This window comes from Roseburia sp. AF02-12, from assembly GCF_003461765.1.
In the GTDB taxonomy this organism is placed as follows: Bacteria; Bacillota; Clostridia; order Lachnospirales; family Lachnospiraceae; genus Roseburia_C; species Roseburia_C amylophila.
The window spans coordinates 115,343-166,778 of the sequence record NZ_QTXS01000003.1 but is presented as its reverse complement, the minus strand read 5'-3'; the positions used below and the strand labels follow the sequence as shown (position 1 = coordinate 166,778).

48 protein-coding genes, 1 tRNA gene and 4 pseudogenes (1 of these 53 only partly in view) are annotated in these 51,436 nt (G+C 39.7%); 43 read left to right on the top strand and 10 right to left on the bottom strand.

The window, feature by feature from the left end; genetic code table 11:
• Positions 1–578 precede the first annotated feature (578 nt).
• The 19 genes and pseudogenes from DV740_RS13995 to ftsH form a co-directional block, all read left to right on the top strand.
• Positions 579–935, top strand: a pseudogene (locus DV740_RS13995) (ParA family protein); the annotation flags it as partial.
• A 379-nt stretch (positions 936–1,314) separates the two neighbouring features.
• Positions 1,315–3,021, top strand: coding sequence for a methyl-accepting chemotaxis protein (locus DV740_RS13990; protein ID WP_117699365.1), 1,707 nt, complete (start codon positions 1,315–1,317; stop codon positions 3,019–3,021).
• A gap of 136 nt (positions 3,022–3,157) precedes the next feature.
• Entirely contained in the window at positions 3,158–3,493 is a 336-nt protein-coding gene (locus tag DV740_RS13985; protein ID WP_117842336.1) for a cysteine hydrolase family protein, read from the top strand.
• 37 nt (positions 3,494–3,530) lie between these two features.
• Positions 3,531–4,265 carry a MerR family transcriptional regulator gene (locus DV740_RS13980; protein WP_117699019.1) on the top strand — a complete coding sequence of 245 codons (735 nt, stop codon included), beginning with the start codon at positions 3,531–3,533 and terminating at the stop codon, positions 4,263–4,265.
• Positions 4,266–4,386: 121 nt separating this feature from the next.
• Entirely contained in the window at positions 4,387–4,671 is a 285-nt protein-coding gene (locus tag DV740_RS13975; RefSeq protein ID WP_117699020.1) for an ArsR/SmtB family transcription factor, read from the top strand.
• 210 nt (positions 4,672–4,881) lie between these two features.
• A complete protein-coding gene (locus DV740_RS15450; RefSeq protein ID WP_330408414.1) occupies positions 4,882–5,139 on the top strand; it encodes a hypothetical protein in 258 nt (85 codons plus the stop codon).
• Complete coding sequence (locus DV740_RS13965) at positions 5,136–5,690, top strand: DUF5714 domain-containing protein (protein ID WP_015526525.1); 555 nt, start codon at positions 5,136–5,138, stop codon at positions 5,688–5,690. Before DV740_RS15450 ends, DV740_RS13965 begins: the two co-directional genes overlap by 4 nt.
• The gene (locus tag DV740_RS13960) at positions 5,683–6,087 is read left to right on the top strand and encodes an arsenate reductase ArsC (RefSeq protein WP_117699022.1); all 405 of its coding nucleotides are present in this window, start codon (positions 5,683–5,685) and stop codon (positions 6,085–6,087) included. Before DV740_RS13965 ends, DV740_RS13960 begins: the two co-directional genes overlap by 8 nt.
• 176 nt (positions 6,088–6,263) lie before the next feature.
• Positions 6,264–7,028 (top strand): SdpI family protein, encoded by a 765-nt coding sequence (locus DV740_RS13955; RefSeq protein WP_242988791.1) that lies wholly within the window; start codon positions 6,264–6,266, stop codon positions 7,026–7,028.
• 322 nt (positions 7,029–7,350) lie between these two features.
• A pseudogene (locus DV740_RS13945) lies at positions 7,351–7,476 on the top strand (choloylglycine hydrolase); the annotation flags it as partial.
• Between the two features lie 38 nt (positions 7,477–7,514).
• On the top strand, positions 7,515–8,195 hold the full coding sequence (locus tag DV740_RS13940) for a GTP pyrophosphokinase (protein ID WP_118057500.1): 681 nt from the start codon (positions 7,515–7,517) through the stop codon (positions 8,193–8,195).
• Between the two features lie 35 nt (positions 8,196–8,230).
• Positions 8,231–9,790, top strand: coding sequence for a cardiolipin synthase (gene cls / locus DV740_RS13935; protein WP_118057501.1), 1,560 nt, complete (start codon positions 8,231–8,233; stop codon positions 9,788–9,790).
• A 196-nt stretch (positions 9,791–9,986) separates the two neighbouring features.
• Complete coding sequence (locus tag DV740_RS13930; RefSeq protein WP_118057502.1) at positions 9,987–11,420, top strand: phospholipase D family protein; 1,434 nt, start codon at positions 9,987–9,989, stop codon at positions 11,418–11,420.
• Positions 11,399–12,109: a response regulator transcription factor gene (locus DV740_RS13925; protein ID WP_117699027.1), complete on the top strand. Its 711-nt coding sequence runs from the start codon at positions 11,399–11,401 to the stop codon at positions 12,107–12,109. The genes DV740_RS13930 and DV740_RS13925 overlap by 22 nt, the downstream gene beginning before the upstream one ends.
• Positions 12,109–13,152, top strand: coding sequence for a HAMP domain-containing sensor histidine kinase (locus DV740_RS13920; RefSeq protein WP_118057503.1), 1,044 nt, complete (start codon positions 12,109–12,111; stop codon positions 13,150–13,152). The genes DV740_RS13925 and DV740_RS13920 overlap by 1 nt, the downstream gene beginning before the upstream one ends.
• 31 nt (positions 13,153–13,183) lie before the next feature.
• A complete protein-coding gene (locus DV740_RS13915; RefSeq protein ID WP_118088380.1) occupies positions 13,184–14,233 on the top strand; it encodes an FUSC family protein in 1,050 nt (349 codons plus the stop codon).
• Positions 14,218–14,301 (top strand): annotated as a pseudogene (locus tag DV740_RS13910) (CDP-alcohol phosphatidyltransferase family protein); the annotation flags it as partial. The gene DV740_RS13915 and the pseudogene DV740_RS13910, both read left to right, overlap by 16 nt.
• A 277-nt stretch (positions 14,302–14,578) precedes the next feature.
• Positions 14,579–15,187, top strand: a pseudogene (locus tag DV740_RS13905) (linear amide C-N hydrolase); the annotation flags it as partial.
• 50 nt (positions 15,188–15,237) lie between these two features.
• Positions 15,238–17,052 (top strand): ATP-dependent zinc metalloprotease FtsH, encoded by a 1,815-nt coding sequence (gene ftsH / locus DV740_RS13900; RefSeq protein ID WP_118088379.1) that lies wholly within the window; start codon positions 15,238–15,240, stop codon positions 17,050–17,052.
• A 144-nt stretch (positions 17,053–17,196) separates the two neighbouring features.
• Here ftsH and DV740_RS14855 read toward each other — a convergent pair whose 3' ends face one another.
• A complete protein-coding gene (locus tag DV740_RS14855; RefSeq protein ID WP_158561578.1) occupies positions 17,197–17,802 on the bottom strand; it encodes a transposase in 606 nt (201 codons plus the stop codon).
• 161 nt (positions 17,803–17,963) lie between these two features.
• Between DV740_RS14855 and DV740_RS13890 the strand changes: the two genes are divergently transcribed.
• Positions 17,964–19,364 (top strand): methyl-accepting chemotaxis protein, encoded by a 1,401-nt coding sequence (locus DV740_RS13890; RefSeq protein ID WP_242994359.1) that lies wholly within the window; start codon positions 17,964–17,966, stop codon positions 19,362–19,364.
• A 103-nt stretch (positions 19,365–19,467) separates the two neighbouring features.
• Here DV740_RS13890 and DV740_RS13885 read toward each other — a convergent pair whose 3' ends face one another.
• The 3 genes from DV740_RS13885 to DV740_RS13875 all read right to left on the bottom strand — a co-directional run bounded on the left by DV740_RS13885 (position 19,468) and on the right by DV740_RS13875 (position 20,529).
• Positions 19,468–19,731 (bottom strand): hypothetical protein, encoded by a 264-nt coding sequence (locus tag DV740_RS13885; protein ID WP_117947892.1) that lies wholly within the window; start codon positions 19,729–19,731, stop codon positions 19,468–19,470.
• The gene (locus DV740_RS13880) at positions 19,724–20,005 is read right to left on the bottom strand and encodes a helix-turn-helix transcriptional regulator (protein ID WP_117699037.1); all 282 of its coding nucleotides are present in this window, start codon (positions 20,003–20,005) and stop codon (positions 19,724–19,726) included. The genes DV740_RS13885 and DV740_RS13880 overlap by 8 nt, the downstream gene beginning before the upstream one ends.
• Before the next feature lie 83 nt (positions 20,006–20,088).
• Positions 20,089–20,529, bottom strand: a complete 441-nt coding sequence (locus DV740_RS13875) for a S24 family peptidase (protein ID WP_242986250.1) — start codon at positions 20,527–20,529, stop codon at positions 20,089–20,091.
• 108 nt (positions 20,530–20,637) lie between these two features.
• Between DV740_RS13875 and DV740_RS14850 the strand changes: the two genes are divergently transcribed.
• The 10 genes from DV740_RS14850 to DV740_RS13825 all read left to right on the top strand — a co-directional run bounded on the left by DV740_RS14850 (position 20,638) and on the right by DV740_RS13825 (position 31,693).
• Positions 20,638–20,799 (top strand): hypothetical protein, encoded by a 162-nt coding sequence (locus DV740_RS14850; protein WP_156454684.1) that lies wholly within the window; start codon positions 20,638–20,640, stop codon positions 20,797–20,799.
• 199 nt (positions 20,800–20,998) lie between these two features.
• Entirely contained in the window at positions 20,999–21,193 is a 195-nt protein-coding gene (locus tag DV740_RS13865) for a hypothetical protein (protein ID WP_117691176.1), read from the top strand.
• A gap of 90 nt (positions 21,194–21,283) precedes the next feature.
• Positions 21,284–21,712, top strand: a complete 429-nt coding sequence (locus tag DV740_RS13860) for a hypothetical protein (RefSeq protein ID WP_055291182.1) — start codon at positions 21,284–21,286, stop codon at positions 21,710–21,712.
• Between the two features lie 517 nt (positions 21,713–22,229).
• On the top strand, positions 22,230–23,948 hold the full coding sequence (locus DV740_RS13855) for a glycoside hydrolase family 13 protein (RefSeq protein ID WP_118088377.1): 1,719 nt from the start codon (positions 22,230–22,232) through the stop codon (positions 23,946–23,948).
• A gap of 23 nt (positions 23,949–23,971) precedes the next feature.
• Positions 23,972–25,357, top strand: coding sequence for an MATE family efflux transporter (locus tag DV740_RS13850; RefSeq protein ID WP_118088376.1), 1,386 nt, complete (start codon positions 23,972–23,974; stop codon positions 25,355–25,357).
• A gap of 165 nt (positions 25,358–25,522) precedes the next feature.
• Positions 25,523–27,241 carry a methyl-accepting chemotaxis protein gene (locus tag DV740_RS13845; RefSeq protein ID WP_117842347.1) on the top strand — a complete coding sequence of 573 codons (1,719 nt, stop codon included), beginning with the start codon at positions 25,523–25,525 and terminating at the stop codon, positions 27,239–27,241.
• A gap of 85 nt (positions 27,242–27,326) precedes the next feature.
• Positions 27,327–29,015, top strand: a complete 1,689-nt coding sequence (locus DV740_RS13840; protein ID WP_118088375.1) for an EAL domain-containing protein — start codon at positions 27,327–27,329, stop codon at positions 29,013–29,015.
• Between the two features lie 206 nt (positions 29,016–29,221).
• Complete coding sequence (locus tag DV740_RS13835) at positions 29,222–30,571, top strand: hypothetical protein (RefSeq protein WP_117699112.1); 1,350 nt, start codon at positions 29,222–29,224, stop codon at positions 30,569–30,571.
• Positions 30,572–30,652: 81 nt separating this feature from the next.
• A tRNA-Lys gene (locus DV740_RS13830) sits at positions 30,653–30,725 on the top strand.
• A gap of 332 nt (positions 30,726–31,057) precedes the next feature.
• Entirely contained in the window at positions 31,058–31,693 is a 636-nt protein-coding gene (locus DV740_RS13825) for a DUF1638 domain-containing protein (RefSeq protein ID WP_118088374.1), read from the top strand.
• A 74-nt stretch (positions 31,694–31,767) separates the two neighbouring features.
• Here DV740_RS13825 and DV740_RS13820 read toward each other — a convergent pair whose 3' ends face one another.
• Both DV740_RS13820 and trmB read right to left on the bottom strand, forming a co-directional pair.
• Entirely contained in the window at positions 31,768–32,601 is an 834-nt protein-coding gene (locus DV740_RS13820) for a bacteriohemerythrin (RefSeq protein ID WP_118088373.1), read from the bottom strand.
• A gap of 193 nt (positions 32,602–32,794) precedes the next feature.
• The gene (gene trmB, locus DV740_RS13815; protein ID WP_117699115.1) at positions 32,795–33,445 is read right to left on the bottom strand and encodes a tRNA (guanosine(46)-N7)-methyltransferase TrmB; all 651 of its coding nucleotides are present in this window, start codon (positions 33,443–33,445) and stop codon (positions 32,795–32,797) included.
• A gap of 159 nt (positions 33,446–33,604) precedes the next feature.
• On the opposite strand from trmB, the gene DV740_RS13810 reads away from it, so the two are divergent.
• Positions 33,605–35,026, top strand: coding sequence for a D-alanyl-D-alanine carboxypeptidase family protein (locus DV740_RS13810; RefSeq protein WP_118057516.1), 1,422 nt, complete (start codon positions 33,605–33,607; stop codon positions 35,024–35,026).
• A gap of 194 nt (positions 35,027–35,220) precedes the next feature.
• Here the strand turns inward: DV740_RS13810 and DV740_RS13805 are convergent, their stop codons facing one another.
• Positions 35,221–35,733: a hypothetical protein gene (locus DV740_RS13805; RefSeq protein ID WP_117699117.1), complete on the bottom strand. Its 513-nt coding sequence runs from the start codon at positions 35,731–35,733 to the stop codon at positions 35,221–35,223.
• Positions 35,734–35,928: 195 nt separating this feature from the next.
• Between DV740_RS13805 and DV740_RS13800 the strand changes: the two genes are divergently transcribed.
• Together DV740_RS13800 and DV740_RS13795 are read left to right on the top strand one after the other, a co-directional pair.
• Positions 35,929–36,543 carry a type IV toxin-antitoxin system AbiEi family antitoxin domain-containing protein gene (locus tag DV740_RS13800; protein WP_117699118.1) on the top strand — a complete coding sequence of 205 codons (615 nt, stop codon included), beginning with the start codon at positions 35,929–35,931 and terminating at the stop codon, positions 36,541–36,543.
• Positions 36,543–37,412, top strand: a complete 870-nt coding sequence (locus DV740_RS13795; RefSeq protein WP_147337985.1) for a hypothetical protein — start codon at positions 36,543–36,545, stop codon at positions 37,410–37,412. The genes DV740_RS13800 and DV740_RS13795 overlap by 1 nt, the downstream gene beginning before the upstream one ends.
• Before the next feature lie 4 nt (positions 37,413–37,416).
• On the opposite strand, the gene mobA is transcribed toward DV740_RS13795, so the two are convergent.
• The 3 genes from mobA to DV740_RS13780 form a co-directional block, all read right to left on the bottom strand.
• Entirely contained in the window at positions 37,417–38,463 is a 1,047-nt protein-coding gene (mobA, locus tag DV740_RS13790; RefSeq protein ID WP_242994347.1) for a molybdenum cofactor guanylyltransferase, read from the bottom strand.
• Between the two features lie 36 nt (positions 38,464–38,499).
• Positions 38,500–39,579: an ATP-binding protein gene (locus DV740_RS13785; protein WP_147340212.1), complete on the bottom strand. Its 1,080-nt coding sequence runs from the start codon at positions 39,577–39,579 to the stop codon at positions 38,500–38,502.
• 547 nt (positions 39,580–40,126) lie between these two features.
• On the bottom strand, positions 40,127–40,909 hold the full coding sequence (locus DV740_RS13780) for a sporulation initiation factor Spo0A C-terminal domain-containing protein (RefSeq protein ID WP_117697945.1): 783 nt from the start codon (positions 40,907–40,909) through the stop codon (positions 40,127–40,129).
• Positions 40,910–41,302: 393 nt separating this feature from the next.
• Here DV740_RS13780 and DV740_RS13775 point away from each other — a divergent pair, with 393 nt between their 5' ends.
• The 10 genes from DV740_RS13775 to DV740_RS13730 form a co-directional block, all read left to right on the top strand.
• Positions 41,303–42,718 (top strand): aminotransferase class I/II-fold pyridoxal phosphate-dependent enzyme, encoded by a 1,416-nt coding sequence (locus DV740_RS13775; RefSeq protein ID WP_118057519.1) that lies wholly within the window; start codon positions 41,303–41,305, stop codon positions 42,716–42,718.
• A gap of 56 nt (positions 42,719–42,774) precedes the next feature.
• On the top strand, positions 42,775–43,365 hold the full coding sequence (locus tag DV740_RS13770; protein WP_117842276.1) for a guanylate kinase: 591 nt from the start codon (positions 42,775–42,777) through the stop codon (positions 43,363–43,365).
• 8 nt (positions 43,366–43,373) lie between these two features.
• Positions 43,374–43,814, top strand: a complete 441-nt coding sequence (locus DV740_RS13765) for a YaaR family protein (RefSeq protein WP_022244281.1) — start codon at positions 43,374–43,376, stop codon at positions 43,812–43,814.
• A gap of 49 nt (positions 43,815–43,863) precedes the next feature.
• Positions 43,864–44,853, top strand: a complete 990-nt coding sequence (locus DV740_RS13760) for a DNA polymerase III subunit (RefSeq protein WP_022244280.1) — start codon at positions 43,864–43,866, stop codon at positions 44,851–44,853.
• A 1-nt stretch (position 44,854) separates the two neighbouring features.
• Entirely contained in the window at positions 44,855–45,766 is a 912-nt protein-coding gene (locus DV740_RS13755; protein ID WP_117842275.1) for a PSP1 domain-containing protein, read from the top strand.
• Positions 45,753–46,502, top strand: a complete 750-nt coding sequence (locus DV740_RS13750) for a tRNA1(Val) (adenine(37)-N6)-methyltransferase (protein ID WP_118088371.1) — start codon at positions 45,753–45,755, stop codon at positions 46,500–46,502. The genes DV740_RS13755 and DV740_RS13750 overlap by 14 nt, the downstream gene beginning before the upstream one ends.
• Before the next feature lie 19 nt (positions 46,503–46,521).
• Positions 46,522–47,292, top strand: coding sequence for a prolipoprotein diacylglyceryl transferase (locus tag DV740_RS13745; RefSeq protein ID WP_118088393.1), 771 nt, complete (start codon positions 46,522–46,524; stop codon positions 47,290–47,292).
• Between the two features lie 39 nt (positions 47,293–47,331).
• Positions 47,332–48,174 (top strand): 16S rRNA (cytidine(1402)-2'-O)-methyltransferase, encoded by an 843-nt coding sequence (rsmI, locus tag DV740_RS13740; protein WP_117842273.1) that lies wholly within the window; start codon positions 47,332–47,334, stop codon positions 48,172–48,174.
• A 209-nt stretch (positions 48,175–48,383) separates the two neighbouring features.
• Positions 48,384–50,444 carry a methyl-accepting chemotaxis protein gene (locus DV740_RS13735; protein ID WP_117842272.1) on the top strand — a complete coding sequence of 687 codons (2,061 nt, stop codon included), beginning with the start codon at positions 48,384–48,386 and terminating at the stop codon, positions 50,442–50,444.
• Between the two features lie 123 nt (positions 50,445–50,567).
• A protein-coding gene (locus DV740_RS13730; protein WP_117697937.1) for an ABC transporter substrate-binding protein crosses the window boundary here: on the top strand, positions 50,568–51,436 show its 5' portion. It continues 472 nt past the right edge of the window; 869 of the gene's 1,341 nt are visible here — the first part of the coding sequence; its start codon is at positions 50,568–50,570; its stop codon lies beyond the right edge, outside the window.

Sequence of the window (51,436 nt, the reverse complement as noted above, 5' to 3'; positions counted from 1 at the left end):
GCATATTCAGTGAGAATGGTAGCCATAAATATGAATTCGCAGGAACGGAATGGTTGAACCCTCAGGGTGACAGTGTCACTCATTTGTCAGCGAGAGGTGCTTAACTTGGATGATTTTCAGTTTTCTTATTTTGACATGGATTTACAGGAAAGTCAGTAAAATCAAGTTGTTGCTTGACTTATGTTGACCAAGAAAAACATAGATTTTCTGTAGTGACTTGAACTCCTAAGCGCTAGTTGTGGGTTCAATTCCCGCCGGGAACATCGATTTTTTGCAACAATGATCGTAAAAATTCATTGTTGCATTTTTATTTTATGGTGCTTGCGAGCACCGAAAAAAAATAAAAATGAGTAATTGGAGCACCGAAAAGACAAAACGGGCACCGAGAACTAAATCTATCCAAGCACCCAATGGAGATAACTAAAGTGTAGGATAAGATTTAGGTTGTCAATGAATGTAAAAATGGTTTTCTTGTTTGAAGAGAACAGGCCTGACGAAGCATCGCTCAGATTAGATTAAAAATTCTAGTCTGGGCGATTTTTTTCGTTCAGGGAAAAGGAGGAAGTGTCATTGACAGAACACTGATGATGAACATTGTGAATGATGAAAAACTGAATATAGAAAAGACAATCTTACACCATAAAGAAGGCGTAGACCTTATCCCAGCCAACATTGAATTATCAGCAATAGAGGTGTCTTTGGTAAATGCCATGAGCAGGGAACTGATTCTGAGATCTATGGTAGACAGGCTGAGAGAATTTTATGATTTCATCATTATTGATTGTATGCCTTCGCTTGGAATGATGACAATTAATGCATTGGCATGTGCAGATTCTGTATTGATACCGGTGCAGGCAGCATACCTTCCGGTCAAAGGTTTACAGCAGCTGATCAAGACAATAGGAAGAGTAGAGCTTCTGCATCATCCGGAACTTCGGGGAAGTATAAATATAGAAGAACGATATTGTGTGGAGTAAGAAATCTATGCAGTATCGTTTTTTTCGTTTCTTGTGAAAAAATTTGTAGTTATTTGTAAGAATTTGTCGAGAAGTGCCATGTATATAATGTAGGGAGGTTTTAACATGACTAAAGACGAAGAAATCAGAATGATAAATGAAAAACTGGATTTTTATGTAATGGGAGGTCGGAGTACATGAAAGAACTGTTACATGAACTGCAAAGTCAAGTTTCAGTCTTGCAAAATCTCTGGAAACCCATCTCGTACAGTTGAATAATGAAAGGGGATGTGCTACTATTGTATAAAGATGTCAATCACGGCAGCTTATTTAACGGATAAACTAGGGGGAGCTTTATATGGCCACACAAAAGCAACAAGGTATTAAAAAGCAACTGACGAAAGGATTTGTGAAAGTAGCAATAATCGGTGCGATTGCGGCAGTTATTGGAATCGTAGTACTACTGATCGCAGCGATACAGTATGAAAAGGCATTGAGCCGATACGGATTTACACAGGGAGATATCGGTAAAGCGGTCGCGGCATTTTCGGAGAGCCGGAGCGCATTACGTGCAGTAGTAGGCTATGATGACAAAGCAGTGATAGACAAGCAGATCGAACTGCATGACCAGAAAAAGGAAGCGTTTGAGGCTTACATAGATGAATTGAACCGCTCAATCAAATTCACCGAAGGCAGGGATGCCTATAATAAAATATTGCAGGAACTGGACGGGTACTGGGAATTGGATGCACAGGTATTGGAACTGGCTACTTCCGATGACGAGGACGGATATCTGAAGGCGCAGGATCTGGATATCGGAGAGCTGACCGCACAGTACGAACGGATATACGCGGAGTTTGTAGACTTGATGAATCTGTGCGTCGAAAAAGGAGATCAGGCGGAGGTAGATCTGCGTCATATGGAGCGTTTTATGCTGATCGCGATTCTGGTTATCGTAGTGACCTCTTTCTGGAGTTCTGTGGTATTAGGCAAGAAAATGGCAGGAAATATCGAAGAACCGATGATAGCGCTGGCAGATCGACTTCAGACTTTTGCACAGGGAGATCTGAATAGTGCATTCCCGGACAGAAACACGGAAGATGAGATATCCTATATGATACAGGTCGCAAAAGGCATGGCTGCTGACCTGAATCTGATCATTACGGATGCAGGAGAATTATTGGGACAGATGGCGGAGGGTAATTATGCCATCGGTACTAAGATCGAAGAGAAATATGTAGGACAGTTTGTGGCACTGAAAGATGCCATGCGTAAGATGAACCGACAGATGAACAGTACCTTACAGCAGGTAGAAGAGGCCGCTAAGCAGGTATCTGCCGGATCGGAGAATCTTGCACAATCTGCCCAGGCGTTGGCAGAAGGAGCAACAGAGCAGGCAGGATCTGTGGAAGAACTGACGGCAACCATTACGAATATCACAGATGCCGTGTCACGTACAGCCGGCGAACTGCAGAGGACGACGGAAAAGGCTGAGAATTATGCACAGCAGGCGGATGCAGGGCATACGCAGATGAGGTCATTGATGGAGGAAATGGAGCGAATCAATGAAACATCTAAAAAGATACAGAATATTATTGCTGACATTGAAGATATTGCGAGTCAGACGAACCTGTTGTCTCTGAATGCGGCAATTGAGGCGGCCAGAGCAGGAGAAGCCGGACGGGGATTTGCAGTGGTGGCAGAACAGATCCGTAAACTGGCCGAACAGAGTGCACAGTCGGCAGTAGATACCAGAAGCCTGATCGAGGGATCGCTGCAGGAGATCGAGAATGGCAACCAGGCAGTGGAGGTAGCAGCGGAATCTCTGGAGCAGATCGTTACGGGAGTCAAGGAGATTGCGACAGATGCAAAACGATTGAGTGAAGAGTCTGCTGCGCAGGCACAGGCGATGCAACAGGCAGAACTTGGTGTGAATCAGATATCGGAAGTAGTGCAGTCGAACTCTGCGGGAGCAGAGGAATCGTCTGCTACCAGTGAGGAATTATCCGCACAGGCATATACATTAAACGATCTGGTAGGAAAGTTTACACTACGTCGGGATTAATTGCTAATTAAAAAATGAAATAAATACCGGTCTTAATAATCCGTAAATAGTGGAGAATTAAGATCGGTATTTTTTATAACATAAAACTTTCATTATAACTGAAATTTTCATTTCCGTATTATCTATTAGAATTGTAATGGTAGATATAGGAGGTTATATAAAAAATGTAATGAAGAAGAATCTGATAAATAAGTTTGCACCATTTCATGCATATGAAGGAACAGAAGATATTGATTTTGCTAAAGAATTGCATATAGTATCTGATAATATATTCATAAAATATAAAGGTAATGCATTTACTAATTCTGGACTTGATATATTGCTGAAAAAACACAATATTGAATATGTTGAAGTTGTGGGTGTAGATGGTGGGGCTTGCGTTGCACTGACAGCATTAGGTGCTATAAAAAATGGATATAAAGTAATCGTGAATGAAGCTGCAATCGGAACTATTGACTCCTACGCAACGTAATAGTTTACGATATGTTTATCGAGAGGAGGAAATGACAATGATGACAGTGAATGAGGTAAGTAAATTAACAGGAGTGAGTATACGCACTCTGCAGTATTATGATACCATTGGTCTCTTAAAACCTATTGAATATACAGAGTCAGGTTATAGGTTGTATGACGATACATCCTTGGAAAGGCTGCAACAAATTTTACTGTTTAAAGAATTGGAATTTCCGCTTAAGGAGATTAAAAAGATAATTGATGCCCCTAACTTTGACAGGAATAAAGCATTAGAGCAGCAGATTGAATTGCTTACTATGAAAAAAGAGCATCTTGAAAATCTTATTAGTTTCGCTCGAGGAATAAAAGGAATAGGAGTGAAATATATGGATTTTAAAGTATTTGATACAACAAAGATTGATGAGTATTCTAAACGAGCAAAAGAACAATGGGGACAAACCTCTGAGTATAAGGAGTTTGAAGAGAAAACAAAGAACTGGACGAAAGACGATGAAGCTACTGTTGCAAATGAGTTTATGCAATTATTTGTTGAATTCGGACAAATGAAAGAAATGGACCCAGAAGATGAACAGGTGCAGTTGCAGGTAAGGAAACTTCAGGATTACATTACAGATCATTTTTATACATGTTCTGATAAGATTTTATGCGGTCTTGGAAGAATGTATGCCGGTGGAGGAGAACTTACGGAAAATATTGATGATGTTGGAGGAGTTGGCACAGCAGAGTTTGCAAGTAATGCTATTGATATATTTTATATGAGTAGAAGGTAACTTCCTGTTTTTAAAGCTGTACATGAAAATGTATGGCTTTATTTTATAAAAACACATTGATAATTATCTATGTATATGTTAATCTAGACATATAGATAAATATCAATGCGAGGTAAATGAAATGGAACTAACAAATGTTGCATTAATCTGCAAGGCACTTGGAGATTCAAACAGATTAGAAATAGTGCAAATGTTGTCAGATGGCGAAAAATGTGGATGCAGGCTCTTGGAAAAATTTGAAATTACACAGCCAACCCTGTCTCATCATATGAAGATACTGGTGGAATGTGGATTGGTGAATGATCGCAAAGAAGGTAAATGGCATCATTACTCTTTGAATTGTGATACTTTATTAGAATTCAAGAATTTTATTGGCAGTTTGACATGTGGGTTATTCTATGCATGATCATCGATGTATCCATAGGACATTTTTTCCCGATGATACCCAATATATTAAATGAGTTTGAATATGCAGGGATATCTATTCCTATGGCTGTATTAATCTGGATTATGATTTATCCAATGATGATTACTATTGACATTAGTGCTGATATTTATGTTTCAGTCGGAAGTTATTCTGAAAAATCCTATACACATAATACTGATTGCAATACCTTTGATAATTCAGACATTTTTGATCTTTGGAATCGCATACGTAGCGTGTTATCTGTTAAAACTGCCACACAATATTGCAACACCTGCAGGAATGATAGGAGCATCTGATTTCTTTGAACTTGCGGTGGCAGTGGCGATTGCATTGTTTGGAACAACAAGTGAGGCTGCACTTGCTACTACTGTGGGTGTCTTAACAGAAGTTCCGGTAATGCTTATGCTTGTAAGAATTGCAAATAAGACGAAAGGAAGGTTTCTATGACAGTAAGAGAAAAAGCAGAACTGATTGTAAAAGATATAAAGAAAGAACAGGGAACAAATCCGGTTGTTATTTTTAAGCAGATTGCAGAGAAGGAATATATCAGCATTCATGGACCGGAACACCATATATTAGATGGTGCAAGTTTGCTAGTAGCCTACAAAAACGCAGGTGGAGAGATAGACTTAGAACAGGCATTGGACAGGCTGATGTCAGAAGGACTTCGGATGCCGGGAGCAATGTGCGGTTTATGGGGAATATGCGGAGCAATTACATCCATTGGCGCTGCACTTGCAATCATCGACGGAACAGGTCCGCTTTCAACAGATGGAACATGGGGAAATCATATGCAGTTTACCTCGAAAGCAATCGGAGAATTAGGAGCCATAAACGGACCAAGGTGCTGCAAGAGAGATGCAATGATAGCATTTAAGAATGGTATTGATTATGTGAATGCTCATTATGGAGTAACATTGCAATACGAACAAATGCAATGTGGATTCACAGATTTTAATGAGCAGTGTATAAAGGAGAGGTGTCCATTTCATGAGTAATGTAAAAGTGGCATTTATTTGTGTCCATAATTCCTGCCGAAGTCAGATTGCTGAGGCTTTTGGAAGACATCTGGCATCAGATGTGTTTCAAAGTTATTCGGCGGGTACAGAAACAAAACCACAGATTAACCAAGATGCTGTCCGTATTATGAAGGAATTATATAATATAGATATGGAAGCAGATGGACAGTTCAGTAAGCTGGTTAGTGATATTCCAAATCCGGATATTGCAATATCAATGGGGTGTAATGTGGGATGTCCATTTATAGGAAGACCGTTTGATGATAACTGGGGACTTGAAGATCCAACAGGAAAAAGTGATGAGGAATTTAAGATAGTCATTGAAAAAATCAGAAAAGATATTTTGAAATTAAAAAATGGATTGGATAAGAGGTAGACAGCATCAGATTCAAGTTTGCAGAACTAATAGAGAAGTAACATATAAAACAATAAATATGGTCAAAAAATCATCGACATCCAACCTACAGCACGTTATAATATAGCTAATCTAATAAGAAAATTATAACATTACTCTATAATGGTATTGCAAGACTGGTCAATATGGGAGCAGATATGGAAAATCTGTTTATGGCAGTAATTTACTATAGAACTGGACTGCTGTTTATGGTTATTGGAAATTATTTGCCAAAAGTGAAACAGAATAATACCATAGGAATAAGAGTTGTATGGTCTTTAATGGATGAAGAAAACTGGAATGCAACACATAGATTCAGCGGCAAATTATGGATGGCATCAGGTATTTTATGTATGATTTGTGGACTTTTTGGGGAAAGCATGGCTGCACTGGTTGTGTATATTATAAGTATTATGGCAGCTGCAATCATTAGCATTCTCTACTCCTACCTTTTTTATAAGAAAAAGCTGGCAACCGGAGAAGGCTTAAAAATTCAGTATAATAAAAAAAAAAGTGTGATATATCTGATCATCGCAATTTCCGTTATTGTGTTTACTATATGGACTTTGTTTTGGGGAAGCATTCAGATTCGTTGTAATGATCGTGATTTTAACATTGAAGCAAAAGGATGGAATGATTATACAGGGGAGTATTCGCAAATTGACAGCATTTCTTATGAAGAAAATGTATTGCAGAACGATAAAGATTACAGAACTAATGGTTTTGGAAACCTGAAGTATGCTATGGGAAACTTCAAAAACGATATCTTCGGAGATTATATCCGCTACACTCATGCCTCCTGCCATTCATATGTTGTCGTGAACATAGATGGAAAAATATTAGTTGTAAATGGGGAAAATGACGCAGAGACAAGGGAAATCTATCAGAGAATAAGTGAGAAGGTGTCAAAGGAAAGAAAATAGTTGTCGGAAACGCTGAGAAGAAATTATTCTCATCGTATCTTATCTCCTTATCGTTCAATCAATTATTTGCTACAAAAATCAGAAGCATTTCAATCAGTTCACCATGTCACTTTTATTTTGTGTTATACTGTTTTATATAATTTTTTTGGTCTCCGCTGCCGCTTCGGTCGGCACAGAGCAGAGGTCCACCGGACCTCTTGTGCCCTTGTATTTTCCCTTATCAGAGTTCGTAAACACTGGTGGGACGATATAACACAAGGGAAACAATAAGGGAAAGCTCACCTGCGACAAATCCAGTGTTTTCAATGGTTTGCGGAGAATTTATTATAATACTTATGAAAACCATCAGATCAGTGCAGTAGATATGCATGTAGAAAATCTGGATAGTGATAAAATGATTTGTTATCCAGTAATTCAAGGAGAAAGAATCAACTATCAAAATAAATAATGTTTTGAAATCAGGGATGAGGTAGAAAGGAAAGTTCCATGACAAAAGATGAAGTAAAAAAACTTAGGATGGACAGTCCGGAATCACTACAGTTTTTAAATAATGCTACAAAATTTTATAATTTAATGATGATGTATCGTTGTGCTATTCGGGAGATACAAACTAAACTTGAGGTTTTGGATGATGAATTTTCAGTTGAGAACAATCGAAATCCTATTTCTTTTATAAAAACAAGAATTAAGAAGCCCAATAGTATTTACGATAAACTGCAGAAGATGGGATATGAATTTACAACAGAAAATATACAGACATATCTCAATGATGTAGCAGGCGTTCGAATAGTTTGTGCGTTTATTGACGATATTTATATGATATCAGATTTGATTACCCAACAGGATGATATTAAAGTTATTGAAATAAAAGATTATATAAAAAATCCAAAATCGAATGGTTATCGAAGCTATCATATGATTGTTGAAATACCAGTATTTTTTGCTAAGGGTAAAACACCTATGCGTGTAGAATTACAGATTCGAACCAATGGTATGGATTTCTGGGCAACATTGGAACATCAACTTCGCTATAAAAAAGGAATTGAAGAAATGCCTGGCTATGATGAGATAAGTGAAGAATTACTTCATTCTGCAAGAGCTATCATTGAAGCAGATAATGAAATGCAGAGAATAAAAGACAAAATTGGTATGTTTCACGAAATTTAGGGAGAAAACTGAGCAAGTAGGAAGGTGGAATATATATGAAACAAGATACTTTAGAAGGCAAAGCAAAAACAAAAAATGGGGTAAAACGGCTGTGTTTTTCCATAATCTGCATTCTTCTGGAAGTGATTTTTATTATTACTATCGTAACACGCTTGAATGAATATGCAGAAATCATAAATTTATTTACAAGGATTTTGAGTGGGATCTTGGTTTTGGGATTGTACGCATCAAATAAGACATCCTCTATGAAAATGCCTTGGGTCATCTTAATTCTAATTTTCCCAATTATGGGTGTAGGCCTGTATTTGTTGATTGGTTTGAATGGTGGCACACATAAAATGCGTGAGCGATATGCAGAAATTGATAGCAAATTGTTACCAATGCTTCCGGACAGTCAGGAGTGTTTGAGCAGAATAAAAGAAACAATTCCGAAAGCAGGAAATATAGCAAGTTACATACAAAGAAATTCGCAGTATCCAATCTATCAGAATACGGATATTGTGTATTTTGATGAAGCAGTGAAAGGATTAGAGGCACAGCTTAAGGATTTGGAGAAAGCACAGAAGTTTATCTTTATGGAATATCATGCGATAGAAGACGCTGAAGCATGGCATAAGATTCAAGATGTTCTGGAAGAGCGAGTAAAAGCAGGTGTGGAAGTTAGAGTATTCTACGATGATATGGGTTCTATAGGCTTTATTAACACAGATTTTGTGAAAAAGATGGAGGCAATAGGAATTCATTGCCGTGTATTCAATCCGTTTATGCCAGGTTTAAATCTGTTTTTGAACAATCGTGATCATAGAAAAATAACAGTTATTGATGGAAAAGTCGGATTTACAGGTGGATATAATCTAGCAAACGAATATTTTAATTACACACACCCGTATGGACAGTGGAAAGATACAGGTATTCGTTTAGAAGGAGATGCTGTTCAGTCGCTTACGGTGACATTTTTGGAAATGTGGAATGCAGTAAGTGATAAGGATGCTAATGATTCTGATTTTAGGAAATACCTTTTCCAATATGATTATGCGGCACAGCAAACTGGGTTTGTTCAACCTTATGCAGACAGCCCTATGGATAATGAGCAAGTAGGAGAAGAAGTTTATATCAGTATGATAAATAAAGCTGAAAAATATTGTTGGTTTATGACTCCATATCTAATCATAACAGATGAAATGACGCATGCGTTATGCTTGGCTGCTAAGCGAGGGGTAGACGTAAGAATTATCACACCTGGTATCCCTGATAAAAAATTCATTTATAATATAACTCGTTCTTTTTATCATGGATTAGTTAAACATGGTGTTCGTGTTTATGAGTGGACTCCTGGTTTCTGTCATGCAAAAATGAGTGTGGCAGATGACTGTATGGCAACTTGTGGAACAATTAATCTGGATTATCGAAGTTTATATCACCATTTTGAAAACGGCTGTTTTATGGTAGATTGTCAGGCAGTTGTGGAAATAAAAAATGATCTGATAAGAACGATGGGAGAATGTCGTGATGTGACAGACCAATATCAAACCGGACGAAGTGCATATTTGCGACTGGGACAATTATTTATGAGATTATTTGCTGGATTGCTATAAGAATCTGATGAAACGACCTTTCAAAAAACAGTTGATTTAGAAGTTAACTGTTTTTGAAAGGTCGTTTTTGTTATATCTAACAGTCTGTTGTACAAAGAAGATTTTGCATGGATGAAAAAAACAAACCTTGTTGAGGTTAAATTGAGATTGACTTTGTATTGTATAAGTATGAAAAAAAGGAATCAGGTGATGTACAATGAAAAAGCATAAAATATGTAAAATCCTTCTTGTTATACTGACAATTTTTTTATGTGTGGCTTTTTATGAATTGCTCGGAATCTGCGTTGCATATAAAAAGCAGCCGGAAGTGTCCAATACAACCAAAAAAGAAACAAAAAATGGGTCATGGAACGAATGCAGTGAAAATACAGAACGGGCAGTAATCATAGAAAAGAATCCAGAAGCGCTTTTACAAAGAGTGCGTTTGATCAAGAATGCAAAAAAGGAAATTATTCTTTCTACTTTTGCATTTCAATCCGATGAAAGTGGAAAATTGATTTTAGGAGCACTGCATGATGCGGCAGACAGAGGTGTACATATTCGTCTGTTAGTAGATGGAATGGAGAGCTGGATTGATATGGAAGGAAATCCGTATTTCTATGGATTATCTTCCCATGAGAATGTTGAAATTAAACTATATAATAAGGCCAATCCGTTGAAACCGTGGAAAATGATGGGTAGAATGCATGATAAATATTTGATTGCAGATGGAAAGAGATATATTCTTGGGGGAAGAAATACATACAATTATTTCCTGGGTGATTTTCCGGGACATAAGAACTATGACAGAGACGTGTTAGTGGTTTGCGATGAACCTGAGAAAGAAAATTCAGTTAACCAGTTGTCAGAGTATTTTGAAACCATATGGAATCAGGAAGACAGTGGTTATTTTCATAACAATAAAAAACTGGCAAATAGAAAATCTGTAAAGAACGCAGTTTTAGAGCTGCAGAACGGCTATCAGAAATATTTTGAAGAGAATAAGGAAAGAATCTGCGATACCGATTACACGGACGAAACTTTTGAGACAGAAAAGATTGCATTAGTGTCAAATCCTATCCACACAGGTCCCAAAGAACCAGTAGTGTGGTATCAGTTGGGAGAACTAATGAAAAATGCAAAAGAGCGCGTGAAAATTCATACACCATATATTATCTGCAATGATATGATGTATAATACATGGAAAGAGATTGCGGAGAGAGTTCCGGAATTTTCTATCATGACCAATTCGGTTGCCAACAATGGAAATCCGTTTGGTTCTGCTGATTATGCGAGAAACAGAAACAGAATTTTAAATACAGGAATTGATATCTGGGAGTATGAAGGCGGCTATTCATACCACGGAAAAAGTATTCTGATTGACGATGATCTGTCTGTAATCGGTTCCTTTAATATGGACATGAGAAGTACATATCTGGATACGGAACTGATGCTTGTAATACGCAGTAAAGATATTAATAAACAGTTGGAAGAGGGCATGATGGAATATGAAAAAGTGTCCCGTCAGATATTAGAAGGCGGAACTTATAATGATCCATATCATGTAGAGCCAATCGAATTAACAAAGAAACGTCAGAGAAAAATATTTTTAGTACAGCATCTGCTTGGATGGGCAAGGTATCTGTTTTAATAAGGAGGAAGGAAAACGTGTTTCAAATATTGATTGTAGAAGATGATAAAGAATTAAGCCAGCTATTCCAAAAAGTGCTTGAGAAGAATGGATATCAAGTCAAAAGTGCATCGGATGGAGCACAGGCATTAGAAATATTGGATAAGGAATATATTGATCTGATCATTTCTGATATTATGATGCCGGTTATGGATGGTTATGAACTGGTGTCAGAACTTCGTTCAGCAGGATATCAGATACCGGTACTTATGATCACTGCGAAAGGTTCCTTTGATGATATGCGCCAGGGATTTCTTTCGGGAAGTGACGATTATATGGTAAAACCGGTAAATGTGAATGAAATGGTTTTAAGAGTCGGAGCACTGCTTCGCCGTGCACAGATACTGAATGAACACAAAATTGTGATCGGTTCAACAGAGTTTGATTATGATGCAATGACGGTTACAACTGATAAGGAAAGTCTTGTTTTGCCTAAAAAAGAATTCCTGCTTTTATATAAGCTTGCAGCTTCGCCAGGCAGAACATTTACAAAACAACAGTTGATGGATGAAGTATGGGGATACGAGACGGAGGCAGACCCACATACGATAGAGGTACATATAGGAAGAATCAGAGAGCGTTTTAAAGATAACCCTGATTTTGAAATCGTAACAATGCGTGGAATTGGATACAAGGTGGTGAAAAAATAATGAAACAAAAGAAAGAAAAAGGATTGCGGATCCGATCCTGTCTGACTGGTGCAATCTGGCTGGCACTTGTATTTTCAACAGTCATATCTGCTTTATTATTTGCTTTTTTGAATCATTTTTTTAATCTGCCGGACAGCATACCTGTGCTTGGCTGGCTTTTGATTTTCAATACATTGATTGCAGGGCTGATCACTTCTTTTATCAATGCAAAGTTACTGGAACCAATTACCAGACTTAGTAAAGCAATGAAGGAAGTTTCTCGGGGAGATTTTGAACAGCATTTGGAAACGAACAGCCGTATAGCAGAAGTTGGAGAATCTTATCAAAGTTTTAACGTTATGACAAAAGAACTTCGTGCAACAGAGGTGCTGCAGATGGATTTTGTATCTAATGTTTCTCATGAGTTTAAGACCCCGATTAATGCCATTGAAGGATATACAATGCTGCTTCAGGGAGAAGAACTGTCTCCGGATCAAGAGGAATATGTAGAAAAAATCTTATTTAACACCCAAAGACTTTCCGGATTGGTTGGTAATATTTTGCTGTTATCCAAGTTAGAGAATCAGAATATACCAATGAAAAAAACAGAATATCGTCTGGATGAACAGATCCGCCAGGCATTTCTTTCATTGGAAACAAAATGGACAGAAAAAGAAATTGGTTTTCAGGTAGAATTGGAGGAAGTTAAATATACTGGGAATGAAGGACTTTTTATGCATATCTGGATAAATCTTTTGGATAATGCGATTAAGTTCAGCCCTTCAAAGGGGACAATTACGATGTTTCTGAAACAAGAACAGGATTCTGTTAAGTTCATTCTGGAAGATGAAGGACCGGGAATAGAGGATGATGTAAAATCCAGAATATTTGACAAGTTCTATCAGGTAGATGGATCTCATAAAGCAGAAGGAAATGGCCTAGGTCTTGCACTTGTAAAACGGATTGTAGATAGTGCCGGAGGAACAATCAAAGCAGAAAACCGTGAATATGGTGGATGCAGATTTGTTGTAGAGCTTCCAATACAGAAAGATGAGGCCATATAAGTTTAAGAAAAACAGATAGAGGAGGAATTACATGACATTTTATCAGGAATTGCAGTTAAATCAGGCAGGTTCTAAAAACCTGTTGAAAAAGAGTGAAACACGAAAAGAAAAATTATATCATATGTGGGTATATCTGGTGAAGATAGCTGTTACAATGGCATTTTGTTTTTTATTTGTTACTATTTTCAGTATCTTATTTGGAAATGAGAATAGCATTGTAGGTGTAGTAGTCTTATTATGCCTTATGGTATTTCGGAATGCGGATCTGGGGATCCACACCGGACAATCTACGATGCTTTTGGCTTTGTTCTTTGTAATTATGACTGTATGTCCGCATTTAGCAAATCAGTTTTCACCGGTATTGGGAATGCTGTTAAATATTGCGGCACTGGCTGTGTTGATTCTGTTCGGATGCCATAATCCATTCATGTTTAATCAATCTACATTGGTTCTTGGGTATCTGCTGCTATATGGTTATGATGTTACGGGAAAAAGCTATCAGATGCGATTAGTCGGAATGGCTTTAGGTGCAGCACTTACCTGCTTCGTATTTTATCGAAATCATAAAAACAGAACTTATAAAAGAAATCTGAAAGATCTGATACAAGAATTTGATATCACTTCTTCCAGAACAAAATGGCAGATATGTCAGATTTTATGCGTACCGATTGTCCTTTGTATTGCAGAACTTTGTAATATGCCACGTGCAATGTGGGCTGGTATTGCGGCTATGTCAGCAATTTTGCCGTTTGTGGAAGACATGCAATACAGAGTCCGTAAAAGGATTGTCGGAAATATTGTAGGTGTTATATGTTTTACAGTATTATATTTTCTGCTTCCTTCGTCAATCTATGCATATATAGGAATTCTTGGTGGAATCGGTGTAGGATTTTCAGCACAATATGGCTGGCAGGCAGTATTTAACACATTTGGTGCTTTAGCCATTGCTGCAGAGACTTATGGACTACAAGGAGCGGTTAGTCTTAGAGTGATTCAAAATGTTTTTGGTGTTGTGTTTGCTTTAGCATTTTGTGTTATATTTTATTGGTTTATGTCTAAAAAAAAGGAAAGTGCGCTATAATGATGGTCATATTGGTCGCTCTGTATATTATCCAGAATACCAGGACTCTTAAGGGAGAGACTGTATAAGCAATTTTATATTGCAATGACTAGAAAAATATTTAGGAGAAGATAGATATAAACAGTAAGTCAAACACACAAACTATGGAGTCTTTAGTCGGTTTAATAAAATTTTAGATAGAAAATAAATCATTCAATGTCATTTAGATAAGGTTTTTTATGACAAAAAGACAGATTGCTTATCTGCCTTATAATGCAGTATAATGGTAACGAGATTTATGCAACCCGATACATGAAATCCCTATTTCTCTTTGGACGGAGGTGGATAGGATATTTTCGATTGTACCTGACAGGCACAGCATTCAGCGAACAGCTGCCGACAGCACAGCTTCACTGGATCATTGCAGACAAAGACTCCTGTATCGTTGTTGAGTCTATGAAGGATGGGCTGCATGTATATGATAATCCGGTAGGAGTGCTTACCAATAATCCACCATTCCCCGGTCAGATGTTTGCACTGAATAATTATGCCGGTGTATCCAGAAAACAGCCGGAGAGTACTTTTGCAGAAGTATTACAGCTTGATGCATATAGCAGAGGAATGGGTGGAATGGGAATACCTGGAGATCTTTCCAGCCAGTCAAGATTTGTGAAAGTTGCCTTTACAAAATTAAATTCGCTCTCTGGTGAAGAAGAGGATGAGAGTGTAAGCCAGTTCTTCCATATCTTAGGATCCGTAGATCAGCAACGTGGATGCTGTGAGGTGACAGAAGGCAAATATGAGATCACGATATACACGTCCTGTTGTAATACAGCAAAAGGTATTTATTATTATACGACTTATGATAATCATCAGATCACAGCGGTTGACATGCATGCGGAAAATCTGGATTCAGATCAGCTGATCTGTTATCCGCTTCTGTCCAAGGGCGAAGTCAGATGGCAGAATAAATAATACGAAAATGCACGGAGAAAGCATAACGCAGAACAACAGGAGGAAAGACCATGAAAGAAGTTAAAACACCGAAAAAACCACTGGCATATTATTATGGGATTGTGTTAATAGTGCTGATCGTATTTAATCTGGTTGTCACACCAATCCTTATGGAGCATCAGGTAAAGGAAACGGATTATGGAACTTTTATGAGCATGATCGAGAAGAAGAATATTGGTGAAGTAGAAGTTAAGGACAATCAGATCATCTTTACAGATAAAGATCAAAAAAATATTTATAAAACAGGTCTGATGAACGATCCGAACCTGACGGACAGGCTATATGAATGTGGAGCAGTATTCGCAAAAGATATCGATAAGCAGATGTCACCAATCATCAGCTTCCTGCTGACCGGGGTTTTGCCATTGATCCTTTTTATCGCACTGGGAAATTATATGGCGAAGAAACTGATGGAGCATGCCGGAGGAAAAAATTCGATGGCTTTTGGAATGGGAAAAAGCAATGCGAAGATTTATGTGCAATCCAGTGAGGGAATTCGTTTTTCAGACGTTGCAGGAGAAGATGAGGCGAAAGAAAACCTTTCAGAGATCGTTGATTATCTTCACAATCCGAAGAAGTATACCGATGTAGGTGCGTCTATGCCAAAAGGTGTCCTTCTTGTAGGACCTCCGGGAACCGGAAAAACAATGCTTGCAAAAGCAGTGGCGGGTGAATCAAATGTACCATTTTTCTCAATGTCCGGATCAGAATTCGTTGAGATGTTTGTCGGTATGGGAGCTTCCAAAGTTCGAGATCTTTTCGGACAGGCAAAGGAAAAGGCACCATGTATCGTGTTTATTGATGAAATTGATGCCATTGGTAAAAAGCGTGACGGACAAATGGGCGGAAATGATGAGAGGGAGCAGACCTTAAACCAGCTTCTTACAGAGATGGACGGATTTGAAGGAAATAATGGTGTCATCATTCTTGCTGCAACGAACCGTCCGGAGTCGTTAGATCCGGCACTTACACGTCCGGGACGTTTTGACAGGCGTGTGCCGGTTGAACTGCCGGATCTTGCAGGCCGTGAAGCAATTTTAAAGGTTCATGCAAAGAAGATAAAAGCATCTGATGATGTTGACCTGCATACGATTGCACGTATGGCATCCGGTGCATCCGGTGCGGAGCTTGCCAATATTATAAATGAAGCAGCATTACGTGCTGTCCGTAGTGGAAGGACCGTTGTAAATGAATCTGATCTCGAAGAAAGTATAGAAGTGGTTATTGCAGGATATCAGAAGAAGAATGCGGTTCTTTCAGATCAGGAGAAGAAGGTTGTTGCATATCATGAGATAGGACACGCTCTGGTAGCTGCATTGCAGAGTCATTCAGCACCGGTCCAGAAGATTACGATCATCCCGCGTACCTCAGGTGCACTCGGCTACACTATGCAGGTTGAGCAGGGTGATAAATATCTGATGACGAAAAAAGAACTTGAGAATAAGATTGCTACATTTACAGGCGGACGTGCGGCAGAGGAGATCGTATTTGGTGAGATCACGACCGGAGCCTCCAATGATATCGAACAGGCAACAAAAATTGCAAGAACGATGATCACCCGCTACGGCATGACAGATGAATTCGACATGGTGGCAATGGAAAACGTGACCAACCAGTATCTTGGCGGAGATACGTCTCTTTCCTGTTCCGCAGATACCCAGAAGGAAATTGATGAAAAAGTCGTGCAGCTCGTAAAAGCAGAGCATGAAAAAGCAAGAAAAATCCTTGCTGAAAACAGGGAAAAACTGGACGAACTGGCTATGTACCTGTATGAGAAGGAAACAATTACAGGTGACGAATTTATGGATATTTTAGACAGAAAATAATGTAGTTAATTAGATAACCAATTCCACCCAAATATGATGAACAATTCTGGAATGAATTGTATTCATTTTTACAGAAACATTCTAACGAAGAGTATATTCTCATAGGAGATTTTAATACTATCAATAATAGAAACATGGAAGAGTTTAGAAATATATTATATAATGCATATGATATTTGGTATCAAAAAGGAAACAGAGAACCTTTATCATGTATGCAGAGCCTTTTATCTCATCTGCTTTAGCTTTAGCTACTTTCACAATAGCAAGTTCAGGATCATCCTTTTTAGGACGACCCTTGCCACATGGATTATCTTTTTTGACCTGCTTATATTCGCTGTAGGCATCATGCCAGATATCTTTTCTGACTTCATCGAGAGCTGTCATAGCCCACTCGACTACGTGAAAGGAATCAACACAGCGGCCTACAGTTTCCCAGTCCACTCTCATGAAGTATGATGTGGTACTTCTTGGAAGATAGGATGCAAACCATGCAACGGTAAGGTCGAAATCCTTGGTAAATCTACTACCTGGATATGCCCATGGAACTTCGGCAACATATACCCCATGTTCAAGGCAGATGATACGATGCGTCTGGTATTCAACTTCGACCGGAATACCACCCCAGACCAGCCCCCTCCAAGTGGTTGGTCTGCTGGAATGTTTGTCATAAACAGGACATGACTTGTGACAGAAAGGGCAGTCATTCTCATGCCATTTATTAGGTCTGGCTTTGATACGGATGTGTTTCACGCCATCCTCATCAGAGTAAAGATTAAAATTTTCTATCAAGAGAATAAAGCATTGACAAAATTTTGTGGGGTGGGGTAGAATGATGCTAGAAAATTCCAAAACATAACGCATTGGTGCCTTTCGCAGAAAGAAGAAAAATAAACATGAAAAAGAGAAAGAACTTGGGAAAAAAGTTAGTAACAATGTTAGTGTCTGTAGGCTTTTTTGCAGTTTTGATTACAGTCTTGAATTTAATGGCATTACAAGCTATTCGAGGAAAGAATAATGTGCTTATAGAACAGTTTGAACAATATGAAGAAGCAGTGGAAAATAATGATACCGCGGTTTTTGAAACAGCAAAAGGAGAAGTGGCAGAAGCCATCAGACATATCAACTACAGAATAAATGGAAGCATCATTTTTGATCTTGCACTTGTGGTAGCTGATATTATTGTAATCGTACTTCTTTCGATTGTTATTAATAAGTCCATTGTTCGTCCAGCAAAAAGAGCAAAGAATGATTTGGATGATATCATTTTAGGTATAGAATCAGGACAGGGTAATCTTACGTTAAGAGTATTTGATGAAACCAGTGATGAAATTGGTCAGCTTGCAAATGGTGTCAACCATTTTATTGAAACATTACAAAATCTTATGGTAAAGATTCAGAGTGTATCAAAAGATATGAAAGAATCTTCCTATCTTGTACAAAATGAGGCGGAATCTTCAAATATGAGTGCATCCAATGTGAGTGCAACATCGGAAGAACTTGCAGCATCCATGGAAGAGGTATCTGCTTCTCTATATGATTTAGCCCAAGGATGTAATAATCTGCTAAAGAAAATGGAAGGCATGAATGAGGATGCTAAGAACTCTGCAATGAAGATGCATGAAGTGAAGCTTACTGCAGAAAATAGCTATAAAGAAGCGATTGCATCAAAAGAAAAAACAGTAGAAACATTTGATGGCATTCAAAAGGATGTCGCGGAGGCAGTAGAAGCATCTAAGTCTGTAAATGAAATTGCAAAACTTACAGAAAATATCTTAAATATCGCAGCACAGACAAATCTTCTAGCACTTAATGCATCGATTGAAGCAGCAAGAGCAGGGGAAGCAGGCAGGGGCTTTGCCGTTGTTGCAGATGAAATCAGACAGCTTGCAGATAGTTCACGTGAGACAGCAAACAATATTCAGGAAATCAGTGGAAAAGTTATTGAGGCAGTAAACAATCTGTCTGGAAATGCAACGGAAATGATTCGTTTTGTAGATGAAAAGGTAGCACTTGATTATGACAACTTTGTAAAAATTATTGGAAATTATGATGCTGATTCTGATCAGGCAAGTAATACATTTAACGAGTTTGCAGTTAAGTCAAAAGATAGCTTAGGTACAATGAATGATATGAATGAAGGTATCAATAACATTTCTATAGCGATTGAAGAATCTGCAAAAGGTGTTACAAACGTAGCACAAGAGATATCACAACTTGTAACAGCAATTTCAGCAATTACAGTGCAGGCGGACGAAAATAAGAACCTTTCGGAAGATTTATCGGATGAAGTAGCAAAATTTGAAAAAGTTTAACTAACAGATTTTTATTATGAGAAGAACTGTATTAGGTAAATAACCCGCACTAACTAAAAATGAATGCTAGAATAAGCACAAAGGCATAGCCCCATTACGGGTTCTATGCCTTTGCGTTTTCCGGAAGATTGTCATTAACTGCATCAAATTCAAGATTCTGTTCCCGGCACCATTCGACAGCATTCGACAGAGCTTCACCGGCGCGGCAGGTCCAGAGAATGAGTTTGTTGCCATTGCGTTTCCATTCCTGGAGATATTCGATCAGTGCCTGGTTTGGCTGACCAAGCTCCGGCCATTTGCTGTAGCAGAGAGTGCCATCAAAATTAACAGCGATTGTCTGGAAATCTAACATTTTTTTATTATTCATTCAGATCATCTCCTTTAGAGGGAGTCTGCTGAACACCAAGATGATAGCAGAATAGGCTTGTTACCGGTTTGTGAAAAAAATCTGCAATTCTCATGGCGTATAGCAGAGAAGGAATATGCTGTTTTGACTCGATATTGGCAATAGTTTTCAGGCTGATGCCGGTTGCTGATGCAAGTTCTTTCTGGGTAATGCCAAGATCTGCCCTCGCTTCAACAAGTCTGCAGGTAATTGTGTCTGTCATGGTGTTTATGTCTATATCCATATCAGTATTCATATATATGCACCTCCAAATTCAGAATTGTTCAGGTCTGTTCCGCTATAATAATCCTACAGTTTTAAGTGTTCCAAAAAAAGGACTTATGAAAGAACACGGCCGAATATTTTGAAGGAACTGTTCTCTGTAACCGGAATCGGATCATATTTTTTATTCAGTGATATGAGGTAGGTTCCGAGTCTGTTATTCTGAAATTTATTCACATATGCGTTTCCATCAAGATAGAAGATACCTATTTCGCCATCATCAAGGCATGCTGTCTGTTCAATCCAGATGAGATCCTTATTATGGTATTTAGGTTCCATACTGTCACCATCTACATATACGCCAAATGTGGCAGCCTCCGGAATGTCAGGAGAGGAGAATATCTCATATTCGTCACTATCAAGAAAAGAGCCGGTACCAGCGGAAACGGTATTGTAAAATACTTTTCTTTCCCTGATCACATGGATAGGAATGATCTCTGCCGGTTTATAGTTGCCGGTGCTTTCCAGATCGCTGATATATTCAAGCACTTTGTTCATTCCATTTTCATTCAGGTTCCGGAATGGATTAAGAGGACTCTGGCCAACAAACTCTGTATAGATATCGTATATTTCAAGAATTTCACATAAGGCGAGAAACTGTCTGGCATGCATGGAATACCGGCAATCGGCATCAGGGTAGCTGATCCAAACAATCTGGATGACGGTGTGGAAATGGATGTGCTGATCGGAAAGAGAATTGATCTGGATATGCTTCATTATGTGCCGGAGCTTGCAGACAACTGGCAGGCACAGCAGATGATAAGATAGGTGACAAAGTCGGGCAGATTGTGATCATGCCGGTTCTGATACCAGATTTTACCTTTGAATCATGGGAAGAACGTGGAACCGGGGCATTTGGATCGACAGGAGGATAAGGATGATTAAATTGTTGATGTGCATAGAGATAGGTATGTGCTATACTGTGTAAAAAGATATGTACAAATTTGAAGTTTATGGAGGAATAAAGATGGATTGTTTAAGATGTAAAGAGGAAATGATTAAAGCAAAATTAAAAGGAGATGCAGTAGGTACGGTTGTTTATTTAACTAATAAGAAAAACGGTATCTTTGAGAATGAAAAGAATAGTACTGTTTCATGTTATGTATGTCCAAAATGTGGATATGTTGAATTGAATGCAGATAATGCGAAAAAATTGATTTGATAATTTCCACTTGAAACTTTCAGTAATACTGAGAAAATTAAAGAAAGTACAAAGCTCGCGAAGCTTTGAATTCGTAGGAGGTATCGAAAAATGAATAGGAAAACTTTATTCTGTTTTCTGACAGCTTTGATAATGATTTTTGTTCTTGCCGGCTGTAGTGGAAAGAATAGTGGTGGGAATATTGACAATGTTCAAATTCCTGATTGGAAACCATCGGAAATATATTCAGACAGTGATATTGAGGCGGCTTTCCAAACAGTAAAAGACTATTTCGGCAACGAATTTGACGGCTGCACACTGACAAAACTGTCCTATCCCGGAGATACATACGCCGATGAATTTGATGAATGGGCTGAACAATATGACGCGGATGAAGCAATCGTAATATTATCATCTTTCGATGTAGACTCATCAGGCGGGGATGGTTCGCTTAATCCGGATTCAACATATGATGATTGGAAATGGATTCTAATTAGGAATGACAGTGGGAATTGGGAACATGTTGACCACGGGTATTAAAGCGACAAATTCCAGTTTGATGGAGTAATAAATTCTAGTTTGCAGAACTAATAGAGAAGTAACATATAAAACAATAAATATGGTCAAAAAATCATCGACATCCGACCTACAGCACGTTATAATATAGTTAATCTAATAAGAAAACCAAGTGATCATTGTTACAAGCTGAATCGTAATGGTGGCCAACTGTGTGAACTCGATGGAACGGAATGGTTACATCCTCCGGGTGCTCCGAGCACCGGACGAGCACTGAAAGGTGCTTTACAGAGATGAAAACAGGCCTGACGAAGCATCACTCAGATTAGATTAAAAATTCTAGTCTGGGTGATTTTTTTCGTTCAGGGAAAAGGAGAAAATGTCATTGACATAAAAGACGGATAACAGAGATTCGGATATTTTTGTCAATCGGCAAGCTGCAGAGGAAGTTATCTATAGACAAGCCAGGATTATCACGTTAAGATATAGAAAAAGTAAGTAATACGAAAGAAGAAAACAGAATATGTAAAGGAGAAAATGAATGGAATACTCTGCAATTATCCATGATATGGACAAAAGATTCTGCTATGCAATAGATAAGGATTTATTTGTGATACGCATCCAGGTAAAACGAGATGATATAAAGGAAATAATTCTTCATTATGAGGATAAGTATATACCAATGGAATGGAAGGATACGCGAAAGACAATTCCAATGAAGAAGGTTGCCACCTCACAGTTTCAGGATTATTATGAAGCACAGATCCAGATGCATCTGATATGTCTCCGTTATTTTTTTGAATTTACGGACATGCAGGGGGAAAAAGTATATTACGGCAATTATGAGTTTAGTAAGGAATGTATTACAAACAGGGACAGAATGTTTGACTGCCCGCAGAATCTACGGGAGGAAGAAATGTTTGTGGTGCCAGAGTGGGCAGAAAATAAGGTCGTATATCAGATTTTTCCGTCCCGTTTTGCATCATCACAGCCGGTAGACAAGGAAGTATGGTATAAAGCACCAGTTACGTCTATGGATAATCTGCATGGTGATCTCAGAGGAATTATAGAACATCTGGATTATGTCCATAGTCTTGGAATTGATGTTTTATATATGACACCAATCTTTAAATCAAATTCAAGCCATAAATACGATACCATTGATTATTATCAGATTGATCCCTCATTTGGAACAGCAGAGGATCTTAAAGAGCTGGTACAAAAAGCACATGAATATGGAATGAAAGTGGTTATGGATGCGGTGTTTAACCATACAGGAAAGGAATTTTTTGCATTCGAAGATATTTTAGAAAAAGGAAATAAGTCTAAATATCTGGACTGGTATTTTATTGATGAATTTCCACTTAAAAGTGAAAGGGGAGAGATTCCAAACTTCAAATGCTTTGGTTATTATGGTGGAATGCCAAAATTAAATCTGAAAAATCCTGAAGTTGAAAAATTTATTACAGATGTTGCATGCTATTGGATCAGGGAATGCGATATAGACGGATGGAGAATGGATGTAGGAGATGAAATCAGTCATTTTTTCTGGAAGAATTTTAGAAAAGCAGTTAAGGCAGTAAAGAAAGATATGCTGATAATTGGAGAAATCTGGCATTATGCAGGAGATTTTCTTGAAGGAGATGAATGGGATACGGTCATGAATTATCCGTTTTATCTGAATATGATAGATCTGCTTGCAGATGAAAAGATTACGGTCAGCCAGTTTATACAGAATCTTGGATATTTGAAAGGACGCTTAAATAAGAAATGTTATCCTCTTATGTGGAATCTGATAGACAGCCATGATACAGCAAGATTCTTACATTTATGTAAGAATAATAAGAAAAAGCAGCATTTGGCAGCAGCTTTTCAATTGTTATTGCCGGGAATGCCAATGATTTATTATGGAGATGAGTATGCGATGCCGGGAGCAAACGATCCGGATTGCAGACGTGGCATGTACTGGGATGAAGAATACCAGGATAAAGAGATGTTTGAATGGTATAAACAGCTGTTGCAGGTTCGAAAAAAATATAAATGTATCGTAGAAGGTGAATTGATTGAGGCAATCACAAGGGATGAGGAAGAAACCATTGTTCTGATTAGAAAAAATGGTGAAGAAACTATGGCATTGATTTTTAACTGCAGCAGCAGTGAGAAGAGATTTAATGAGTATGAGGGAAAATATAATTTGCTTGGAGAAGAACTGTTTGACGGAAAAGTTGAGGGACTTGATGCCGTAGTAATAGTGCTTTAAAATAGTTACAGAGGAAGAAAATCATGTCAAAAGATGAATATTTAATTACAGATGCACCCCTTAAAGCACTGACTGTTTTTGCAATGCCAATGATTTTCGGAAGCTTTTTTCAACAAGTCTACAATATGGCTGATTCAATCATTGTGGGTCAGTTTGTTGGATCTTCTGCCCTTGCGGCTGTTGGTGCCTGTGCCGCCCTTACGAATGTATTCATTTGTATAGCACTTGGTGCAGGTGTAGGTGCAGGTGTACTTGTGAGCCGTTATTTTGGTGCCAGAGATTATAGTAAAATGAAAACAATCGTATCAACATCATTGATTAGTTTTCTGGTTCTTAGCATACTTCTGGGAGTTACTGGCTTTTGTTTTTCACGTTCCATGATGGACTTATTACAGACACCCGCTGATATACTGGAGGAAGCAGTACTATATCTTCGTGTTTATTTTGTGGGATTTCCGTTTCTGTTTATGTACAACATTCTTTCAACGATGTTTACTTCAATCGGTGAATCAAAGATTCCATTATGCCTTTTGATTTTTTCTTCTGTTCTGAATATTATAATGGATCTTTGGATGGTAGCAGGCCTTGGTCTGGGCGTATTCGGTGCAGCCCTAGCCACGCTTATTGCACAAGGTATTTCGGCAATATTTTCGTTTTTAATCTTTTTATACCGGATACGCCAGTATAAGAGTCCGGCTCGCTGGTTTGACGGGAGGGAATTACATTCCATGCTCCGCATTGCCATACCGTCGGTCCTCCAGCAGTCAACAGTGTCAATTGGTATGATGATTGTACAGGCGGTTGTAAATCCGTTTGGTACACAGGCTCTTGCAGGTTATGCGGCAACGATGAGGGTAGAGAATGTTTTTTCACTGATATTTGTGTCCATAGGCAATGCAGTCTCGCCGTATGTTTCCCAGAATCTTGGCGCAAAGAAAATCGGGCGTATAAAAAAAGGATACCACGCTGCACTGGTGTTAGATTTATGTTTTGCAGTCCTTGCTTTTATAGTCATTGAAACACTGCATACACAGATTTCTTCATTATTTCTGGGTAAAGATGGAACAGCGCTGGCATATCAGGTGTCTGGAGATTATATGAGATGGCTCGGCTTCTTTTTCATTTTCATGGGTATCAAGATGGCAACAGACGGAGTTCTTCGGGGACTTGGAATCATGCGTCCATTTCTCATTGCAAATATGGTAAATCTTGCAATTCGTCTGTCAGTTGCTTTGATACTCGCACCGCGTTTTGGCATTGCATTTGTCTGGCTTGCTGTACCGGCTGGCTGGCTTGCAAATTTTCTGATTTCTTATGTGGCACTCAGAAAATCATGGCCAGACGATAAGATGGCTTTTGCTGCTATAGAAGATGGTGCGGCCGTTTTTTTAGAACAATACTGTAAATAGCTGTCTATAAAAATGACGAAAAACCAAAGTAGGAAGTGTTAAATTTTATCAAAAAAATAGAATTTAAAATTAAAGCTGAAAAGTCATTGACTTTTGAAAAAATTCTGATATAACAAGGTCTGGAAAAAAAGAGAAATATAATAAAGAGAAAGGAAATAAGAATCAATGTTTTCACAAAAAGATAAAATGAAAGGGAAATTAGAAAACATGCATCTGCAGGAAAGGATAAACTATGGCTACAGAAAAGTCATTATTATGATGTTAATTTCAGGCTTGCTTTCTATAGTGGTCATAGGTGTTTTATTTGCTAATATGGTACATTATATAGAAAATGTTACTGTAGCAGATCAGGCAGTAAAAATATGTAGAATTAATGTGAATGCGGCAGCAAGAAATATCAGGGAAATGGCATTAGATGATGATACTTCTTCATATGTCAGTTATGAGAAAACAGTAGAAAAGCTGCTGAAAGAAGTTGATTCTGAACTGAAAAATTTAAAGGGAACCGGAATTATTCCTGACTCAGATTATGAGGAATATTCATCAGCCCTTTCGGATTGGGGAAATATTGGTTATTCCATTATAGAAGAAATTAAAAGTGGTGATAAGGAAGAAGCAGTTGATGAAATCATGAATGATTGCACACCTGCATTAAATAAAGCGGTGGAAATCGCAATAAAATTAGATGATATAACAGACCAGGAGAGCAGCAGGGCTGCCAGAACTACATTTATTTTTGCTGCAGCAGGAATTGTATGTATTATAGTGTGTTTAATTTTTGCATGGACACTGACAAAGAAAACAGGTAAAAAAGTCCTGGATACAATTCTTGAACCTTTACGGGCAGTTGAGGATGTCGCAAAGGAACTGACAGAAGGAAATTTACACAGTACGCTGGATTATCGTTCAGAAGACGAGATTGGAAGACTGGCACACAGTATGCGTAAATCAATCCGTATCCTGGGAAGCTATGTAGACGATATTGACCGTGCAATGAAATTGTTTGCAGCAGGAAATTTTGATGTTAAACCGGAAGTAGAGTGGCGGGGAGATTTTGTCGGAATTTTAAATTCTTTTATGCAATTTGAAAAAAGTATAGGAGAAACGATTAGAGGAATTCAAAATGTTTCCAATGAAGTTTCAAGTGCAGCAGACCAGGTAGCATCAAGTTCTAATGATCTTGCAGATGGAGCTACAAATCAGGCGGCAGTAGTAGAGGAACTGACAGCAACAGTTGCAGGTGTATCTGAACAGGTAGAAAATAATTCAAAATCTGCAAAAGAAATTAGTGGAAGGGTGGATGAGCTTGGAAATGCCATTTTAGAAAGTAATGGTAAGATGCATGAAATGGTTGATTCCATGAATGAAATTAGTGAAGCATCAAAAGAAATTGACAAAATTATTGCAACAATTAATGAAATTGCTTCCCAGACAAATCTACTTGCATTGAATGCTTCTATCGAAGCAGCAAGGGCAGGAGAAGCCGGAAAAGGATTTGCAGTTGTAGCAAATCAGGTAAATTCGTTAGCGGACCAGAGTGCCCAGGCAGCGAAAGAATCTGCAATGTTGATTGAAACCTCTGTGAAGGCAGTAGAAAAGGGTATGGTGATTGCAGGACAGACTGCGGCGCAATTGGAAGATGTTGCAGAGAACTCTAAAATAATTACAGAAGAAGTTACAAATATTGCGGAAACGTTAGAAACACAGACAACAGAAATCCAGCAGATTAATGAAGGAATTGAACAAATTAATGATGTTGTACAGACCAATTCTGCAACATCTGAGGAATGTGCAGCTGCCAGCCAGGAGATGAGCAGCGAATCAGAAAATCTGCGTGAAATGATTCGTAAATTTAAATTGGCAGAATCAGAAAAAACAGTATAATACGATAATGATTTCCAGCTATAATTTCTACCACAGAATAGAAAGTTTATCAGTATAAAAATTTTATAAGAAAGGCACTTATACTATGGATACAAACATACGCAGACTGCTCAAGGAAATAGGAGCAGAAGATTTAATAGAAGTATTTGCACCATGTATGGATGACTATCTTTATATTATAGATTTACAGAAAAATACCCTTATCATTTCACAGGCAGCGGTGAAGCGTTTTAAGATGCCGGGCAATTCATTTGATAATGCTGCCGACAGTGTCCGCTATTTTGTATATGAAGAAGACCGCCCGATGATTAGGGAACATTTACAGCGGATTGCGGATGGAAACGAAAAAAATCACAATCTGCATTACAGATGGCTTGATAAAGAAGGGATGCCGGTATGGATTAACTGCCGTGGAAAGGTAATCAATGATAACGATGGAAAACCTCATTATCTTATAGGCTGTGTAAACGAAATTGGAAATATACAGTGGGCAGATAATGTCAGCGGACTTTTGGGTGAAAGAGAAATGCATTCCTTTGTTTCTTCCCATATAAAAGACAGCTCGTCAGTATTTTTAATACATATAGGGATTGATGGATTTAATGCGATTAATGGTACATTAGGCGTAGATTATGGAAATTATGTGTTGAAAAGTGTTGCTGACGGTATCAAGGAATGTCTTTCTGATAACCAGCAGCTGTACCATCTTGTTGCAGATGAGTATATGATTGTTGATCTGGAAAGCCATACAAGAGATGATGTTATGCTATTGCAGAAGGAAATATGTAAAAAAATAGAAGATTTTATTATTTCTGAAAAATATAAGGTGGTTTTTACAGTATCTACCGGAATTATTCATGCAACGAAGCTTTTAAAATATTATGACGAGTATCGTAAAATAGCGGTTTTCTCTTTAAAACAGGCAAAATCCATGGGAGGAAACGGAGTATATTTTTTTGAAAAAGAAGATTATAAGTTATTTTTAAAAAAAGAGAAAATAAAAAGTGCACTTCGAGGTGCCGTGACAAATGAATTTGAAGGATTTGAAGTATACTATCAGCCGATTATAGATTGTTCCTCGGGAAATATAATTGGTGCGGAAGCGCTTATGAGGTTTTCCATGTATTCAGGTGGAAAAAAAGAAAGTATCTCGCCTGTGGAATTTATACCATTACTGGAAGAAACCGGGCTTATTATTCCGGCCGGAAGATTTGTATTAAATGAAGCTGCGGCAATGTGCCATGAAATGCGGCAGTATATACCGGGATTTAAGGTTAATGTAAATATATCTTATATTCAGATGATGAAAAGTGATATCTGGAAGGACATACTTTCGTCTATAGAACAATATAATCTTCCGCCGGAGAGCCTGTGTGCGGAACTGACAGAAAGCGGATATACGGATATGACACCGTATTTTTATACGCTTCGGAAGAAATTCGAAGAGAAAAAAATACAGTTTATTCTGGATGATTTTGGTACAGGTTTTTCGAATCTACATTGTATTGTAAACATGAATCCTAATTATGTGAAACTGGATAATCATTTTACAGCAAAAGCTATGAGTCAAACAAGGGATTTTGAGCTGTTAAAAAAAATAGTTGAACTGGTACATAGTGTAGATATCAAAATATGTATAGAAGGTATAGAAAAAGAAGAGTGGTATCAAAAGCTGAAAGAAATATATGCTGATTATCTGCAGGGCTATCTTTTTGGCAGACCATGTGATAAAAATCAGTTTTTAAATCAGTTCATATGTAAAGGTATCAACTAGCAAACTATCTTAATTTTCATTTCTATTTTGGAAAAGGCTTCTTGAAGGAAAATTCTACCTGTGATAAAATAAAATTAATTATACTTACAGGGAAAGTAAGTAGCCGGCTGCAGGACATATCCAGGGAACTGCCAGTATAGTGGCAGGTTTTTACGGTTTGCTCCTGCTATTTAGCGAAAAATAAAAAATCATGGAGGATTTTTACAATGGAAGAAGCAAAGCAGAACATCAAACAAAAGAAGGATTCTTACAATCTGAGAATTGTGACGGCTGTACTGGTATTAACAGTGCTGGTTTTAGGGGAATTATATGTGATGATTAACTATCCGTCCAATTATGTGGCATTGATTGTACTTACAGTTGTAGCACTGGCTGATATTTATATTCTGATTGCCAGTGCAATCCAGAAAAATTATAAGAAAGAGATTGACCAGTACGAACAGTATGATAATCTGTTTAAGTCAGAAAAAGCTTCTTATCTTGTAACCCGCAAATCTTTTGAAGATATTGCGGATCAGCTTGATCGTATCGAAGAGGCAGCCGGTTCACCGACAAAGGACATCATAGATGCACAGAAATCCATTGCCAAAGTTACCATAAGCCGTAACAAAGAAAATTCCGATGCATTGATGAATTCCAACGACAAATTATTAGAGCAGATATTTAATCTTTCCGACCGTCTGGATAATCTTGAGAAGAACGTGTTAGAGCAGCAGCGTATCATAGTTGAGAATGCCAATAAAGACCTTCTGCTAAAACAGCAGGAAATGGCAGCTTTCGTGAAAGAAATGGAATTATCCATCCACAATACCATATTAGCTGAAGTTGGAAAAATAAATGGTGCGCCAGCTGTTGCTTATACAGCAGCGCCGGTACAGCCATCATCAGCCGCACCAGTTGAGGAAGTAACACCGGAAGAACCGGAAGCACCAATCGACGAAGTGATGCCGGAAGAACCGAAAGCACCAATCGACGAAGTGATGCCGGAAGAACCGGAAGCCCCAATCAATGAAGTGATGCCGGAGGAACCGGCAACAGAACCGGAGACAGCTGCAGAGGATATGCCGGATTTAGCAGAAGATGATTTATTAAATATAGATGCTTTATTCGGAAATGACGAAGCAGCTGAGACTACAAAAGAAGTAGCAGAAGAAACCAGATCTGCAGAAGAAAACAATGAACCGGAACCAGAAGAACCAGTTGGTTTTGATGATACACTTGGATTTGCAGATGAAGAACCGGAAGAACCTGCATTTACAGAAGAAATGGTAAATACCATTGATGAACCGGTTATGGAAATGAATTCCAATCCGAATCATATGATGACACCGGAAGAGATTGCAGCTTTGATTGCAAATGCTGATGCAGCAGCTGAAGAAGCACCAGTTGTAACAGAAGATGCTATTTCAGAAGAATCTGAGCCGATAACGGAAGAGGAACCTGTGTCAGAACCGGTTGTGGAAGAACCGGCAGCAGAGCCTGTTATCGAGGCAAATTCTGACCCGAATCATATGATGACACCGGAAGAAATTGCGGCATTATTTGCTAATATGTAATTTACAAAATTTTTAAAAAAAATAAAAAATTACTTGCAATTCGATAAATTCTATTATATAATAGTCCTTGCGTTAAGCAATGCGCCACTAGCTCAGCTGGCAGAGCACCTGACTCTTAATCAGGGTGTCCAGGGTTCGAACCCCTGGTGGCGCATGTAAAGTACCGATTTTGTGGACGTGGAGCCATGGGGTTGGTGCTTTTTTTTGTTATAAAAAATCCGTAAGAAGCTGCCCGTGGCAGGTTCTGTAGATGTAAATAAGGAATGATGAAGATATCGTTTATTTGTTCAGTATATTTTTTACTTCTTTAAAAGACCTTTGAATTGTAGTAAATTTAGTGTGCAGGGCAGGCTTACGGTAGGAAAAAAGCAAAGCCTTTCTGGAAAAGCAGTTTGATTTGAATTTCATGAGGCATACCCTTTTTTAGATATTATATGCAAGAGGATATGGAAAAATATATAAATATATAAATATAGAGGAAATCATTTGGAAAAGAAAATTCTGATTGCCTGTGCAATGCAGCAGGATGAAATTGAAAAGTACAGAAAACAATTAAATATAACATATCCTGTTGTATATCTGCAACGTGGATTGCATAGAAACCCGTCTGTATTAAGAAATCTGCTGCAGCAGGAGATTGACAGGCACCAGGATGTGGATATAATCCTGCTCACCTATGGATTGTGCGGGCGGGGCACGGAAGGGATTGTGAGCTGGAATACCGAACTTGTAATGCCACGTTTCCACGACTGCATCCACCAGCTTTTGGAGAATCATGTGGATAAGAATTCTATTTATGCGACAAGAGCGTGGACAATTGACAAGGAGTCCATTGGAGGCCAGTGCAGTACCGTTCTTGCTGCTTATGGCAGAGAACGGGGGATGGAAGTTTTAGATACAATCTATGGCGGTTATGAGAAGATTACTTTAATAGATACGCAAAGCTATGATATAAAGAAAACCAAAGATGGACTGAAAAGACCTGCAGAACTTCTAAATAAGAAGCTGGCGGTGGAGCCATCCGACTGCAATATTATAAGAAAGCTTTTATCTGGAAAATGGGATTGTAATTTCGTTCATCTTGAAAAAGGAGAGCGTGTCACAGAAAGACACTTTATATAAGAAAACCGGCGTTCTAATTTAGAATAAAGTCTAATATCAGGAAGCCGGTTTTATGCTGTATGCTCTGCAGTTTATTATTTTTTCATTTCGTCCATATAGACAGCAATTTTTTTATCCATACCAATAATATGGTTGGATAACCAGCCCAGCAGAAACTGGATCAGTTCCAGAAGATAAGTCTGCTGGTTATTGTCCATATTGTCAAGTTCTGAGAAGTCAATTTCTACCAGGCGTTCAACGAAAGCAGTGTGGGCACGCTTCTGGGCAGCCAGTTCCGGATAGTGCATCTTCTCCATCAGCATTTCCTCATCAGCAAAATGAAATTGTGTATAATCCTTTAATTCCACTAAAAGCCGCATAATTTCATCATATTTGTCATGCAGCAGATCGTTTTGAATCAGGTCATTGGTCTCTTTTATAATCTCAAAGAGACGGCGGTGCTCTTTATCCACAAGGTCAATTCCGGTCTTGTATTTGTCCGTAAAGGCAAATGGGTCATCGGAAGTCCCTTCAACTGCGGACATTTTTCCAATCATCATATCACTGCTTAAGATATGGTGGTACAGCCAGCGTACCAGATAGGAAAGTAGTTCTTCGAAAGATGCTCTGGCAGCCTCTTTTGAGGACTTATCTAAAATAAAGGAATTGATTTTCTCAGCAAATTCAGCATGTTCCTTTTTCTGAAGAGGAAGCTCCGGGTCATGAATCTGTTCCATATAAGCCTCTTCATGGGCGAAATGTGTATTCGCATAATCCTTCAGATGAAGAAGCAGGCTCTGGGCAATTCCGGAAATATCTTCGGTTGTTTTAACAAGGGAAAGAGCATCATTTATCATCTGGAATAATTTGCGGTGTTCCTCATCTATTTGTGGAATATGAATCATACAATCTTCTGTGAATTCGTACATGGTATACATCTCCTTACATTGTATCAATGATTTGTGCTACGATGTATTATAAACCCTCAGAAGATAAGCCACAATAAAAAAAGAAAAATTTATAAAAATTTCACTGATAAACCAACTCCGGATGCTCAGGCAAATGGTTCATCTCATGGGTCATGCATCCGGCAGTGTCCGTGCACTGGCACTATCGGAAAGGTCATAAAGGAATATTTCTGGAAGTAATCAGCTTGCAGATAGGATTTCCCCTGGAAGAGAATTTCTCTTCGTATTCGGTCATAATATTGCCTTCGTTCATGGCAGTATCATGGTGTAAATCCCTTGTAAATGCGTCCAGATTCCAGCCTGCAGCATCGATTTCTTCTAAGGAGAAGTCAAAAAGTCCTACGTTATCGGTCTTAAACTCAATCTGTCCGTCATCTTTTAAGACTTTGTCATAGCGCTCTAAGAACTGGCGGGAGGTCAGTCTTCTTTTGGCATGGCGGTCCTTTGGCCATGGGTCGGAGAAATTGAGATAAATGCGGTCTAACTCGCCCTTTTCGAAGAAGTCCGGCAGAAGTGCCGCATCTTCACACAGAAGGCGTAAGTTTGGCAGTGGATTTTCTTCCAATTTCTGGAGTCCGCGATACAATACGCTTTCGTAACGTTCCATGCCAAGATAGTTGATATCCGGATTCCGGGCAGCTAAGTCCATGATAAAGCGTCCCTTGCCCATGCCGATTTCAATGCGGATCGGGTGGTCATTTCCAAATATTTCATTCCAGTGTCCTTTATGGGAAGCGGCATCCTTGATACAGAGGTCACTGGCTTCTACAGCCGGCGCAGCCGCCGGGATATTGCGAAGTCTCATAATATGAAATCCTTTCTACTTATATATATCTTTCGAAAACAATTTATCATATTTATGGTTTAAAAGAAAGAGAATTGTGAATATTAATGGAAAGGTATTGCACCATGGAAATGGATTGATATATACTTAAAGGTAAGAATGATTTAGGAGCAGCAGAAAATGAAAAAGAAAAAGAGAATATTAAGTTTCGGACTGGCAGTGTGCTGTTTTGTCGGCTTATTGGGTATAAACACACAAAAGGTAAAGGCGGCAGAGTACTGGCCCCAGGACCCGGAAACCGAATCACCCAATGCGATTGTGATGGAAGAGAGCACAGGAACGGTTCTTTATGATAAGAATTCCACGGAGCAGCATTGTCCGGCAAGTATCACGAAGATTATGACCACGCTTCTGGCACTGGAAAATTGTTCGCTGGATGAGACAGTAACATTTTCCAAAGAGGCGGTTTATAACACCCATGGTTCCGGAATCTCCAGGGATGTGGGAGAGCAGATGACCATGGAGGAATGCCTTTATGCAGTCATGCTGGAGTCTGCCAATGAATGTGCCTATGCGGTAGCGGAGCATGTAGGCGGAACCGTTGAGAATTTCGTTCAGATGATGAATGACAAAGCGGCAGAGTTAGGTTGTGTGAATACACATTTTAACAATCCACACGGACTATCTGAGGGAGAGGATGCAACCCTTCACTACACCTGCTGTTATGATATGGCACTGATTGCAAAGGCGGCTTACCAGAATGAGACTTTCCGTGCGATTACAGCAACAAAGACCTATCAGATTCCACCAACCAACAAGCATGATGAGATCACCTATCTGCAGAATCATAATGAAATGATTCATGCCTTTAAAACCAGAGGACAGTATCTATATGAATACTGTGTAGGTGGTAAGACCGGATACACCACAGCGGCAAACAGTACGCTGGTTACCTTTGCAGAAAAGGACGATATGACACTTATCTGTGTCATTATGAATGCCCAGTCGCCAGCGCAGTGGACAGACAGTATTGCATTGTATAATTATTATTTTGAGAACTTTTCGCTATATAATGTAGCTCAGAATGAGACAAGGCTTGAAAATGGAGAAATGGATACAGGAATGCTCAATACCAATTCCTCCTTTGTAAAGATAGATCCGGCGGGAAATATCGTTCTGCCAAAGAGTGCAGAATTCAGTGAAGCTGCGCCGGCAGTAAGCTATGATAATACTTCGGATGATGTGTTGGCAAATATCAGATATACATTTGCAGGACATGATGTAGGCGGTGCGGATATTGTTTCCACCGGAGTAAAAGCAGATACGTTCTCTTTTGATAATGTAAAATCAGAAGAGATTTCTACGGAAGCAGGAACCAGGACCACTACGAAGCATAAGTTCCAGATAAACATCTTGAAAGTGTTATTGGGAATTCTCGGTATCGCAGCCCTTGTGGTCATAGCATTTCTGATTCGGAGATTTGCGGATAATTTCTATATTATCAGACACAAATATTTCTCAAAGAGCAGACCGGATAAGCGTTACAAAACTATAAAGAGAAACTATCGCAGCAAGAGAAGACGGCACAGAAGAAGAAAATAGTCTCGAAAATTGCTATAGAACAACTGAAAAAGACAAGAATAAAAAGAAACGACAATATTTAAATTTAAATATTGTCGTTTTACGTTATCTTGGACATTAAAGTTAGGACGAGATATATTCTGATAATTTGTGGATAAATCCATTATTATTCTGTTATCGTAGCAGAGTTATCCACACTATTTGGATAATTATCATCAATTTGTGGATAACAGAGTCTGGAGGTAGGAAAGGATACGGCTGCGCTCCCTGGTGTAGATAATGATACCATTATAAGCCTTTACCATAGTATCATAATGTCCCTTTAAGCTGATGGAAGAACTTAAAGTATACATCAGATAATCGGCAAGCTCGGTTGGTACTTCAATCAGTACCGGTTCGGATTCCTCCAGACTTTTTAAAGAAGCTTCACTGGATTGCAGCAGGCGGCTGATTTCTTTGTCCTGCTCAAATTGCTCGGATGTTTTATTTACAATAAAGTAACCTCTCTCATCCCGGGGCATATCCATTGCCTTGATGGCACGCTGCACCTGTTTGGTCAGTGCATCGGAAGCGGGGTACAGGGACTGGAAATATCCCATAAAATCTGAAGCTTGCCGGAAATGTTCATTGCAGCCCTTTTCTAATACTTCTGTGACCAGAATACGTTTGATAATCTTCTGGCAGGTTTCCCGGGAAGGGTTTTTTCGGGTAGTATTTTCTGTTTGCATAAATACCTCATTTATCAAAAACAAGCGTATATTCGAATAGACATATGCGACATTAAATATTGTTCCAAATAAATTATACGACAAGAAAATAACTTTTACAACGACAAATTAAAAAAATGGGACAAATTGCAACAGAAATTGACAAGCGGCAAAAATTAACTTATACTAGAAGAAAAATGCGAAGGAGCGATATCTATGAATGCGAAGCAGAAAGAGCAGACCATTGAAGAGATAAAGAAGCTTTTAGAAGAAAATAATGGCATTGTGAAAGCCGAAAAATTATATCCTTTGGGATTGACCTATAAAAGTATTCAGGGACTGGTGAAAGCCGGCATACTTGACCATGTAAAGAGTGGATATTATTCCATGGGGTATGAAGAGAAGCCGCAGGAAGAAATTATTCTGGGACTGTTTCCGGATGGGATCTTATGTATGGACAGCGCCCTTTACTATTACGGTTATATTGAGAAGCGTCCTTATGAATGGAGTATTGCCATCAGCAAGAATACTTCGAAGTCAAGGTTCCGCATGGAATACCCGGTGGTGAAACCATATTATACAGAGCCGGAAGTCATGGAGCTTGGTGTAACGGCCATTCCTTTTGCCGGTGGCGAGATGAAGATTTATGAAAAAGAGCGTCTTATCTGTGACTGCCTCAAGTACGAGGAACGTCTGGAGCGGGAGGATTTAAAGAAGGCGCTGCTGGCATTTATCAATGAGCCAAAGAAAGATATTGCAAAATTAATGGAATATGCCAGAGCCCGCAAGGTTGTGGCAAAGATTCAGAGCAGAATTGGAGTGTGGCTGTAGTGGCAGAGTGCATACTGAGAGAATCATTGATCCGGCAGAGAAGTGAGGACTTGCAAATCCCTTTTGTGGACCTGCTTCCTTCTGCAGTAACCGAGTATTTTCTATATCAGATAAGTAAATCAACATTTGCAGAGAAGCTTTATCTTAGAAATGGCAGCAGCCTCGGTGTGGAGAATTACCGCCGGAAGAGAGTCTTTTCCCTTTCCTATTATTATCAGGTGGTAAAGGATGAGCATTTAACGGAAATGCAGTTAGGGCAGCTCATGAAAGAGGTGTTAAGCCGGAAGCCGGAGTATGTCTATCAGATAGAGAAAGAAAGGGCGGGAAGCTATCAAATAGAGGTGCTGGCAAAATCAAAGGAGCATGAAGTTCCCATTACCCTGCGTTTTCAGGAGCTTCGGGACGAGCAGATGCAGCCTGCCCATGGAGAATTGCCATTTTTCTTACAGGAGAATACGGTAATAAAGTTTCTGCAATATCCTTATGAGCAGGTTGTGGCAGAGAATTTTGTGGAAATTTTAGAGAAAATGGAATTAATCAACGACCTGTCCTGCTATGAAGAAATTTATGGAATCTTAAAGAAAGAGGCGTTAGATGGCAGAAAGGTTGAGCAGCAGATTATTGAAATTGGAACAAAGAGAGAGCTGGCCTTTGGAAAAGACCGGCTGGATACCGTCCTTCACTATAAGGATTATACTTATATGAAGCGGAAATGGGCGGCATACTTAAAGCGGGAGCGAAAAAAAGAGCCGGACTGGGCGGAAGTGATGACTCTTTTGGAAGCCTTCTTTCCACCAGTCTGGCGTGCAATTATCAAAGATGAAATTTTTATCGGAGACTGGATGCCGGAGCTTTGCCGTTTCCTGTAGATACTTAATGGCTATAGTCGCGGATCAGCGTCTTTAAGAAGCCAAGAAGTGACTTTGGCTTGCGGAAGTCAAAGCAAGGAACTTCTTCGCATTTGTAACCGAAATCACTGGCGATAGCAACAAGACCGGAAAGGGGATGCAGCGGAGTCTCATTTAACTCACTGCTCAAAAGCTCGATTTTAAAGCAGTCTTCATCTTCTAAATCGCAGGTGAGGATGAGGTCTACATTTGTAATATTGGAAAAATCTTTTTCTGAATCAAAGATGGCAGCCTTAATGCCATCTTTTTTTAATGCCTCCAATAGCTGGATGCAGAAGGTCTTTTTATCAATAATGGAATCCCCCACCAGCGATACCACGGGAATAAAAGTAGCAATATTGCCTGTTGCCGGAAGCTCCAGATTGCTGTCTTCATCAAAAAGCTCTCCCCGTTCGGAAAGCAGCTTTAAGGCATGATAATAATGGGTGCGGGTATTGATGTTAAAAAATTGTTCATTCAGTGGAACCGGACATATATTTGCCAGCTCGTTTTCCGGGATATAGCCGGCATTGCATTTCTCATGAAGCCGGTTAAAGGAATATTGGTGAAAGAGCATGGCTTTTCCCACCTGCGGAATGCAGCTTTTAGAATAGACTGCGGAAAGAGTCTCCAACTGGTCATTGGCACGCTCAATCGCCCAGATAGGATGTTCCTGTGGCTGTGACAGCAGGTAAAGCCCCAGTGCCGGTTCTACAAAAGGTGTATCTACGGAAATGAAGAAGGCACGTTCCTCAGAAATCATGGAAAGTGCACTGAAGATACCGGACAGCGGACCGGCATTTCCATAGATGTCTCCAATGGTTGTCACCGGAAGATTCAGATGCGCATAATCATTTTTCTGCTGGACAGAAAGGTAGATTTTCGGAAAATCCGGCTGAAATTTCCGGACCAGATATTCAATCAGGCAGCAGTCCCCAAAAGGGAGCAAAGCCTTGTCCGTTCCAATTCTTGTACTTTTTCCACCACATAGTATAACCAGTGCATGACTCATAACATTTACCTCATGTAACATTTTACCTTCTCAAAAGTTCTTCCATCATAACATAAATCAGTCTGACTGTAAAACAAACATATCATTTCGTATATGTACCCGTTCAATTTCATTACGGCGGTAGGTCTGAATCAGATAGTGATTTTTCCGGTCAAAGACCAGGGAAATTTTTTTCGTAAATGTGGAAGTTCCCGGCGCATATTCGATGATGTGCAGGGATGCACAGTACTGTTTCTTTATCTTCCAGATGTCCATAAGACCGATTCCGCTGCCGCCACTGTCCTTGTGGGTGGTGTGCCGGGTCTGACCAAAGTCCTCAAAGAGCTGCACATCAAAGGCATTTCCGCTATCGGAAATCTCTATGGTACAACTGTCCTCATTATGGCAAAGGTAAGCAGAAAGGCTGCGCACCTCGTTATCACCAATGGCAATCATAGCATTTTCCAGCAAATCCGCCAGAAGGTGGGAAAGGTCTTCCCCGGAAATGACATCTTCCGTCATTTTTACAATATTGCCTGTGATATGCAGGGAAAAGTTGATGTTCTGCGCCAGGGCGCGCTGCTGCATATAGGTAAAAAGCGCATCTAAAACACAGACCCCGGTCACCGGAAGAGCGTGTTCATCATGGCGGTAGGAGTTCAGCGTACCTTTCCGATCCTGTGCCATGGTCTTTAACCCGCTGGCAAGCTGTTCGCCCTTCTTTCTGGTATCACCGTCTGTGGTTCCAGCTTCTAAATATTCGCAGACAGCAAGTTCCATTGCCGGAATCAGCTTGTTATCTTTATGAATAATCTTAGCCAGGGCATCATTATTTTCCTCTAATTTCCGGATGCGGTTATCTTTCTCAATGAGTTCATTTTGTAAAGCCTTAAGCTCCGCCTGCCGCAGCTTCTCCCGGTAGTCACGGGTAATCCGGAACCGCCACCAGCAATAAAGCAGAAGTCCAATCAGGAAAAGGGCAATGAGGAGAAAGAGGAACTGCATGTCAGGAATTGAATCATAAAAGCTGATTATGGTAACAATGAGCAGAATAAAACAGCTTAAGATAAAACCTGTGGCAGAAGAGCCGATTTGATAGAGAAATGGCATGCCACGGCGGAGCCTTTTGATTTTGAAAAGAAGGAATATTAAGAGCAATTCAAGAAGTCCACCTGAAATTTGAATCAGAGCATATGGCAGGTTGTAATTTCCATAAAAGAAGGGTAATAGTGCGAATCCTATAAGAACACCTGAAATTGCAAGAAAAATGAAATTTACACTAAGAGAAATGGTAAAGGATAGCAGACTTAATGTAAGCTGTATCTTAGTTACCAAAGTAAGTATAAAAGCATTTAAAAGGACAAAGACAGGGATTGCAAATAGAGGCAGACATGCATTGATAAAATTAAATAGGAAAGCTTCACCAATGAATATAAAAGAAAGAAGAATAGCATATTTCTTTTGCGAAAGTTTAAAATTTAATAATTTAAAATATAAATAGTAGCAACATAAAAGGTCAAAGAACCAACGAATTATATTTTGAATCATACAATACCTCATATAAATGTATTAAAAATCATATAAAAACCAACCCGATTTTAAACCTAAGAAATGTTCCGAATTTTTCTATAATCTCCTTACATTTTTGAAAAGGAGGAATAGAAATGGATTGGTTATTAGATTTTATCAAGCAGTTTATCAAACATTAACGTCCATCCGTAATCTTTTCCGCGTAAAAGTAAATGAACTCCTTAATGGTAGGCATTCCGCGGTCAGGATTAATGTGGGCAGTGTAGCAGTTAAGAAGAGTTTCGGTGTCATTGGAATTCCATGCGCGGTTAATGGCATTCTGCATGGCACGTTCCACACTGGAATTACTCTTCTTATACTTGTTACCAAGAATCTGGGAAATGTTTGTGGTCGGTCCATCAATTGTTATCATAATGGCATCGGTCAGATATTTGTAACCAACAACCTTTGGACTGATACCAATGAGCTCCAGTTCCCGGTGGATTCTGCGGATAAGTCCCTGCTCTAAATCTTTTTGATTATCTTTCATATAAGAAGTATTGGATGTGGATTCTGTCATTTCAATCATAGGAAGAAGCTGTTCGAGAAAATCAACAGCAGATTCCGGAGAATACGAATCTTCATATTTGCCGATAATAAAATCAGCACCAAGTCTTCGGGCAGATTCCAGTGTGATTTTGCTGGAGTTGTAAGTGGTAACAAGAATATAAGGCTTTTTCTCTAAGCCCAGTTTATTTAAGTCAGAGAGGAAAAACAGTCCGTTTCCGCCGCCATGATGCAATTCCAGATCAAGAATAACAGCGTCAGGAAGCGTATTCTGTACATATTGAATGCCAACATAAGAATTATTGGTGACGCCGGCTAAATCCATATTATCTTTGGATGCAATATAGTTTGAAATACGATTGCAGGTGTCCATATCATCTTCGATCAATAAAATGTGGAGCGTTTTTTCCATGTATAAGTCCTCCTGATTTACTCATATATCGTTTCAATAAAATAACATTTCACAAGGCATCTTTAAAATTAAGCTTATTATATCTCAAAAACCCCTTTAAAACAACAAAAAACAATACAAACCAACGAAAACCAACAACAAAAGCGTAAAGTTTGTGTTGGAAAAAAGTGGTAAACTACCCAGTAAGGAGTATCGATAAAAAATTTGAGTTGTGTAAAGTTATCATATAGATTCGGGTGGCTGCTTTCAAAGCGGTCACCCGAAAGTCGTTTCTGGCGGGAAAAATCCCTTGTCTTTTCCCCTTTCAAGCCGTACTATAGAAATAGGTATATCAATTAGAAAATCAGCCATTATTCAAAGAGTATGAAACCATAATAACAGACCAGGTGAACCATGACATATATAAAAGACGAATTATGTAAATTGGCATCCTCTGATATGTATCCCCTTCATATGCCGGGACATAAGCGGAGACTGGATTGTGACATCAATCCTTATACATATGACATTACAGAAATAGATGGATTTGATAATCTACATGCCGCAGAAGGAATCATAAAGGAAGCCGAGGAGCGGGCAGCCGCATTATGGGGCGCAAAGAGTTCTTTCTTTCTGGTAAATGGAAGTACCTGCGGTATTTTAGCAGCACTCAGTGCCGCATTACCGAAAAAGGGACATCTTCTGATGGCACGAAACAGCCATAAGGCAGCATATCATGCAGCATATTTAAGAGAGTTACAGGTGACATATCTCTATCCGGTCTTTACAGAATTCGGGATACAGGGTGGAATACTGCCGGAGCAGGTAGAAGCTGCATTAGAAGCGGATGAAAGTATTGAGGCTGTGTTTCTTACATCACCAACCTATGATGGAATCGTATCAGATATAGAAAAAATAGCAGAAATTGCCCATCAGCATGGGATTCCGCTGATTGTGGACGAAGCTCATGGTGCGCATCTTGGCTTTCATCCGTATTTCCCAAAATCAGCTATTACGCTGGGAGCAGATGTGGTAATCCAGAGCCTGCATAAGACGCTTCCGGCACCTACACAGACTGCAATTCTGCATTGGAATTCTTCTTATATAAAGAAGGAACGGTTGGAGTGGTTCTTAAATATCTATGAAACCAGTTCTCCATCCTACTTATTCTTGGCCAGTATAGATGAATGTGTGCGTCTGCTGACGGAAGAGAAAGAGAAGTATTTTGATGCATATGAGAAGCATCTGAAAGACTTTTATGAAAAAGCATCCCATTTTTCTAATGTGGAAGTCATGGGAGAAGTGGATTTAAAAGAGACAGAAGGCTTTGCCAAAGACCCGTCGAAGCTGGTACTCCGTGCCACGAAAGCCGGACTTTCCGGGGAAGAGCTGTATCAGCTGCTCAGGGAGAAATACCATTTGCAGTTAGAGATGTGTCAGGGAGATTATGCGCTGGCAATGACCAGTATTTTTGACAGCGAGGAAGGTTTTGACCGGCTGTATGCGGCACTGGAAGAAATTGATAAAAAAGAAGCCGTAGCAAGAAGAACAATAACGCCGCAGTTTCTGACCGAAGCCTATGCAAAGCGGACGGTCCGCATATCCATTGCAGAAGCGCTGGATGCAAAGACAGCGGAAATGGGGATGAAGGAAAGTGTTGGCAAGACGGCAGGAGCATTTGTCTATCTTTATCCGCCGGGTATCCCGATGTTGGTGCCGGGAGAAGAGATTTCCAAAGAGGCGGTGGCAGTGATAAAAACCTGCCGGGAGAATGCATTTCGTATTCATGGCGTGACTGAGGACGGAAAGATAAAAGTTGTCATTTCCTGAAAATTATTTTATACTAGAAAACAGACGGCAAAACCGTAGAAACAGGAGATTTACACATGGGAAAGATTTTCTGCCTGATGGGCAAGAGCTCAACAGGAAAAGATACCATATATAAGATGCTGCGGGATGAGAAAGCGTTGCAGCTTCAGACGATTGTACCATATACTACCCGGCCGATCCGTGCCGGCGAGGCGGAGGGCGTAGAGTATCATTTTATTGATGAACAAAGGCTTTTGAAGCTCGAAAAAGAAGGAAAAGTCATAGAGCAGCGCGCATATGATACTATATACGGAATCTGGCGCTATGCCACAATTGCAGACGGGCAGGTCAATCTGTCGGAGCACAGTTATCTTCTAATTGGCACCCTTGCCGTGTATACACAGCTTTGTGCCTATTATGGAAAAGACGCAATCGTACCGATATATATAGAAGTAGAAGATGGTTTACGCCTGCAGCGGGCATTGGACCGGGAGCGGATGCAGGATAAGCCAAAGTATACAGAGCTTTGCAGGAGATTTCTTGCAGATGATGCGGATTTTGCAGAAGAAGCATTGGAAAAGGCAGGAATTACCAGACATTTTGAGAATGATAATCTGCAAAAGACAGTAGAGGAAATTGCAGCTTTTGTGCTATCATATAATGGATAGGTGATAAAATGGAGATTAGAGTAAACGACACTGCACCGGTGAATCAGACCACCGGAACCACGCCGGTAGACACCGGAGACGGCAGCTTTAAATTTACATTGACCAGTGCAATCGAAGAGCAGGAGCTTCAGCAGCGGTTGAACAGCCTCTTAGATGACATTACCAAGCAGGGTAATCTTATTGCACAGCATATGGACATCCGGGACATGAAGAAATACCGCGGACTGGTGAAGGATTTCTTAAATGAAGTCGTAACCCGTTCCCATAAATTTTCCAGAGAGAACTTTCTCGACCGGAAAGGCCGTCATCGTGTCTATGGAATCGTCAAGTTGGTGGATAAGAACTTAGACGAACTGGCAGAAGAGCTGGTGAAGGATGAGTCGGACCACATTACCATATTGGATAAAATCGGGGAAATTGCAGGATTATTGTTGGATATTTTCACGTAAAAACAGGACAGCCTAAGACAGCAGGAAGCTTCAGGAGAAAGGAGCGCACATGGCAGGATTTGCAGAAATCATTGGACATGAACAGATTATAGAGCATTTACAGAATGCAATAAAAATGGATAAAATATCCCATGCATATATATTGAACGGACCGGACAAATCCGGCAAGAAAATGCTGGCGGAGGCATTTGCCCAGACCCTGCAGTGTGAACAGCACGGCATTGAGCCCTGCATGGAGTGCCATTCCTGTAAGCAGGCAGTGAACCACAACCAGCCGGACATCATTTATGTCACACATGAGAAGCCGAATACGCTTTCCGTTGCAGATATCCGCAGCCAGCTTGTAAATGATGTAGATGTGAAGCCATACAGTAGCAGATATAAGATTTATATTGTAGATGAAGCAGAGAAAATGAACCAGCAGGCGCAGAATGCACTGTTAAAAACCATCGAAGAGCCGCCGGCATATGCGGTTATCATTCTGCTGACTACCAATGCGGATGCATTTTTACCGACGATTCTTTCCCGGTGTGTGGTATTGAACCTTAAGGTAGTTTCCGATGATAAAATCAAAAAATATCTGATGGAGCACTGTAAAGTGCCGGATTATCAGGCGGATGTGTGTGTGGCATTTGCCCAGGGAAATGTGGGAAAGGCAATGGCGTTGGCATCTTCGGATGATTTTCAGGAGCTGAAAGCTGCAGCCGTGCAGTTATTAAAGCGAATCCATGAGATTGAGCTTTATGAATTTAAGGAAGCCATCAAACAGATTAACGAATATAAAATGGAAATCAACGATTATCTTGATATCATGATGATCTGGTTTCGGGACATTTTATTATATAAAGCAACAACAGATGTAAATGGACTGATATTTAAGGATGAAGTCTATGACATAAAGAAGCAGGCAAGCAAGAGTTCCTACAGTGGAATTGAAGCAATATTAGAAGCGTTGGAAAAGGCAAAGGTGCGCCTTACGGCAAATGTCAACTTTGACCTGGTGATGGAATTGTTGCTGCTGACAATAAAGGAGAATTAGAATGACAAAAGTAGTTGGAGTCAGATTCCGCAGAGCCGGAAAGATATATTATTTTGACCCGGGTAAAGCAAAGATGGCGGCAGGCAGCCATGTTATCGTGGAGACTGCCCGTGGCATAGAGTACGGAACCGTGCTGATTGCCCCGAAAGAGGTAGACGATAAAGCAGTGGTTCAGCCATTGAAGCCGGTCATCCGCGTGGCAACACCGGAGGACGATAAGACCGAGCAGAGAAATAAAGAGAAAGAAAAAGAAGCATACAAAATCTGTTTTGAGAAAATCGCAAAGCATAAGCTTGAAATGAAGCTGGTAGAAGCAGAGTATACCTTTGATAACAATAAGCTTCTGTTTTACTTTACCGCAGACGGACGAATTGATTTCCGTGAACTGGTAAAAGATCTGGCAGCAGTATTCCGTACCAGAATTGAGCTGCGCCAGATTGGAGTGAGAGACGAGACCAAGATTTTAGGCGGAATTGGAATCTGCGGAAGAGAATTATGCTGTAAATCCTATCTGGCTGATTTTGCTCCGGTATCTATTAAGATGGCAAAGGAGCAGAACCTGTCCTTAAATCCGACTAAGATTTCCGGTGTATGTGGCAGACTGATGTGCTGTCTGAAAAATGAGGCTGAAACATACGAATATTTAAACAGCCGTCTTCCGAATGTGGGTGATACCGTTACCACAATTGATGGATGTAAAGGTGAAGTACAGAGCATTAACGTATTGCGTCAGCTGGTGAAGGTCTTAATCGAAGTAAATGATGAGAAAGAACTTCGGGAATATAAGGTAAAAGAGCTGAAGTTCAAGCCAAGAAGACGCAGAGACAATATCAAACTTTCTCCGGAAGAGATGAAAGAGCTGGAAGCCTTAGAGGATAAGGGAGGAAAGTCTAAGATTAATGACGTCAAGTAATGAGATTCAATTAAAACCGGATGAGCGTGTGGACGAGCTGAATCGCAAGGGTTATCGTATCATTCAGGATACGAAGCAGTTCTGCTTTGGAATGGATGCGGTACTCTTAAGTGCTTTTGTAAAGGTAAAGCCGAAACAGAGAGTGTTAGACCTTGGAACCGGAACGGGAGTGATTCCTATCCTATTAGAGGCGAAGACTCCCGGAGAGCATTTTACCGGGCTTGAGATTCAGCCGGACAGTGCCGACATGGCAGGAAGAAGCGTTGCGTTAAATGGATTGACGGATAAAATCGATATCGTAACAGGAGATATAAAAGATGCCTCGAAGATCTTTGGGGCATCTTCTTTTGATATTATAACCACAAATCCGCCTTATATGATAGGAAAGCACGGTCTTACGAATCCGGAGGAAGCAAAGGCAATTGCCCGCCATGAAATATTGTGCAATCTTACGGATATTATGAGGGAGAGTGCGAGAATACTAAAGCCGGGGGGACATTTTTTTATGGTACACCGTCCGTTTCGTCTGACAGAAATCATCTGTTGTATGCATGAGCATCGCATCGAGCCAAAGCGGATGCGGCTGGTATATCCATATGCAGACCGGGAGCCGAACATGGTACTTATCGAAGGCTGCAGAGGCGGGCGTTCCCGTATGACGGTGGAGAAGCCGCTGATTGTATACAAGGAACCGAATGTATACACCGATGAAATATATGAGATTTATGATTTGTAATGAAAGAAAGGAAAGACATATGTTTAATGAGATAACAATTGGACCGTTGACACTTCATACGTATGGACTGATGATTGGACTTGGATTTTTAGCCGCATATGCGATGTGTTATTACCGTGGAAAAAAGATGAAAATGGAAAAAAGCGGAGATATCCTTTATGGAATCTTCTGGTGTGCCATCATCGGCGGACTGGTGGGAACCAGATTGCTTTATTATATTGTAGAGATTCCGGAGATTATCAAAGACCCATCCATTCTCTGGGACTTTAAAAACGGTTATGTAGTATATGGAGGAATTATTGGAGGAATCTTAGTATCCTGGCTTTACTGCAGGATAAAGAAGGTATCTTTCATCGAATACTTTGACCTTGTTATGCCGGCAGTAGCACTGGCACAGGGCTTTGGAAGAATCGGATGCTTCTTTGCAGGCTGTTGTTACGGAAAAGCAACGGACAGCTGGTTTGGAATCACCTTTACCCATTCCGACTATGCTCCAAATGGAGTCAAGCTGATACCGACACAGCTTATTTCATCTGCAGGAGACTTCATGATTTGCCTGATGCTGCTTGCTTATGCAAAGCGTAAGCCGAAAAAAGGCAGAGTGGCATCCTTATACTTAATGTTCTATGGAATCGGAAGATTTGGTGTGGAATTTTTAAGAAGTGATTACCGCGGAAGCGTGGGATTCCTTTCTACTTCCCAGTTTATTTCCATTGGTATTGTGGCAGCAGGCATCATACTCTATCAGATGTTGCCGCGCATTTATGAAAATGCGAAGAAAGCGGAGTAAGAAGATATATAATACCACTTAAATAAAAGAGGATAGATTATGGCAGGAAAACTGTATCTGTGTGCAACACCCATTGGAAATTTAGAGGACATCACGTTCCGGGTATTGCGTACCTTAAAGGAAGTAGATTTAATAGCGGCAGAGGATACGAGAAATTCCATTAAGCTCTTAAATCATTTTGAGATTAAGACACCGATGACCAGCTATCATGAATATAACAAAATTGAAAAGGCATACAAGCTGGTAGAGAAATTACAGGAAGGCAAAAATATTGCCCTGATAACAGATGCCGGAACACCGGGTATTTCAGATCCGGGAGAAGAACTGGTTCGAATCTGTTATGAGAATGGCATCGAAGTAACTTCCCTTCCGGGACCGGCAGCCTGCATTACTGCATTGACCATGTCGGGACTTCCCACCAGACGATTTGCTTTCGAGGCATTTCTTCCGAGGGATAAAAAAGAACGTGCCAGAGTCTTAGAGGAGCTGGCGCAGGAGAGCCGAACCATGATTGTATATGAGGCACCACACCATCTTCTAAAGACCTTAAAGGAGCTTTATGAAGTTCTTGGAAACCGTGAATTAACGGTCTGCAAGGAGCTGACCAAACGATATGAGAACACGACAAAAACGACATTCGAAGATGTCATAAGATTCTATAAGGACAACGAACCAAAAGGAGAGTACGTTTTAGTTATTTCTGGAAAGACATTTGAGACAAAGGAGCAGGAAGCAAGAGAAGCCTGGGAGAGCCTTTCCATCGAGGAACATATGGCACATTATGAGGCTTCCGGCATGGAACGAAAGGAAGCCATGAAGCAGGTGGCAAAGGACCGCGGCATCAGTAAGCGGGATGTCTATCAGGCATTGTTAAAAGAATAGGAAGAATAACAGGAAACCAATATAAGGGACAATGGACAGAGAGCAGCCATTGTCCCATTTTTGTGTAATATGAAAATAATCCACTTTTTTAAAAAGCTTTCGACTATTTTTTATAAAAAGTCAATGATACGATAAATAATATCAACCAGATAATGGAGAAAGTGTCGGGAAAAGGGTGACTTTAAAAGGGAAGAAAAGGAGGATTATGTATGCACAAAAGAGATCAGAAAGAAAAAAAGGAACTGCCTTTTTACAAGACGATTGCGATGAAACTGATTTTGGGATTTCTGGTTCCGGTAGCCGGAATCGTTATACTGGGGCTGGTTTCCTATAACAAATCTTCATACGCAATTGTAAGCAAGTATAAAGAATCGGTCGAGCAGACCATAAATATGATGCAGCAGTGCATCGGGCTTGCAGTATCTAGTGAGGAAGATGAATTCAAGCGGTATCTTACGGATACAGAGATGCAGAAATACATTTCCGGAATGTATACAGATTCAGAGGAAAAGAGCCAGAAGAAAAAGGTTACAGATGAAGTAAATACAAAGACAGTGGTAGACGAGAAAGTCAGTGGAATTGTTTTTCTGGCAGAGGGTGGAAAAAGTATTTCCGATAATACAAATCCGGTAAACAGTGCCGGATATTCGGAATATGTAGAAACACAACAGGGACAGAAAATGGCAGCAGATTCCACTGACTGGCTGATATTCGGGCAGGATAAAGAAGCGGATGAAGTACTTGGATTAGATAGCAGTACCTATAGCATCCGTCTTGTAAAAAATTATAATGCACAAAAGGGTGCAATTCTTATTGATATGGACGCTTCCTATCTGCGGAAAGTCATGGAATCCTTAAATCCGGGAACCGGCGGTTATACGGTGCTGGTGACCAGTGACGGACAGGAATTTTATGGACAGGAAGACAATATTCCGGATAGTACCATGATATATGACACCGGATTTTATAAGGAGGCACTTTCTACAGAGGATGAGACATTTAGTACAATGACAGAGATAAATGGAAAGAAGTATCTTTTCCTAAGCAGCCGGATTCCGGAAAAAGATGCACTTTTATGTGCCTTGGTGCCGGAAGAGAATATTATGGCAGAAGCAGCACAGATCCGGACATTGACGGTAATTCTTTCCATCTGTTTTGCCGTTGTTGCACTTATACTTGGCGTAATGATTGCGCAGAATATGTCCGGAACGATACATTATATTCTCCGCAAACTGCGTAAAGTAGCAGACGGAGACCTGACGATACATCTGACTACGAGAAAACAGGATGAATTCGGGCTTTTGTGTGAAGGAATCAATCATACCGTAGAACATGTAAAGGAACTGATTGTCCATGTCAATGAAGTGAGTAACCAGTTAAATGAAGCAGCAGGTTATGTCAATGAAGCGTCCGGCACTTTCTTAAAGACCTCTCAGAACATACAGGAGGCAGTGGAATGTATAGAAACAGGAGTAAATAAACTTGACAATGGAGCAGAAAACTGTCTGACACAGATGGATGCATTATCTGGTAAAATAGCAGATGTAAGTCTGCATGCACAGGAAATAAGTAATCTTACATCTTCTGCAGGAACAACGATTGAATCTGGCATACAATCGGTACAGGGACTGACCAGCAGTGCGGAATCTACGGTAGAGATAACCCGCAGCGTAATTGATGCAATTGAGGAATTGGAAGAACGTTCCAGAGCAATTAATGAGATTGTCGCAGCAATTAACCAGATTGCAGAGCAGACCAACCTGTTATCCCTGAATGCATTTATTGAAGCAGCCCGTGCCCAGGAGGCAGGAAAAGGATTTGCAGTAGTTGCAGAAGAAATCCGTAAATTATCGGATCAGTGTCTGGTATCAGCAGGACAGATATCGGATATTGTAGCAGAAATCGTGGAAAAGACCGGAGAAGTGGCAGAAATTGCACGAAAAGCAGAAGAAATAGTTTCTACACAAAGTGGTGCAGTAGAAGAGACGACGCAGTCCTTCCGGCAGATAGATACGCAGGTAGCCTCTTTGTTAATTGCATTGGATACAATCAGCAATAATGTATCGGAAATGGATAGCTCCCGTTCTGAGACATTAGAAGCAATAGAAGGCATTTCCGAAGTGTCCGGGGAAACGGCAGAATGTTCCGTTAAAGTATATGAGAGTGCAGATTCCCAGCTGGGTGCAGTAAAAGAATTAAAAGAAGCATCTGTAAATTTGAGAGAAAGAGCCAGCCGTTTAATCGAGACTTTGGGTAAATTTATCGTATAAAGAACAAAATTATATTAAAAAATTGCACTTTTTTGAAAGTTTGATGACTGTTTTTCAAAAAAAGTGAATGCTAGAATAGAATCATCAAATGAAGAGAGACATTTGAAAAAAGGAGGTATTATGATGAGGAAAAAAATTGTATCAGTGTTATTAACAACAGCAATGGTAACAGCAATGCTTGCAGGATGCGGCGGAAAAGATACTACAGCAAGTAGTGATGGTTCCGAGAAGAGCCCATCCGCAGAAGCAGGAAGTTCAAGCGGGGATGAAATTACATTGAAGGTATTCTCCAACCTGCCAGACCGTAAAAATGGTCAGGGACTGGTAGAACAGAAAATTATTGATGAGTACATGGAAGAGAATCCAAATGTAAAAATCGAAGTAGAAGCTTTGGATGAAGAAGCTTATAAGACAAAATTCAAAGCATACTCCATGGAAGGACTTCCGGATGTTGTAAGTATCTGGGGACAGCCGGCATTCTTAGACGAAGTGTTGGATGCAGGAGTACTTGCAGAATTAAATGAGTCAGATTATGATGATTATGGATTCGTATCCGGTTCCTTAGAAGGATTCAAGAAAGATGGAAAACTTTATGGACTTCCAAGAAATACAGATGTTGCCGGATTCTATTACAATCAGAAAATGTTTGAAGACAATGGCTGGGAAGTTCCAAAGACATATGATGAACTGTTGGAATTAGCAGGAACAATCAAGGATGCAGGCTATATTCCACTGGCAATGGATGGTGGAGATGGATGGCCAATGGCAGTTTATTTATCTGATTTACTTTACAAAGTAGCAGGAAGTGATTATTCCAGTATTGTAAGCAATGCAGTAGCAACTGGTGATTTTACAGATTCAAGCATTGTAAAAGCAACAGAACTACTGAAAGAAACAGCAGATGCAGGATTATTCCAGAATGGATATGATTCACAGGATTATGCAACTGCACAGAATCTTTTTATCAATGGTCAGGCTGCCATGTATTATAT

Coding starts and splice junctions, on each gene's coding strand:
- DV740_RS13990 (WP_117699365.1), top strand. CDS start 1,315: ATGGCCACACAAAAGCAACAAGGTATTAAAAAGCAACTGACGAAAGGA.
- DV740_RS13985 (WP_117842336.1), top strand. CDS start 3,158: ATGGTAGATATAGGAGGTTATATAAAAAATGTAATGAAGAAGAATCTG.
- DV740_RS13980 (WP_117699019.1), top strand. CDS start 3,531: ATGATGACAGTGAATGAGGTAAGTAAATTAACAGGAGTGAGTATACGC.
- DV740_RS13975 (WP_117699020.1), top strand. CDS start 4,387: ATGGAACTAACAAATGTTGCATTAATCTGCAAGGCACTTGGAGATTCA.
- DV740_RS13965 (WP_015526525.1), top strand. CDS start 5,136: ATGACAGTAAGAGAAAAAGCAGAACTGATTGTAAAAGATATAAAGAAA.
- DV740_RS13960 (WP_117699022.1), top strand. CDS start 5,683: ATGAGTAATGTAAAAGTGGCATTTATTTGTGTCCATAATTCCTGCCGA.
- DV740_RS13955 (WP_242988791.1), top strand. CDS start 6,264: ATGGAAAATCTGTTTATGGCAGTAATTTACTATAGAACTGGACTGCTG.
- DV740_RS13940 (WP_118057500.1), top strand. CDS start 7,515: ATGACAAAAGATGAAGTAAAAAAACTTAGGATGGACAGTCCGGAATCA.
- cls (WP_118057501.1), top strand. CDS start 8,231: ATGAAACAAGATACTTTAGAAGGCAAAGCAAAAACAAAAAATGGGGTA.
- DV740_RS13930 (WP_118057502.1), top strand. CDS start 9,987: ATGAAAAAGCATAAAATATGTAAAATCCTTCTTGTTATACTGACAATT.
- DV740_RS13925 (WP_117699027.1), top strand. CDS start 11,399: ATGGGCAAGGTATCTGTTTTAATAAGGAGGAAGGAAAACGTGTTTCAA.
- DV740_RS13920 (WP_118057503.1), top strand. CDS start 12,109: ATGAAACAAAAGAAAGAAAAAGGATTGCGGATCCGATCCTGTCTGACT.
- DV740_RS13915 (WP_118088380.1), top strand. CDS start 13,184: ATGACATTTTATCAGGAATTGCAGTTAAATCAGGCAGGTTCTAAAAAC.
- ftsH (WP_118088379.1), top strand. CDS start 15,238: ATGAAAGAAGTTAAAACACCGAAAAAACCACTGGCATATTATTATGGG.
- DV740_RS13885 (WP_117947892.1), bottom strand. CDS start 19,731: ATGAATAATAAAAAAATGTTAGATTTCCAGACAATCGCTGTTAATTTT.
- DV740_RS13880 (WP_117699037.1), bottom strand. CDS start 20,005: ATGAATACTGATATGGATATAGACATAAACACCATGACAGACACAATT.
- DV740_RS13875 (WP_242986250.1), bottom strand. CDS start 20,529: ATGAACAAAGTGCTTGAATATATCAGCGATCTGGAAAGCACCGGCAAC.
- DV740_RS14850 (WP_156454684.1), top strand. CDS start 20,638: ATGCATGGAATACCGGCAATCGGCATCAGGGTAGCTGATCCAAACAAT.
- DV740_RS13865 (WP_117691176.1), top strand. CDS start 20,999: ATGGATTGTTTAAGATGTAAAGAGGAAATGATTAAAGCAAAATTAAAA.
- DV740_RS13860 (WP_055291182.1), top strand. CDS start 21,284: ATGAATAGGAAAACTTTATTCTGTTTTCTGACAGCTTTGATAATGATT.
- DV740_RS13855 (WP_118088377.1), top strand. CDS start 22,230: ATGGAATACTCTGCAATTATCCATGATATGGACAAAAGATTCTGCTAT.
- DV740_RS13850 (WP_118088376.1), top strand. CDS start 23,972: ATGTCAAAAGATGAATATTTAATTACAGATGCACCCCTTAAAGCACTG.
- DV740_RS13845 (WP_117842347.1), top strand. CDS start 25,523: ATGTTTTCACAAAAAGATAAAATGAAAGGGAAATTAGAAAACATGCAT.
- DV740_RS13840 (WP_118088375.1), top strand. CDS start 27,327: ATGGATACAAACATACGCAGACTGCTCAAGGAAATAGGAGCAGAAGAT.
- DV740_RS13835 (WP_117699112.1), top strand. CDS start 29,222: ATGGAAGAAGCAAAGCAGAACATCAAACAAAAGAAGGATTCTTACAAT.
- DV740_RS13820 (WP_118088373.1), bottom strand. CDS start 32,601: ATGTACGAATTCACAGAAGATTGTATGATTCATATTCCACAAATAGAT.
- trmB (WP_117699115.1), bottom strand. CDS start 33,445: ATGAGACTTCGCAATATCCCGGCGGCTGCGCCGGCTGTAGAAGCCAGT.
- DV740_RS13810 (WP_118057516.1), top strand. CDS start 33,605: ATGAAAAAGAAAAAGAGAATATTAAGTTTCGGACTGGCAGTGTGCTGT.
- DV740_RS13805 (WP_117699117.1), bottom strand. CDS start 35,733: ATGCAAACAGAAAATACTACCCGAAAAAACCCTTCCCGGGAAACCTGC.
- DV740_RS13800 (WP_117699118.1), top strand. CDS start 35,929: ATGAATGCGAAGCAGAAAGAGCAGACCATTGAAGAGATAAAGAAGCTT.
- mobA (WP_242994347.1), bottom strand. CDS start 38,463: ATGTTACATGAGGTAAATGTTATGAGTCATGCACTGGTTATACTATGT.
- DV740_RS13780 (WP_117697945.1), bottom strand. CDS start 40,909: ATGGAAAAAACGCTCCACATTTTATTGATCGAAGATGATATGGACACC.
- DV740_RS13775 (WP_118057519.1), top strand. CDS start 41,303: ATGACATATATAAAAGACGAATTATGTAAATTGGCATCCTCTGATATG.
- DV740_RS13770 (WP_117842276.1), top strand. CDS start 42,775: ATGGGAAAGATTTTCTGCCTGATGGGCAAGAGCTCAACAGGAAAAGAT.
- DV740_RS13765 (WP_022244281.1), top strand. CDS start 43,374: ATGGAGATTAGAGTAAACGACACTGCACCGGTGAATCAGACCACCGGA.
- DV740_RS13760 (WP_022244280.1), top strand. CDS start 43,864: ATGGCAGGATTTGCAGAAATCATTGGACATGAACAGATTATAGAGCAT.
- DV740_RS13755 (WP_117842275.1), top strand. CDS start 44,855: ATGACAAAAGTAGTTGGAGTCAGATTCCGCAGAGCCGGAAAGATATAT.
- DV740_RS13750 (WP_118088371.1), top strand. CDS start 45,753: ATGACGTCAAGTAATGAGATTCAATTAAAACCGGATGAGCGTGTGGAC.
- DV740_RS13745 (WP_118088393.1), top strand. CDS start 46,522: ATGTTTAATGAGATAACAATTGGACCGTTGACACTTCATACGTATGGA.
- rsmI (WP_117842273.1), top strand. CDS start 47,332: ATGGCAGGAAAACTGTATCTGTGTGCAACACCCATTGGAAATTTAGAG.
- DV740_RS13735 (WP_117842272.1), top strand. CDS start 48,384: ATGCACAAAAGAGATCAGAAAGAAAAAAAGGAACTGCCTTTTTACAAG.